This window comes from Nostoc sp. CALU 1950 (assembly GCF_051172895.1).
Taxonomy (GTDB): Bacteria; Cyanobacteriota; Cyanobacteriia; order Cyanobacteriales; family Nostocaceae; genus Nostoc; species Nostoc edaphicum_A.
On record NZ_JBDNJQ010000021.1, the window covers coordinates 1 to 57,671 of the forward strand.

A 57,671-nucleotide genomic window follows, 5' to 3' on the forward strand; every position below is an offset into this window, starting at 1 on the left:
GAGGTCAATAGTATCACCTACAGCCCCAATGGACAACAGTTAGCTTCTGCTAGTGTTGATAACACCATCAAAATCTGGGATGTCAGTAGCGGCAAACTCTTCAGAACCCTTAGTGACCATAGCGCTGAGGTCATTAGCGTCGCCTACAGTCCCAATGGACACCAGTTAGCTTCTGCTAGTGTTGATAACACCATCAAAATCTGGGATGTTATCAGTGGCAAACTCCTCAAAACCCTGACTGGTGATAGCGATAGGGTCATTAGCGTTGCCTACAGCCCCAATGGACAACAGTTAGCTTCTGCTAGTTTTGACAAGACCATCAAAATCTGGGATGTTAGCAGTGGCAAACTCCTCAAATCCCTGACTGGTCATAGCGATAGGGTCATTAGCGTCGCCTACAGCCCCAATGGACAACAGTTAGCTTCTGCTAGTTTTGACAAGACCATCAAAATCTGGGATGTTAGCAGTGGCAAACTCCTCAAATCCCTGACTGGTCATAGCAGTGGGGTCATGAGCGTCGCCTACAGCCCCAATGAACAACAGTTAGCTTCTGCTAGTTTTGATAACACTATCAAAATCTGGGATGTTAGCAGTGGCAAACTCCTCAAAACCCTGACTGGTCATAGCGATAGAGTCATTAGCGTCGCCTACAGCCCCAATGGACAACAGTTAGCTTCTGCTAGTAATGACAAAACAATAATTTTATGGGATTTAGATTTCGATAATTTATTACTTAGTGGTTGCAACTTGCTGAATAATTACTTCATTGCCCATCCAGAAGTGTTAGAAGAGTTGCAATTATGCCAAACGCGATCGCGGTTAGCGCAAGGGGCAACAACGTTAGTTATCCAAGGTGAGAAGTTAGCGCGAAATAATGATATTAATGGCGCTGTTGAAAAGTTTGGCAAAGCGCAGCAATGGGATAATAAATTAAAGTTTGATTCCCAGGCGAGAGCGAAAGAGTTAGCGAATAAAGCTAAGTAAGACCTAACCCCCAGCCCCTTCCCTGCTAGGCGTTGGGGAGTAAGATTCAAAGCCTCTCTCCTCTTAGGAGAGAGGTTTGGAGAGAGGTCAAAGGTGTTGCTTCCATTCGAGAACTGCTATAAATAATCACAAGGTGGAAGGATGGCATACAGCGATTTTAGTCTCGCTAAGGTGAAAAGGAGTTTTGATTTAACACTCGATGAAACTCAGAATTTATTTGTTGATACAAAACCTGTTACACCATCAGAAACTCTCAGAACGATTTTAATAGATTACATCCCTTTAGCAACTGCAATTTCAACCGAAAAAGCAAGGTCAGAGTTTTTAATTGCACCAATCCTGGCAGAGGTCAGACGATTATTAAATAATAAAATCTCGCTCTTCTCTGGAAATGAATTTAATGTTGATGCAACTCAAGGCTTGCAAGGCTTTTGCGATTACATCATCAGCAATTCCCAGGAGCAATTATTTATTTCTGCTCCGGTAATGTTTATTTTTGAAGCGAAAAAAGAAGATATTATCGGCGGTCTGGGTCAATGTGTAGCGGCAATGATTGCAGCGCAACTGTTCAATCAAAATCAAGGCAATGAAGTTGGGCGAATTTATGGCTCGGTTACTAGCGGAACTAACTGGAAGTTTTTATTTTTAGAAGAGACGACTGTTTATATAGATTCGACTGAATACTATATTAAAGAAGTTGATAAACTTTTAGGTATTTTATTGCAACCTTTTGAGCCTGTTTTAACTGCTGTTTAAATATATTGCAGGTGCTAATGTAACTTACCTGGTCAAGTTTTAAAATTTGCTAAAAAATAAGATAAGTTAAACAACTCGTTTACCATTCAGTATCTAGGCATAAATAAATTTAAAGTTTGTAGTAAGGACTTTAGTCCTGATAATCCTTGCTCTGAGCGATAAATCGCTCACTACAAACTAAGAGTTTATTTTATATTTAATTATGTCTACCAACTTACCACTATTCAATTGATATGAGTCTATATTGTCTAGTTCACGGTGCCTTTCAAGCTACCTGGTGTTGGGATTTGCTAATTCCCTACTTAGAAACACAGGGTCACAAAACCGTAGCAATGGATTTGCCAATTGAAAATGCATCTGCTACTTTGTCCCAACTTGCGAATGCAGTAATTCAAGCGCTGCCAAAAACTGATGATGATATTGTGCTAGTCGGTCACTCAATGGCTGGTACTATAATTCCCTTGGTTGCAGAAGCGGTAAAAGTGCGTCAATTAGTGTTTGTGGCTGCGCTACTTCCATATCCTGGAGTCAGTACACTCGATCAATTTTCTCATCGTCTTGATTCTGATACGCTCAAATCATTCAATTACCAGCCAAAAGACCCAAGTAAACTCGAACAATTCTACGATGAGCCTGATATGTATGAACCAGCTTCCGTAGGCAAAGATTATTCAGACGAAGCAGTATTAAGGGATTTTTTCTTTCATGATTGTCAACCGGATGTAGCACAGTGGGCAATCTCGAAAAGTCGTCCGCAACAATCTATGGCATATATATTTGAAACGAATCCTCTAAAAGCTTTGCCGCATGTTGAGCGTAAATATATTGTTTGTAGCAACGATCGCATAATATCTCCTACATGGTCGCGCTACGCTGCACGCAAGCGTTTAGGAGTCGATGCCATTGAGCTACCTTCTGGACATTGCCCACATCTGTCTCGTCCTGACCTTCTTGCATCAATATTAACTAGTAATTAATTTTTTGATTCATATTTTAGGAAATTAACCGAACCGTATTGAGTGTGAACAAGGGAATATCTTTGAAATTTTAATTCGGGATAGACGAACGATATTATCTAGTTAATAACGACATCAATTTGCAAATTGCGACATTGAATTTGCGAATGTACAAGTGACAATAATTATTTAATGGACACATGGAGAATAACGGATTTGAACCGATGGCCTCTGCGGTGCGATCGCAGCGCTCTACCAACTGAGCTAATTCCCCTTGATCGGTATCAAGTCAAGAGTAATATCACTCTTTAACTCAATCCACTATCACCATAGAGTATTCTAACACTCAGTTACCGATGGCTGAGGCTCTTTTTGAGAATAAACCTTCTGCACCCGTTCGAGTTCTAAATCACTGAGATAATCAACAGTCCAGTTGCAGCAGCGTTGGAGCATGTGGAATGGGTAAGTATTTGCTACACCAACAACTTGCATTTGCGATCGCTTCGCCGCCTCGATACCAGCTGGAGTATCTTCAATTGCCAGACATTCATGTGGTTGAAGATTCAATTCCGGATATTCTTTATTTAGGTGTTTCACTGCCAGTAGATAACCATCGGGTTCTGGTTTACTGGTGGTGATGTCATCACCCGCTACGATAATTTTAAAATGCTCGGCTAGTTTAGCTCGGTGGAGTACCAATTCTATTTCTTTGCGAATAGCACCACTGACTAGTCCTAATTTCAGATTCCGCGATCGCACCTGAAATATTAAGTCTTCTACACCTGAATATAAAGGCAGTTTCTCTATTTTCTCTAGTTCCACCGTATAAGCTTGGGCTTTGCGGTACAACAACTGAGTTAAATAGTTTTCGTTGGCTACTCTACCACGATTCGCGAGTAATTGCTGAAAACAAGCGCGATCGCTACGTCCCAAAGAAGCTTGACGCTCACTCACTTTTTGGGGTTGGAGATTTTCTTCAATGAGAATCTCATCTATCAGTTGCAGATGGATTGGCTCATCGTTAATAATCACACCATTAAAATCAAAGAGAACTGCCTTTAAACTCATGCCATTATGCCAAACGCTGGAGAACCAAGTCCCTCCAAATCATTATTATCTATTGATGTGGGAGTATAATGACGAATATTTTCGGTTTTGATTGGTTTAACGCCGCTGGTTACCTGATGTATCCACCATACATCCTGCGATCGCACTGCTTCAAATCCAGCTCCACCCATATTCGCATCTATACTACTAGCAGCATATTCACGAATATATGGCTCCTCAAAAACATCATTGAGCCATTCTAGCTGACGCAGAGTCTTCTGATTGCCATCTAGAATCAATACTTGCCCTCCAGTTACCAGCAACCGGAAGCTTTCCCGCAAAATTGCTAGTGACACCGCATCTGGTGTTTCGTGGAATAGCAAAGAAGCCGTCACCAAGTCAAATGTTGCATCACTCAAACCCGTTTTTTCCGCATTTCCGTGTCGCCAGACTATATCTAAATCGGCATTTCTAGCTTTATCTTCTGCCCTTACCAGCATATAGGGTGATAAGTCCAAACCGATAACTTCTGCTTGCGGGAAAGCCTGCTTTAACATTAAAGTTGTGGAACCTGTGCCGCAACCTAAATCAAGTATGCGTCGTGGTTTCACCTTGACGGCATCAATTAAAGCCTGACGGACAATACTTTCATTCGGTGGCAGAACATATTGGGTAATCGGATCGTAAGTAACTGCTGCACTGGAATTGAGATATCCGCCTGTAACACCATGAAAATTTTGACTACTGTAGTACGCCGGAATTATCACATCATCTCGTTGGAAGCGATCGCATTCTTTCTCCCAGTCAATACTATCAGCGTAACGCTGTAACCCGTCTTCATCAATCAAAAGACGCACTATAGGGGATAAAAAACGTTCCCAGATTGTATCTTGACGCACTGTCATATTGTGTCAGAACTTTAAGAGTTTACTTAAGTAAAGTAATTTTCTTTACAAATTTTAATACATTTATAAAACATCTGCTTTCTCTCTGTGGTGTGGGCTTGACGTTTGTAATAATTTTAGTTACATTTGTAGTATAAAGAGGCTACTCTCTAAAAGTAGTTCTTCAGCTCCACGAAAATTGAGCGAACAAAATGAAAGACAACATAACATTTAAATTGCTACAACTAACTAGTACAGCACGGCGGAAATAAACCACCCATTCCCAATCAACAAAACCCTTACGCTGTCTTCATTTTTAATTTTTAATTTTTAATTTTTAATTCCGCCTTGCGGTACTAGTCCTATCGATAATGAGTTATAAGTCATACTGATACTTATTAGTGACATAGACCCAATCGAAAATATAAAATTCAAAATCCAAAATAGAAACAATTATGCCCTACGAAAAGTTAGAAATTACCACACCAGCACCCGTCTTATCTTGGGCAAATCACTCCTTGGGGCCAGAAGAAACCAAGATGGCCAAGAATGTGGCATCATTACCATTTGTATTTAAGCACGTGGCATTAATGCCAGATGTTCACTTAGGAAAAGGTGCTTTAGTAGGTTCTGTAATTGCAACCAAAGAAGCGATTATACCAGCGGCTGTTGGTGTGGATATTGGTTGCGGTATGAGCGCTATCAAAACATCATTTTCCGTCGAACAACTAGAAGGTAAACTGAAGAAAATTCGCCTGGATATTGAAGCAGCAATTCCGACTGGATTCAACGAAAATAAAGACGTTGAAAAATCCGTCAGCAATTGGCAACACTGGGATGATTTTAAAGACTTACATCGCGGCGTGCAAGACCTACAAGGTAAAGCAATGAAACAAATGGGTTCTCTGGGTGGAGGAAACCACTTTATAGAAGTATGCCTCGATACAGAGAATCAAGTTTGGCTGATGCTGCATTCTGGTTCGCGTAACATTGGTAATAAACTTGCCCAGTGTCATATTCACACAGCTAGAGAATTAGCAAAAATGGCAGGTAATAAATTGCCTGACCCAGATTTAGCTCATTTTGTCGCAGGTACGCCAGAATTCCAGGCATATTGGCACGATTTACAATGGTCACAAAACTATGCGCGTGTCAACCGCGATGTGATGATGGCGCGTTTTAAGCACATAGTTGAGAAGCATTTAGTCGGTGGGAAAGCAACTAAACCTTTATTGCAGGTTAATTGTCATCACAATTACGCCGAAAAAGAAGTGCATTTTGACGAGGATGTATATGTTACTCGTAAAGGTGCAGTCCGCGCCCAGACTGAAGATTATGGGATTATCCCTGGTTCGATGGGGGCAAAGTCTTTCATCGTTAAAGGTAAAGGTAATGCTCACAGCTTCTGTTCTTGTTCCCACGGTGCAGGGCGTTTGATGTCAAGAAATAAGGCAAAAAATGTCTATACACTTGATGATTTGATCGAGCAAACAAATGGTGTAGAATGCCGCAAAGATGAGGGTGTGTTAGATGAAATTCCTGGTGCTTATAAGCCTATTGAGCAAGTTATGGCAAATCAAGCAGATTTAGTTGAAGTTGTAGCAACACTCAAGCAAGTTCTTTGTGTTAAGGGATAAATTTGTAGGTGGGTAGTGCCCACCTTTTTCATGTTTTAACGCAAAGATACGCTGAAGAATAAATGATTATTTTAAGTAAATAGACTTGTCATGCAAAATAGTGAATACGAACAGCACTATAAGAAAAAAGTAATTGATTTCTTTGATAGCAGAACTAGCTACGATAACGATTATACAATTCATCGCGCTCTACCTCTACTAAATTTAGTTCAACTGCAAAAGGGACAAAAAGTATTAGATATGGCAACTGGCACAGGTATCATTGCCATTGCTGTTGCACAAATTATCGGTTCTGAAGGAAAAGTAACTGGAGTAGATTTTTCTTCAGGTATGCTAGCTCAAGCACAACAGAAAATTGAAGAATTAGGTTTGCAAAATATCGAACTAATTGAAGCTGATGCCGAGTACATAAATTTCAATGATGAAAGTTTTGATGTAATTCTTTGCTCTACAGCGATAGTGTATTTTAAAGATATTCTTGCTGCTCTACGTAAATGGTATGGTTTTCTCAAACCAGGGGGAGTTGTGAGTTTTTCTTGTTGCTCTGAGCAATCATGTGGAGCGCCACTCATAATCGAAATTTGTGGCAAACATGATATTTTTCTGACAAATATCAATGAGCCGACAGGCACTCCCGAAAAGTGTCATAATCTGCTTGTAGAAGCTGGTTTTAAAGATATTGAAGTCAAGACACAACAATTAGGTTTCTACCGCAATCTAGATCAAGCTAGAGAATGGAATGGAGGATGGTTTCATCCTAGAAAAAACCCATTGTTACAAGTTTCATCAGAGCAAATGGCAGAATTAAAAGCAGAGTATCGTCAAAAAATTGAAGCAGAGGCGACAGAGCAAAAATCTTGGTACGAAAATCTGACTTTTTTTGTAACTGGCCAAAAGGCGTGAAGCAAGTAAGATTAGTGTGCGACTGAGCAAAAGGAGAATTTTGTTGTAGCTTGTAAGTAACGAATAGCTCTAAGCTTCGACTCTATTCAGCCAATTCATCAAATCATCTTCACTGGCGAAATCTAGTAGTACTTCACCCAAGTCTTCTAACTGAGCCAGGGACAAATCTTGCAACCGAGATTGTAATTGAGAATTAATTGAACCGAGCCGACGAGTTAATAGACGCATCACTAGCCTCAGTTCTGATTGTCTTCCTTGTTCAATGCCTTGTTCAATACCTTGTTCAATGCCTTGTTCAATGCCTTGTTCAATGCCTCGTTGTCTCCCTTCTTGAAGTCCCTCTTGGAGAATTTCTTGATAAATGGCAGATTCTCTCATATCTTCTCTCCTCAAAAACTGACGAATTAGTTCTGGCTCGAATACCAACCCTGCTAGAAGTTGGGTACATACCGATATACTCTGCTTGGTGGCTTCTTCTTCAATCATACTCACTTGAACTGCTACCTGTTGAAGTAAGCTTTGAGGAGAATCCGTTCGCGCCAAAGTTGCCAGAGGTAATAAACCAGGAGATAACAATAAAGGTTCTGGATCTTGTTCCCAGATTCGGATGACGCGGTAACGGTGCGTAGTATTGCGGGCAATAAATCGATCTACAAAGACAGCTTCTGAAGTTGTAGGTTTAAGGAAAATTACTACCTGCTCGATATCACAATTGTATTGTCGATATAGCCGCACCCAATAGTCCAACATCCGCAGTGGCAAGGGTGGAGTCGATGCTGGTAAGGTTTGAAACTCTAAATGCAGTATTTGATTGGCAGTTTGTAAAAAAGTTACTGAGTCGGCACGAATTGGTTCTTGATTTAATTCTGTTTTGAGAATCTGGATATCCGTTGCTTCAGATACAAGTAAGTAGCGGATAAAATCTTCTGGATACTGCTCAACCAGATATTTAAGAGTGTTGTCGTATGTCACTGTGATATCAGTTTGGAGAGAAACTAATGTAGAGACGTGATATCGCCACACCTCTACATAGTTTGTCCATAAAAAAATTTAAGTTTAGGTATTGTTTATTGTTAGCGCTACTCTATGACAAACTAATGCTCGCTGATAGCGCTAACATTTAAATTTGGTGTCTTTTCAAAACTACAGTGTCAAAGATTGAGGATTTGTCTCAATCAATTTCGCTAAATCTTGCAAGAACGCCGCAGCATGGGCACCATAAATAATGCGGTGGTCAGAAGTAATATTGACTTGCATTTGTTGCCGCACGCCAAATAAACCGTCGGGTGTTGCTACTACTTGCGGACGGGATGCCCCGATCGCTAAAATTGAACCTTGCCCAGGTGGCAAAATCGCATCAAACTTGTCTACGCCAAACATCCCCAAGTTCGACAGGGTAAAAGTACCACTGTTGTATTCTTGGGGCTGTAGTTGTTTTGCTCTGGCACGTTCTACCAAAGACTTCCAAGTACGCGATAGAGAATAAATATCCACTGCGTCTGCATTTTGCAGCACAGGTGTAATTAATCCGCCATCATCCATCGCTACTGCTACGGAAATGTTGATATCAGAATGATAAACAATACCCTGGTCTGAGTAGCTGGCATTCAAAAGTGGATGTTTTTGCAATGTTACCGCTACAGCTTTTGCCAGTAGGGCTGTCATTGTCACGCCTTTGGATTTAATTTGTTTATAAAGTTTGTCTAACCCATCGGTGGTAATTGTATAACCAACACGGAAAACGGGCACGGATATGGTGGCTACCATGTTCCGCACTACGGCATTTTGGAAGGTAGTTAGAGGCACGGTTTGACCAGGAACAGCCGCTACCGGTGCGGGTGCTGGTGTGCGAGTTGCTGGGGGTGCAGATGGGGCACTGGTTGGTACAGGTGCGGGTGGGGCAACTGGGGCAGGGGCGGGTTGCTTGCCCTTATTAGACAATGCTTCTACATCCTCGGCGACAATGCGACCGTGGGGGCCACTGCCTTGGAGTGTAGTTAAATCAACTTTGAGTTCTTTGGCTAACTTGCGGGCGCGAGGTGAAACTACAAGTCTTCCTTCTTTGTGGTTAGACCCGTTTTGAGACGCTAAGGCAGGTGTTGCAGCTGTGGCTGTGGCGAGGATTGGTTCAGGGGATGAGGTAGCACTAGCAGCTGCGCCGCCAGAATTGGCAAGAGATTTGGCCTGTTCAATTTCAGCTTCCGTTTCGGCGATGAAGGCGATCGCAGATCCTACCGGGGCAGTTTCACCAGCTTCAACTATGATATGGGCAAGAAATCCCTCATAGAAGGTTTCTACATCCATATCTGCCTTATCTGACTCTACAACCACCACTGTTTCGCCTTTTTCCACTTTGTCACCTGGCGATTTCACCCAGGAGACGATTTTGCCTTCGGTCATGGTAGAACTCAGAGCCGGCATAAATACTTCGTGAATGCTCATAGGGTGGCTTGGGAATCAATGGTTTATGGACTTTAACAGCTTTTATCAGATCGAATTGTATCTTGGCGGGAGAGTTTTGGACTGTTTATATTTTAGGTTGGGCATTGGGAATTGGGCATTGGGCATTGGCTATTCACTAATGACTAATGACTCTAGGAACCTAAATATGGCTTAGAGGTCTATAATACAGAGCTATCCTCAATGGTTGGCCAATATCTCGATGTTGTTTTAGTCATTGACTTGCAAAAACCACCACGAGTTTCTCACAGATTAAATGGGATTGCTATTTAATATTCCTCATAACCACTACTTAAGATACAAGAGCTTCTCACGGATAGAGGATATGGGATGTAGTTCAATCTAGAATTCAAAATTGGTAAAAAACCTATTTGAAATTCCTGTTTACTTTTATGTCGGCAAAGCTGAAATTCTTTTTGATTGTGATATTAAGTATCTCTGCCACGGCTGGTACTGGAGTTTATATTATTCAGCACCAGCAATCTGCACCGATTGTTGAGACTAGTGATGAGCAAACCCAGCAGATGAGAGCAATACATCAGTCTCAGGAAGTTGCAGCATTCTCAGAGCGTTCCGATTATCAAACTATACCTTTAGAAAAACTTAACTCATCTCTCCAAGGCAGTAATCCTACTACCCTTGCCCTGAATGCCTTTGAGGAGATAGCAGTGGGAGGATCGCGAAAGATCGAGGTAGTTTATCCGCAACCAAATCAGGCATTAGTGACGATTACGCAAATCAAGCGGGATAATAATTCAGTTAGGACGGTTAAATATCGAGCGGAGATGACAACCTTTGGGCGATCGCTTTTTATCAGTTCACCCCCAGTCTGGCAAATTGTTTGGGCTGGCTCCCAGAGAGAATGTTGGGCTGGAAGCCGCTCCCAAACAAAGTTAAATCACGTCTGTGATTAGTCATTGGTCATTAGTCATTGGTCACAAAACAAATGACAACGGACAAATGACAAATGACAAATTTAAATGTCGCCGCGAATTTCTTCTACAACGCCATCGCGCAGAACGATTTCGACCTGCATTTTGCTAATCAGGTTATCACCGGTTTCTACCCGGAAAAAGCCTTCCATTTGAAATTGGTTAACTTCCTGATCCTGCTGGAGAAACTGCACTTGCTGGAGGTTTTGCAGCAACTGATTTTTCTGCTCTAGAAATTCACTTTTCTTTTGATTGACTTGGAGTTGAATATTGTCAATTTGTTGGAGGGTCTGGGGACCTGGTGGTTGCAGACTCTGCTTTTGAATTGCCGCGATCGCTCTTTGTCCTTCAACGTCTAGCTGTTGCAATTGCTGATCAAGTTGATTGATCTGCGTTTGCAGCTGCTGTTGTACTTCCTCTTTCCAGAGAGGAGTCACAATGACTTTGACGTTGACGACGCGTTTCAGAAGCAAATTAGACTTGGAGACATCCATAAATATTTCACGTTCACTCTTTACAGTTAGCAGGTGGAATCATCAGGCAAACATGCCGTCAATAATATCGCGATAGCGTTCCGTGACGACATGTCGGCGAACTTTCAGTGTTTGTGTCATCAAGCCATTTTCGATGGAAAACGGTTCCAGGATGAGTTTAAACGCTCCGATGCGGTCATCCGGTCGATAGCCTGGACGATTTTGGACTTCCCGATTCAATTCTTGGCGAAATAAATCCTGGATCATTCTACTCTCGAAGTCAATTTTTTGACTATCTGAGGAAGTTACCTGATCATTGGGCGTATCCAGTATCAAATTTTGACTTACTGCCCATTTTTCTAAGGCTTCGACATTGGGGACAATTAAGGCTCCCAGGCTGCGCTGATCTTGGCCGACAAGCATAATTTGATCGATGTATGGCGATCGCAAACACGCATCTTCGATCGGCTGTGGCTCGATGTTTTCCCCGTTAGTCAATACAATCGTATCCTTTGCTCTGCCAGTCAGCACCAAGTCGTCTTGTGGTGTCAGCCAACCCAAATCGCCGCTGTCAAACCAACCTTCAGCATCAATTGCTTTCGCTGTCGCTTGCGGATTTTGGTAATAGCCTTGCATAATCTGCGGCCCCTTCAACAATACCAAGCCTCGCTTTTCTATTGGCAAAGGTGCTTTTGTCTCAGGATCGACGATTTTAGCTTCTGTAGCCGGGAGTGGTAGCCCTGATGCGCCAATCAAATTTCGCCAAGGACGCCGCACATGGGTAACAGGAGAGGTTTCTGTCAAGCCATAGCCTTGCAAAATCTGCACACCAATAATTTCAAAGAAGTTATCTATATGTCTAGGAAGCGCACCGCCGCCGCTAATCATCTGCTTAACTCGTCCTCCAGTGGCTTCCCGCACCTTGGCATAAACCAGTCGTTCTCCCAAGGCATGGAGGGGTAATAAAGCCGCTGCAATTATCCTAGCTGCTAATCGTTCGACGGGTGAAGCATGAAGATTATTTAAATCCAATCCCTGAGCAACTCGCCGCGCTCTAATATATTTTTCGCTCATGCCCAATAAAAATTTAATTAGGCGTTGCTTTTTGGCTGGTTGTTCGCGGAACTGCTTTTGCACTCCTTCATAAATCGATTCCCATAAGCGGGGTACACCGACCATGTAGTTGGGTTTAAATTGTCTCAAATCCCCTTTTACGGAGCGCAAATTGGTATAAACTTGCGTGCAACCTTGAGAAAGTAGGTAATATTCAACAGTTCGTTCATAGCTGTGCCACGAAGGCAGGATACTAAGAACCATATCACCCGCGTTTGGTTGCAATACTGTCCCAAAGGTTGTCACTTGGTGCATCAAGTTGTTATAAGACAGCATTACACCCTTGGGTTTACCCGTAGTGCCGGAGGTGTAAATTAGAGTTGCTAGGGCGTCACGATTTTGCTTGACTGGCACAAAATTATGATTTACCCCAATTTCGATCAACTGAGAAAAGTTCAGTACCTTTAGGGTTTCGCCTGTAGGTGGTGCTTCATCGGAAAGTAAGATTACTACTTGAATTGGTAAATCGTTGAGGCGGTCTTGTAGTTTTTTAAGTGTTTTTAAATCCTCAACTACGATCGCTGTACTGCCGCTATTAGCAATGATAAACAGTAGTTCTTCCTTTTCCGCTTGGGAGCTACGCACTGCATCAACGCCTCCAGCGGTCATTATGCCTTGATCGGCAATAAACCAGCGAGGACTATTGTCAGCAATTAAGGAAATGCGATCGCCTACTTTTACTCCCAACGCTTGTAACCCAGCAGCAAATAGTTGTATTTGCTCTGCTAGCTGGGTATAAGTAATCACTACTTCTGGTTTAGCATGAGGGTTGTGAAGGGCGACAATATTACCAAATTGTTGAGCTGCCAAAGGCCAAATTTCTGGCAGCGATTCCACATTTGTGTAATCTACCACCCGCTTTAATGCTTGGCGTTCTCGTTCACTAATGTTAGATAAAAAAGAAGACGCGGTTTGGGTTTTTGACATAACACCTTACCTAAATATCGTAAACTGATTATTTTCCAGCTTATTTTGTTATTACGCTACAATGTCGATCCTTATGATCCACATTCCCTTTTGTGTATGATAATTCCAGGAATTCCACGTTTATATTTACAAAAATTTATGGTAAAGTTAATTTACATAGAGTGAAAGCAATGAATTGCGTTTGCATCTAAGAACAGCGATGTCTACGACGGGCTACGCCTACGCCTATTTTTCACAGGAGATGATTACCTATGAATTTTATAGACACAATACTGCTAACGCTGCTCAATATTGCTGCTTGCATAGCATTACCTAAAATTTTAGCTATCCTTTCGGCTGAGAAAACCAAACTTACCGAAGTGTTGCCGAATGGTTCCAAATTACAAATAGCCAAAATTGAACTTACCAGTTTTCCTTATTGTACAGCTTACCCAGTAACAGGTAGTCAATTTTGTAAATTCAGTCCTGATTTCTGTGCCAAGTGTTCTCCGAATTGATGGACTGTTTGCCAAGAGAAATTACTGATACAAATCTGTAATATTTTCAACTTTTGCATCAAGTTTTTCATCCAGGGGAGAGTCAGCCAGTACCGACTTTGGTGTGGCTTCAATTGAGCTTCTTCTAATAATCTTCCCACATGGCGAACTTCCGAGTCTAAACACCAATTTATCGGTAGGAAAATTTCTTAATTGCAGACTACTATCGATATTCTTTTTCTGGTACTCTAAAAGCTGCATATTTCCATTCATTACCTTCTAAATATTCAATTTTAAATTCTCCTTTAGTCACTAAACTAATATCTTTCAGTTGTACTATCGCATTTTCTCCTAATAAAACACACTCAGAGTTGCTAGTGGAAGGTTGATTTGGTGTTGTATTTATTTGATTAATAACTTTACGCTGCAATTCTTGATACTGTTGCTCTGTTATTAATTTAGAATCGTATAACTTTTTTATATCTCTTAATTGGTTTTCTATATTTGAGCCACCTTGATTTGACACGTTATCTACTTGACAAGAATCTGGCTTAAAAGCAATTTTTCTAACAGGATGATCCCACCATTTAGAAACCTGAGTTAACCAATTAGTTGTTCTTGTTGTATGTACTACTTTTACTTGATTATCAGTTATTTCTAAACGAACCCAATCAGTGGATCTTTTTTGAATCAAACCAGCAAATCCCCAAGACAAAACACTTCCTACTGAAACCCCAGAATCTGCTAGACGAAGCTTTATAACTCTAGGTTCTACAGCTTGTCCTATTTTAATTGGAGCCAAAGTTATAGACTTAATATTATTAACAAAGAAAGTAGGATTCTTTTCTGTGGCAGTGGAAGGCTTTACTGCTGTAGAATTTGTAACCAATACTGCTACTAGCAAAATGCTAACTCTCTTGCTCATGCTTCTTATTATTTGTTCTACTGAAAAACGTGTAAATTAATAGACTATAGTAATTAATTTCAGGTTGTCAAGAAAATAATATTTAAGATTAGCCCTGTCAAGGTGGATAAAAATTTTAGACATTAACCTCTTATCTCTGTGTTTTCTATATCTCTGTGGTTAAATTAATGACTAATTCACCGTATAGCCACAGAGTGCGGTGAGTCCAGTACTGTAAGCCGGTTCCCCGTTGTAGCAACTGGCGTGACACATAGAGAAAAAAGAGATTTTACTAATCAACTTTAAATTAAGTAAGTGGGCAAGAATAAATCAAACTACATTAAGTAATGTAAAATTCAATTGAATTAGCTCGTAGTAAGGGCTTTAGCCCTTAAGAGAGGACTAAAGTCCCCACTACAAACCTTTAATTATTTACGCCCACTTACTTATCAGAATATATTTAGTTAGCTTATAACGGATAAAAGAAATTCAAATACTGCTTTGAAGCAATTGTACTAATTTTGCTTCAAACTAAAAATATAGTAAACACCAATTTTGAAATAAGGACGATCGCACATGAGTTTAATCGATGGTATATTACTGACGCTGCTAAATACTGTTGCTTGCCTTGCACTGCCTAAATTGCTAGCAATTCTGTCTGCAAAAAGCCAAAACACTTCACCATCGCTGTCTACTGCGATATCAAAAGATTCTAACTCTGAAATCCCCAGTTTTTCGTAATATAAGCTGATTTTCTCTAGATATCGCTTTGATGACGAGACAATTTAGCTATTGGTGCAAAGCGATATCTTAAGGGAAATTATTCACATTTTGTTTTCGGAAAATAATTAGTGTGCATATTTCCATAAAATAAAATTTTATAGAGAAAAATCTGGACTACAGTACAGCGAAAACCAGACAATAGACAATAGAGAAGAATTATAGTATTGCTACTAAATAAGGTTTTTAGTAGCTTAATTTGGCTTTTTTATCGCAATTTTTTGTTATTATTTAATTTTGTCTTGCTGTGGTTATTTTAGGTCTGAAGATAATAAAAAATACGAGCAAAGTAAAAAATAACATTTGCCAAGTCACCAAATTCCAGCCACCAAGATTCCAACATAATAGACCAATACTAGTAGCTACGAAACCGCCGATAAAATAGATAGTTATGTAAACTGTATTGATGCGAGTATTTGATTGAGGATCAAGAGTGTATATCCTTGCAACATTGGTTACTTGGACTGCCTGTACACGTACATCTACTAACAATACAGCAACAGGGATGTATACAACGGGCTACGCCTACGCCAGTGCAGAATTAGAAGCAATTTTAGCAATTACTAAACTTGCAATCACCATCGATACAGCAATTGTCAAGGAACGTTGCGAGTTACCTCGATCGGCTAGTTTACCAAAAAATGGTGTCATCAATGCACCTGCGATCGCCATAATCAGTACTTGGACTTTAGTTAATCCGCTACTTGAGATTTGTTTTTCCATTCAACCTAAAATCTATACAGGAAGAAACTGGTTTACAGCACAGCTAAAACCAGGTAATAGCGTTCTAAGATACAAGGTTGGGTTGAGAAAGGTAGCAAGATCCCCATAGGGAAACCCAACATTTTCGGGCATCTGTTGGGTTTCACTTCGTTCAACCCAATCTACTATTATCTTTAACTGAACTGTATTGCTTTATAAACAGCTATATCTGTAGTCAGTAGTAAACCTATAAATTAAGTTTTAAAGAATACAAAAAATATCTTTGCATCTTGATATACATGTAAAAAAAAGAGGAATTAAATTTGACTATTTTAGAATTTTCATTACTAATTTGGATTGGTTCATTTAGCGCTGGCTTGTTAGGGGCGCTCACTGGGTTAGGAGGTGGAGTAGTAATTGTTCCCTTATTAACTTCAGTATTTGGCGTTGATATTCGATATGCCGTTGGTGCTTCACTTGTATCTGTAATCGCTACCTCTTTGGGTACAGCGTCTACCTTTATTAAAAAAGGCTATACCAATTTGCGATTGGGAATGTTTTTAGAAGTAGCGACAACCATCGGTGCGATCGCAGGAGCAATGATAGCTACTCTTGTCTCTGTGAAAGCCCTAACTATCGTGCTAGCGATCGCTCTCATTTATTCAGCATACCTTTCACAACGACCCAGAGTAGAACATCCTGAAGTTGAAGTAGCAGATCCCATCGCAAATTATCTGAAACTGAATAGCAGTTATCCAACTCCTGATGGAATGATGTCTTACCAAGTTCATGCAGTACCAATGGGATTTGGTGTGATGTTAATAGCTGGAGTGCTTTCTGGGTTACTTGGTATTGGTTCCGGGGGATTCAAGGTATTGGCGATGGATCAAGCTATGGGTCTACCCTTCAAAGTTTCTACCACTACTAGCAATTTTATGATCGGTGTCACAGCAGCAGCATCAGCCGGAGTTTACCTAGCACGAGGCTACATCGATCCGGGACTATCTATGCCAGTAATGTTGGGGGTATTACCTGGTGCTTTCTTGGGCGCACGAATCCTGACAGGTGCTAAAACTCAAATTTTGAGAATTATCTTCAGTCTTGTGCTAGTGGTAATGGCTTTGAAGATGGTCTACAACAGTTTAATAGGGGGGTTGTAAAATGTATAAATTTAATAGTAGCTTTCGCTGGACATTTCTGGCACAGTCTGATAAGGGAGTGGTTACACTAACCTTACCGCAGGAAGTTAAAGACTCTCATATCGAACAATTAGAACAGCGCACTAGCACATTAGCACAATTGCCTAATAGCTGTGAGATTGACGCTAACAAGAACGTGACGAAAACATTAAGTGAACAGCAATTAGAGAATTTGCTCAGTAACCTCATGAAATATGGCGTTTTGATAGCTAGTGCTGTCGTTTTGCTAGGCGGTATACTCTACTTAATTCATCACGGTAATGAACCTGCGGGATATCACTTTTTTCAGGGAGAACCATTGGAATTTTGCTCACCAGCAGGTGTAGTAAAAGCAGTTATATCAGGTAGCTATCGCGGCATTATTCAACTTGGACTTTTACTACTAATTGCTACTCCGATTGTGCGCGTTTTTATTTCTCTATTGGTTTTCCTACTACAGCGAGAATTTATCTATGTAATTGTTACTTTATTAGTAATGGCTAGTCTGACTTACAGTCTTTTAGGAGCATATTATTAGGAATATTTCCAAGATTTAGGGATAACATTAATCTTTTACCCCTAACCCACGAATATTGAAATTCACCTAAAAGTAAAAATTTTAACCTTATTACGATCCTTGTAAAAGATCATTTATTGAACTTATACTCTGTTTAATTTGTTCCGTCAGAGAAGTTCTTAATAAGTCAAGGGTTCCGGTTGAAATATTGAGTAATCCTAAAGCATATAATAGGCTCGAAATCCCAATAAACAGAGCCAATAATCTCCCAAAACAACCGGGATTAATTTCAATAAAGCCTAATTTAGATTGCCCAATTACAGCAATTGTGATAAAAACAATTCCTGTTATTAAAAATGTGTTACTTGGAATAAAATCTGTCATGTCTTTATTAAGATGACTCAGTACTTTTATTGTAGCTATTATTAATTAAAATTTCTGCTTCGTCTATATTAAAAAACATAAACTTTTGACTAATCAACACCCACCTATAAGGATGCTTTGGGTATTCCAATATCAGTATTGGATCTCATCGTGTGCTATAATTATTGAAGATATATTTTTATTTTCAAATCTATTGAGCGAACAATAATGTTGATTGTCTCAATGGTATATAAATACTTTTATTTTGCTCAAGTGGCAAAGGACTAACCCAGATTAGGCAAGAAGGGAACTTACTTATCCAACTCTGGTAGAAATCAGATATTGTTAATTTGTAGCTGATTTAAACCTCTATTTTGCTGAAACTATGTAGTGGTAAAACTTTCAGCATCAAAAAGCCAAAATGTTATTACTCTTGTACTAGACTTTGATTTCGTTTATATATTAAACTACACTAAGACGATAGGAATAGTGGGTTTTTATGGAAAGTGTCCAAAACGTTAGTCAAGAGTTGAATGTAACAGGAGATACAGCGCCAGAGCAATTACAACAATCTACTCCAAAAGAGTTCAAAAAAGACATTTTCAAAAAACTCAGAGGTGGATTTTTTCTGGTACTGGGATATTTGTTGTCGCCACTATGTTGGTGGAATGACTTACTATTCAATCTGCCAATAGCTTATGGTTTTGGGTATGCATTTAGTTTACTTTCCCCAAAATTACTTCTACCTTGTTCAATTATTGGGTACTGGCTCTCTAATATTGTGGGAATTCTCTTGATGCAATTCGGTTCTAAGGACATTTTTCAAAAAGAACCTCAAGAGCATAATCTCAAAAAAGAATTATTCACTGGACTAATTTCCTCAACAGTTTATACCCTGTTGATTATGCTCTTGATCCAGTTGAAAATTCTTGATTTTCCCATTTTATTCTCTAACAGTTGATTTAGTTTATCACCTTTCTACAAAGGAATTGACTATGGGGGTTCACAGATGTCATTGGTGTCAACTTAACCCGAAAGCCTGTCTAGAAAAAGCTTTTAGATATTGTCTCGTGTCTCGTTCCCAGTCTCCGGCTGGGAATGCCATCCTAGAGGCTCCGCCTCCCTTGCTGGCGGCAGAGCCGCCAAGAGCAGCATTTCCAGCCCAGAGGCTGGAAACGAGATTTGAAAAGGCTTGTAGCTTAAGTTGATACCTATGCACAGATGTGTACCCCTACTATGTATATCTAGCAGATATTTCGTAAAAAGCAATATCAACTTTAATCAAATTTTAAAATTTCACTTAAGTTCAACAATTTGGGAGCCTCTTTACTTACAATTAATGGCAACTTACCATTCCATTTCTCTATTGCTTGCCTTTGTAATATTTCTGGAGTTAAACCATCGCGTAATAATCTGTGGGACTCAGCTTCTCCTTTGGCTAAATTAACTTTTGCCTCAGCCTCTTTTGTTGCTTTCAGGGCGATAAACTCTGCTTGTTTTGCTTCCTGTTCAGCAATCTGCTTTGCCTCCACTGCCTCACCAAATCGTTCTGAAAAATGGACATGAACTAGAGAAATATCATCGACTGCAACGTGATAGCTACCCAATCGTGTGGACAATGCATCATCTACTCCACCTTTGACTTCTCCTCGTTTAGTAATAATTTCTTCCGCAGTATACTTTGCCATTACTGCTTTTAGAACTTCTTCAACTGCTGGGTTAATAATCCGAATAACTACATCTTGTACATCTCCAATCTCTTGAAAAATGGCATTTACTTCCTGGGGAATAACATGCCAATTGAGAGCTACATCAGTGAAAACATTTTGTAAATCTTTGGAAGAAGCTTCAGCCGAAATTTCCTGTTTTTGGACTCGAATACTCAACTTTTTCACAGTATTGACTACAGGAATAATCAAGTGAAGTCCTTCTCCTAATATCTGGTTTTGGACTTCGCCAAATTTCATCAATACACCACGTTCTCCGGCATTTACAATCACACAAGGCGTGAGGAAAAGAGTTATCAGGAACAAAAGAGCAGTCAGTTTACCAGCACTATTAAAAGTTGTATTTTTTTTCATCGGTGTGAAACATGTATGCGTCTTGTATGGAGACACATATTTAGGAGTTGTAAGCTTCTTCCTGTCATGCTCTTATAACTTTGGCTCGAAGTCAATTTTCATATCACTCTAGCTAAGTAACAAAACATTATAGGAATCCGCTTTGATTTCTGAACTCATTTGCGTAGAAAGGCAATAGGCAACAGGCAACAAGGCTTCTTAGTTGTACTGAGTTTTTTCAGAAATCAAATATGAGTCCTATATTACTAATAAGTAAGTCCCTGACTGAGCAGTTAATGTATTGAATATACAGGTATATAGTTAAGCCGCCAATGTGTACTTTACTACTCCAACTTGGAGCTAATGAAGATTAGGCTAGCTTTATTTTTACCTAAATTACTGTAATTATATCGAAAAATCGTAGTATTGAAAAGGCAAGTTTGCCCTTAACCCATGTATTACATTTAGCTCGTCTTTTTGTTTACCAAACTCATTAGCTGTTTATCCAACCCAATAAGGTAATCTCTACCGTAAGCTCCATTCTCTAAGCCTGTGACAAGATTATGGGGAATGTCTTGTGTAATTTCCTCGCTACAAGAACCAGCAGCTAGTGCGATCGCAGCTACTGTATCTACATCCCCGGTAAAAGCGATACAATCTTGTAAAAGTTCGCTCATGCTGTCATTTCGCATCACCGCAGTAATCGCAGCCCTGACACTCATCCAGCCTTTGGACTTGACTTTACCTTCCCAAGGTTTAGACCACTCTCCAGATACATAACCTTTGAGAAACTGTCCTAATTTGCGTTTTGCTCCCAGTCGATAGATAAAATAATGTGACATTAGGGCAGCCGCAACGGCAGCATTGATTCCATCAGGTGTATTGTGGGTAATTGCTGCTTGAATTGTTGCTGCCTCAATGACTTTTTCTGGTGTGGGATAGATGCCAACGGGTGCTGCACGCATTGCCCCTCCGCTTTTGTCACTATCAGGGTTAATTTTGCTTAAAAACTCTTCCCCATCCTGAATTTCTCCCAGAAAATGGTAGAAGCTTCGAGAATAACCTTCCCTCTCATCGCGCTTGAAGGCTCTAACAAAACTATCGGCTAAAACTTCTGGCGTCCACGGTGCTTGAGCAACAATTACTTCCGCAATGGCAATGCTCATCTGGGTATCGTCAGTATAGCTGCCAGGAATGAGTCGAAAACGCGGATGCTCGACGTATCGACTCAAATCGTTGTTAACGATCATCTCATCAGCATATTCAAAGCCTGCACCGTAGGCATCTGCGATCGCTAACTCTAGCAGCATATTAGTATTAAATTAAAAACGGACGCGCCAGAAAAAAGCTAGAAACTGATTTAGCATCTACCGGTTCTCCCTCCAGAATCGCTTTCTCCAATTCTTCGGGAGTCAAAAATACAGTTTCGATATCCTCGTCTCCATCTTGTGGTGGCGGTGTCTCCAGCTTTTCCAAATCTCGCGCCAGAAAAGCATAGATAATTTCATCAGAATAGCCGGGAGCTAAGAAAAATTCGCCTAGTTTATCCCATTTTTTGGCACTATAACCAGTTTCTTCTTCAATCTCACGCTGTATTGTCTCTAAAGGTTCTTCATTTGGTTCCACAGTTCCCGCCGGAAATTCTAATATTCGTCCCTGAATTGCAAAACGATACTGGCGCACCAGCACAAGTTTACCCTCTGGTGTCACCGGTACAGCTAAAGCACCACCAGGGTGACGAATACATTCCCATTCTCCTTCCGATTTATTAGGTAAACGCAAGCGATTAACTTCAAAATCAAACTTACGTCCTTTATAAAACAGGCGTTGTTTTAGTAGTTGTGGTAATTCTCTACCTAATGGCATAATAAAATCTGATTATCTGTGAATACAGAGGCGAAATCAGCGTTCTTCTGCGTTTAAGGATGGTGATTTTAATTGCCCATCCATAAATGTACATCTGAACAGTCTACCTCTTTCAGCAGTTCTTTAATAACACACCCAGAAACTGGTTCTATCCAATCTGGGGCAATTTCTGCCAGTGGTACTAACACAAAGGCCCGATCCCGCATTCGTGGATGGGGAATCTGAAGATTTGGTGTATCTACAATAAAGTCATCAAATAATAACAAATCCAAATCCAGGGTTCGTGGCCCCCAGCGTTCCTGTCGCACCCGCCCAAATTGTTGTTCAATTCCTAACAAAATTTTTAATAACTGCTGAGGTAGCATCTCTACCTGCAATGTGACGCAGCCATTTAGGTAATCTGGCTGTGGTGGCCCGACGGCTTTAGTTTGGTACCAATTGGATTTGGCTTCTAAGAGAATACCTGGTGTTTGGGCTAAAATCTCTATAGCTGCTTCTAAAATCGTCTGTGAATCGCCGATATTACTACCAAGGGCAAGAGCGCTTCGTCTGGATTTGGTGTAGGCGTTGCTCGCCGTTGGCATCCTACTCTCCTTAATTGAGCCGTTTTCTGGCTGTTTTTGCGGATACTTTGCTGCGCTTGTTTCAGAAAATGCCAATAGCTTTTGTATTCAGAATAGTTATCAAAATTACAGCATTTTTACAAAACTAAACTAACCAAATCTAAAAAACATTATTTTATGGTGAATTTAGTTAATTATTTATAGGATATTATACTAACACAATGGTGGTGCTATAACCCCAAAGTTGATTGATGGTGGTTATATAGTTACTACTTTGAGCGAGGAACTGACGTGGGGAAGCTTACCTCCTGGTTCAAGCGAAGACCAACCAATTTGAGTGACTCTGGACAAGGAGGAACAAATGAGAGCTTACCACCAGCACATCTGGCGCAGGCGAGGCAGTTACTGAGCAAAATGAAAATTTTACCATCTAGGATGAAGGCCAATCAGGCAACTGGCGGTAAACCACTCTATCGTCGCTTATGGTTTTGGGCAGGCTTGGGTATAGGTGGTGGGATATTTGCCTTGATCTACGGCATTAATTCAATAGACCAAACTTTGCCAAATCAGGCCGAGTTGAATGCTGTACTCAGAGAGCAAACGCTAACTATCAAAGCTGCCGATGGCACCATATTACAACAACAAGGTGAAGCGACCAGAGAACAGCTAAAGCTAGAACAAATACCAGATAATTTAAAAAAAGCTTTCATCGCTTCAGAAGATAAAAGATTTAAAGAACACAACGGAGTTGATCCGCAAGGGATTGTCAGAGCAGGTTTGAATAATTTGCGATCGCAAGGTGTGGTTGAAGGTGGTAGCACCATCACCCAACAGCTAACGCGGATTCTCTTTTTGAAACAAGAGCAGACAATCTGGCGCAAACTCAAAGAAGTCCGCCTTGCCCAAAAAATGGAGCAAGAATTAACCAAAGATCAGATTCTAGAGCGTTACCTGAATCTGGTTTATTTGGGGGCTGGAGCTTACGGTGTGGCAGATGCATCTTGGGTATACTTTAGTAAGTCACCAGACCAGCTTTCTTTATCGGAAATGGCAACGATTGCTGGATTAGCTCCTGCTCCTAGCTTGTACGCCCCAGATAAAAATCCAGAAGCGGCAAAACGGCGGCGCGACTTGGTATTGCTACGGATGCAAGAAGATGGAATTATTACAGCAGAGCAAAGGCAGGCAGCTGTTCAGGAGTCGTTAACCCTTAAAAGCAGTTTACCCAAGCGAGTGCAAGTAGAATCACCCTACTTTACCAGCTACATCCAAAAAGAATTGCCGAAGTATGTTTCTTCTGATGTGCTAACAAGTGGGGGTTTAGTAGTAGAAACCACCCTGAACCCGACTTGGCAAAAAGTGGCAGAAGAGGCGGTTGCCAAAACGCTGCGAAATCAAGGACGCTGGGAGAACTTTAAGCAAGCAGCAATGGTGGCCATTGACCCCCGTAACGGTGAAATTAAGGCAATGGTTGGGGGAAAAGACTTTGGCAAAAACCAGTTTAATCGGGTTACTCAGGCGCAACGGCAGCCAGGATCGACATTTAAAGGGTTTGTCTATGCCACTGCGATCGCTAGCGGTAAAAGCCCCTATGATGCCTACCAGGATGCGCCCTTTGTTGTAGATGGTTATGAACCAAAAAACTATAGTGAAAGGTTTCGAGGTTCCATGAATATCCGAGACGCTCTCACCAGTTCTATTAATGTGATTGCGGTGAAAGTGTTGATTGATATGGGATTTACCCCAACGATTAAACTTGCCCATGATATGGGGATAAAATCTGAACTCAAGCCCACCTACTCCTTGGCTCTCGGCTCAAATGAAGTCAATTTGTTAGAGTTGACTAGCGCTTATGGCAGTTTTGCAACTCAAGGCTTGCATACAGAACCTCATGGTATTACCCGCATCCTCAACCGCCAAGGTAAGGTGATTTGGTCAGCTAATTTCAAGCCTAAACGGGCCCTTGATGCTGACAGTGCTGCCATCATGACTTGGATGCTACGCAACGTCGTAGAAGCGGGAACTGGTGCTGCTGCTCAATTAGGTAATAGACAGGTTGCTGGCAAAACCGGCACCTCCGACGAAGCCCGCGATTTATGGTTTATTGGTTACATTCCCCAGATGGTGACAGGGGTTTGGCTAGGTAACGATGACAACCGCCCCACTTATGGCAGTAGTGGTAGTGCCGCTTACACCTGGCGCGAATTTATGAAACAAGCGGTAGAGGAGATGCCAGTAGAAAAGTTTCCCAAACGACCCAAATTAGATGGTCGCAAAGGTACTATCAAAGCCCAGTCTATTAAGCCCAAACAAATCCTAAATCGTTCTATCTCCTCTAATGATGACTCAGGAGAAAGTGCTGACAGCAGCAGATCATCTAGGAGACGTAGAAGCAGGAGGAGCTATTCTCAAGAAGATCAGCAAACAAGTAACTATACCCCAAGACGGAGAAGGCGCGATGCCTACGGCGGGCTACGCCTACGCAGCGAAGAATCCAGTTCTAGTAACTCTTCCTCAGAATCATCCACTCCACGGCGGCGCTCTAGAAGAGTAGAATCTGATTCTCCCCCGCCTCGAAGAACTCGGCGATCTTCCTCTCCTGCAAATAGTTCTGGTTCTTCAGGTTCTTCATCGTCACAGCCATCCTGGCGGGATAGACTTAGACCTTCTAACTAATTAATTAAAGGTGGACATGGGGCAAAACAGTTCCAAGTTCCGAGTTCCGTTAGCGGGGCGTTGAGCCAGTTCTGAGTAAAAAAGTGAGATTCCCCACTCAGCACTCATAACTCAACACTCAGCACTCTTGAGGGGCATAGAAAAGAGGCAGAGGGGCGGGGTGGGGGTGCTGAGGAGAGGAATTTTCACCCTGCTCCCTGCTCCCTACTCTCTCTCCCCCATCCCTTTTCTCTGCAATATGAAGTTGCTCAAACTAAACTACAGGGGGATGTTAGGTGATACGCTCATTTTATAGTGTGTTAAGTACTGTTACCTAACCTTGGAGAATATACTCATGCATGTATTTATGCAAACGGCAGCACCAGCGATAGATGCTGCCCCTCACTTTCCCTTTGCTTTCACCTTGGTGTATGTGGTTGGTTTTATTGCTGCTGTTACCATTGGCTCAATAGCTTGGTACAACTCAAAACGCCCCGCAGGCTGGGAAAGCAAAGAGCGTCCTGATTTTGTGCCTAAAGTTGATAAAGAAGAAACTCCGGGTGTGGGTAAACCGAAGTCATAATTTAGTCATTAGTTATTAGTTATTAGTCATTAGTCATTAGTCATTAATTATTAGACTATGGACTTTTGACTATTATTTAGTTTTGCACTTCAACCCAACGGCGGTAAAGCTTTTGAATTTGTTTGAGAAGTGTAGTGTGAGCCGGTTGAGTAGACTCATTCGGCTTCGCTATATCTTGCAGTTCCGTTAGGAGTCTGGCTTCTTCGACGGCGACTTCGCCATCGCTATAAATTAAGCCACTGATAGCTTCAATCAGATTTTCGCAATCTTCAAGGCTGGGGCGATCGCCTAAATACTCCCGCACCCATTCATAGCATTCTTTCGGCTGTACAGGAACTAATTCGTACAGCCAAGGCTTAATTTCTGGGTCGTTAGCCAAACCTTTTGCTTGAGCTATTTCGCGGAGATATTGCCGTTCTTCTGGCTGGATTCTGCCATCAATCCAGGCTGCTCCAATCAGGATTTTAACTAAGTTTTTCACATTGGAAGGGGAAACCATTGCTGCCTCCTCTGGTAGATTCAGGCCTCCACCAAATGGTACAATCCTAAACAGTATTCACTCGGAATTATTGGTTTTTCTTAAGCGCACCATAAAAAAGCCATCCATGTCCTGGCGATGGGGCCAGACTTTAAACCAACCTTGAGGCGTGCTATGAGCAGAATCAGGTAACTCAACGCCGCTGGGAGACTCAATTTGCCAATCAGGTGACTTAGCTAAAAATGCCGAAATTACTTCTTCATTTTCTGCTGGATGCAATGTACAGGTTGCATAAACTAGTACACCACCGGGTTTGACAAAAGTTGATGTATGTGTTAATAATTCTTCTTGAAGCACCGAAAGTTCTCGGACAGATTCTGGTGTCTGTCGCCAACGCGCATCAGCATGACGGTGCATAGTTCCCAAACCAGAACATGGGGCATCCAGTAATACGCGGTCTGCGGTGTTTTGAAATTGGTTGAAGTGGCGACTGTCGCCAGTGTAAATTTGAATAGATTGTAAATTCAGCCGTTGAGAATTTTCTTGGAGTTTGCGAAGACGAGAAGAAGTGCGATCGCAAGCCCAAATTTTTCCCTTATCTGCCATTAATTCAGCAATGTGGGTTGTTTTCCCCCCTGGTGCAGCACAAACATCAATTACCACTTCACCTGGTTGCGGGTCGAGTAAATGACTTACTAATTGGGCGCTACTATCTTGTACAGTCCACCAACCCTCTGTAAAACCAGGTAGTTTTTGAATTGACCCTGCACTACCAATCAATCGTAAAGCTTGGGGTAAATGAGGAATCCGTCTGACCAAAACACCAGCAGATTGCAACGCCGCCTCAACTTCCTCAATGGAAGTACAAAGCGGGTTGATACGCAAATCAATTGTTGGTGATTGGTTCATCCATTCACACAGTTGTTCTGTCTCGGAAAAATCCAGTTGTTCTAACCAAACTTGAATCATCCAGTCAGGAAAGCTGTGTAAAATACCCAAGCGTTCTACTGGGTTTTCTGGAAGTTGTAACGGATCAAAATGGGGGATTGGGGACTGGGGAGTGGGGACTGGGGAGTGGGGGAGTAACAATGAGTTTTTCTCCTCTGCCCCTCTGCTTCCCTGCACCCCTGCTTTTCTAAGATATTGGCGTAATAGACCGTTGACAAAACCAGTTAGTCCAGAAAAACCGTTTTCTTTAGCGAGTTGGACGGTGGTGTTAACAGCAGCTGAGGCGGGAATACGCTGTTGATAGCGCAGCTGGTAAAAACCCAGATGTAAGATGGTGCGGAGGTCTGGCGGTTGTTGATGAGATTTCTTTTTGGCGAGTTGATCGATAAGAGTATCAAGAGTGCGCTGCCTTCTGACACTCCCATAAACCAATTCTGTCAATAAGCGGCGATCGTTATCAGGCAAATTAACTTTTTGCAGTACTCTATCTAGGGCAACATCAGCATAAGCCCCCTTGTGAACATCTCGCAGAGCGATAAAAGCTAGTTGACGGGGGTTTGTCATGGAAATATGATTCAGGAGTCAGAAGGCTTTTGTATTCTAACTCCTAACTCTTGTAGAGACGCGATTAATCGCATCTCTCCTATCGAGGGATATATGGGTCTACGCTAGCAATTTCAAACTCACACGCTCTAGAAACCTGTTCTGCTGGTAATTTACCAAAGCTGATTAATGGTAAATATGTGGGGTTTGCCATCAGTTCTTTTGCCAATAAGAACCCAGTAATTGTCCAAGTTTGATATTTCCGAGCTTGTTTGCCAATCAGCCGCCCTTTCTTCCCGTCGTAATACTCTGGCCATTCATCTGTACTGAGGCGTCCTTGGGCAGTTTCAATCGCCTTTTGTGCAAGACTTGTTTTATTAGTTTTCACCGCCGCCGCCGCTAACATCCACATTAAAACTGGCCAACTACCAGCATTATGGTACGACCAGGGAATATTTTTGGGGTCACATCCAGTTACGATTCTGTATTCTTCATGTTCCAAAGCTGGGAAACAAATTTTCATTGGCATATCTCCCACCAAATCATCCCATCGTTCCTCAATGAGAGTCATAATCGCTTGTGACTGTTCTTCGGTGGCTAAGTCGGAAATGATTGCCATTAAGTTTCCCAGTGAAAAGAAGCGAGTATCTAGCTGCGACGGGCCAACATTACCTGCTAGATAACCACCTTTTTTCGGCAGCCATTTATCTAATTCATAATAGGGAACAGAATCTACATATATATTGAACAGATTAACAGCAGCCTTACCATATTCTTCACTTTTGAAGCGATAAATTGCATTCAGGCGATTAATATCTATCCAATAATGCTGGCGGATATGAGCGCATAAAAGAGGTAAACGATTATCAATGGCTTCAACAATATCAGAATTCCCTTGACAAATTAGCAGTTCACGAGATGCACGCAATGCCGTGTAAAAAAGAACTTGTAGTTCTAAAGGATGACCATAAATGCCCATACGACGGTCAATCATACAAGCACCATCTGGAACCAACAGCGTTGGGTACATATCAAAACGATTTGCCAAGCAGATTTCCATGATTAACCTGATACCATTTTGGAATTCAGGTTGATAGGCTAGAGAAAAATCATCTGTGGCGACGATATAAGCACGCAATAAAATAATCCACCATAGGCAAGAATCTACGGGTGTAACTCTAGCGATCGCATGTTCACCAAAGTCTGCTTCTAAAGATTCTTGTCCATTTTCTGATACTACTTTAAAGCTAGCTGGGATTAATCCTCGTCCTGGCTTATAGGCATCTAATGCCTTTTCTTTAGGCTGTAACTTTAAGGTTTCTTCTAAGAAATTACGAACAATATCTGTTCTACCTTTGATCAGAAAAATTAAAGCTGAAGAGACAAAATCCCGGATGAAGCACTGATCGTAATTGAGCGCCTCTACAGAGGCATCGTAAGCGGCTACTGTCCCAACGGGGCGTCCCTGATAGTAGAGAATTGATTTTTCTAGTGCTAGCCAAGCTTCTTCTACTTCTTTTAAATTTTCAGTAGTTTCCAATTCGTTTAGGTGCATCGCCAGAGTAACTCCATTGGGATTGTGAATTTGTGGTAGATGCGTCTTCATTTCTTATTTTGCTATTCTCAGCATAACAAAAACAATTCTTTGAATAGCAAATATAATTTGGAGAAAAATTCATCAACTAATAAGCAATAAATATGCTGACATTTATGCAACTTTATTGTTAGTTAGTTCGCTGATAGCTTATTACTTTTTTGGTGGATTATAGTTGTTCTTCTCCACCGCAAGTAGTAACATGATTCCTAAAAACAGTCACACAAGATATATTTTTAGATTATTTATTGTTCCGTTGTATGCCCGGAATCTTTGCTTTACCAAACAAAAACATATCTTCAGTGCTGTTTAGGGTTTGTGTGAAGTTAAAACTGGTTGCAGTATATTTACCTGAGCAAGATTAGTTTTTGACACGAAGAAGTCAGATTATTCCCCTATAACCTAATAATTTATAACCTTTTGTCAAAATATGCAAGACAAGCGCTCAAAAAAATTAATATGTCAATACTTCTTAAGGGTTAAATATATTACCCTACTGACAGATGACATGGGGTATTCATGGGAGTGAACTCAAAAAATTCTGGCAAACGGAATGATCGCCAATGCTACCAGAGCGATCAAAAATCCGAGTTAGATTCTGTTGCGGAATACCAATACCAGTTCCCACTCAGATGCGGTACAAAATTATATCGCAAGGTGTAGGGGCAATACCGAAGCGAGATAAAGGCGCACCGAACCGAGCTTCGCAAAAATTAAATAGGAGTTCCATATTGTAATCAAGCGAGAAGCGCAATATTGAATTCGGGCGATCGTTTATTGAATTCGAGCAGTCGTTTCTTGAATTCGGGCGATCGTTTATTGAATTCGGGCAGTTGTTTATTGAATTCGGATGCTTATCAGTGAATTAACTTAAATGCACCATTAGTAAAACTCAAGCAGAAGCGTTGGCGGACTATTTTAATGTAGATGCCAGTTTATTTACTTAGCTTATCTTTTGTAAAAACAACGCTCTTAAAACCAGTAGATACGCAAATATTTTTCTGTGGGTGGAGAATATTTAGATAGCGATCGCTTGAGTTTTAAAGAAATGTTGCGTAGATGTATAGCAGTTTATGTTAGACATCGCTCGTGTTGAACCAGAAGTCTAATATTTTCAACTATGGGTTAGAAGTCTGATCGCTCCATGTTGAGCCAGAAGGTTAGGTATTTTGGTTGAAGGTGTGATCGCTCGGCGTTGAACCGGAAGCCTAATATTTTTGGACTTTGGGTTAAAAGTGCTTAGACGCGCAGCAGCTTATCGTTATACATCGCTGTGACTTTACCGGAGGCGATCGCGCCAATTTTGGATTTGCCTGGGGAAGGTAAACAAGTAATAGACTAGGTACGTAGAGGCGCGAAATTTTGCGTCTCTGTCATTTTGCGAGATAGTAGGATTGAAGTACGCCAGTTAAAAAGTCCGATTTGCTGATGTAGTAACACCAAGTAATACTAATAACTGAGTGAACAAACAAGTGTTAATACTAAGGAGTAAGCGCTGTGACAGATTTGAGTAACTACAACGCAGAATTAGCTGATGAAGAAGACAATGATGAAGAACAAGAAGAAAAAGTTACATTTCAGTATGATCCTGAGAAAATCAATATTGTTACAAGGGAGCCAACTATTGAGCAATTACTCAGAAGAATTAACGAAGATGCGCTTGATTTAGCACCTGAATTTCAACGACAAGCAAATATATGGACTCTAGAAGCAAAAGGTAAATTAATTGAATCTATTCTAATTAGAATTCCATTGCCTGCTTTTTATATTGATGCTACAAATGAAGATGAATGGGTAGTTGTAGATGGCTTACAAAGATTGTCTGCACTCAAGCATTTTGTTATTGATAAAAGCCTTAAACTAGTTGGATTAGAATACCTGAAAGAGCTTAATAATAAAGACTATGACGAATTAGAGCGCAGATATCAACGTCGGATATTAGAAACTCAAGTTACAGTATATTTAATTGAAAAAGGCACACCTTTGGAAGTTAAGTATAATATCTTCAAACGTATCAATACAGGAGGTGTACGTCTTTCAAATCAGGAACTGCGACATGCTTTAAATCCTGGGCAAGCTACAAAACTTTTGGCTAATCTAGCTTCTTTACCAGAGTTCAAACGTGTTGTTAATCTTAGCCCAGACAAAAAAAAGAGAATGGATGATAGAGAATTTGTACTAGGATTTATTGCTTTTTATTTAATTTCTTATAAAGAGTATAAAGATGAAACTAGAGATTCTTTTTTAAGTAAAGCTTTATCGAAGATAAATAGTCTTTGTCAGGAAGAAATACAAAGCTTAGAAGCAATGTTTAAAAAAGCAATGAGTGCAGCATTTGATATTTTTAATAATAATGCTTTTCGCAAAATTTCTAAGAAAAATAAAAGAAAATTTCCACTGAATAAATCCTTGTTTGAAGTTTGGTCTGTAAATCTTGCAAAGCTCGATATTCAAAATATTGAAATATTAAAAGATAGAAAAAAAGAACTAATAGATACTTTTGTTAAATATGTAGACAACGATACAGAATTTCTAGTATCAATATCTCAAGCAGCAAACAAAATAGAGCATAGATTTGAAACAGTTGAAAAAATTATCCAAGAAGTATTATTATGATTAATTCTCTAAGATTGACCAATTACAAAGCATTTGAAAATCAGTTAATTGAATTTAAGCCACTAACTTTACTTTCTGGTCTAAATAGTACGGGAAAATCTTCTGTACTACAATCACTACTTTTACTGCGCCAATCTTATCAACAAGAATTATTGCCAAATATCGGTTTAGCATTGAATGGTGAATTAGTACGCATTGGTACTGCTCAAGATGCATTTTGTGAAAGAGCTAAAGAGGATTATCTTGGTTTTGAAATTATTTGGAATGAGGGAAAAAAAGGGATTTGGCGTTTTAGCTATGATCCAATTAAGACAGGTGCAGATGTTTTAAATAATTTAGATTCTAAATTACCAATTGAGAATGTCTATAAATTAAGTCCTTTCAATAGAAGATTTCACTATTTACAAGCTGAACGTCTCGGGCCACGAACATCTTATGATATGTCAGATTATCAAGCAAGGCGACTAGGACAGTTAGGTAGTAAAGGTGAATATACTGCACATTTTTTAGCAATTAATCAAGATAAAGATGTTCTTCAAAGTAAACTAAGACATCCGATGGCAAAATCTAACGCCCTTAGTAGCCAGGTTGAAGGATGGATGAGAGAAGTTAGTCCTGGTACAAGGATTAAAATTAACTCAAATTCAGATATCGGTTTGATGAGTTTACAATATTTTTATGGGGATAGTAACCCCTATCGGACTACTAATGTCGGATTTGGAATTAGTTACACATTACCGATTATCGTAGCAGTTTTATCATCTTCTCCGGGTACACTAATTATAATTGAAAATCCAGAGGCACATCTACATCCTAAAGGGCAAGTCAAGATGGGTGAATTATTATCGCTTGCAGCTAGTTGTGGAATTCAAATAGTAATAGAAACTCATAGTGATCATGTTTTAAATGGTATTCGTCTTGCTGTTCATGGGGGAAAAATTAAGCCGTATGATGTTCAGCTACATTATTTTCAGCGACAAGAAAAAGAAGGACAAACTGTTACAGAAGTAGTATCTCCACATATTGATCGCAATGGAAGAATTGATAAATGGCCTGATGGTTTCTTCGATGAATGGGAAAAAAGTTTAGATGTTTTACTTGAGCCTGCGGGAGAGTAAAAGGTGGATTTTGACTTAATATTAAATGAGTTATCTTTGCGAAATCCGGCTCCGAATGAACAAGTAGCACAGCAAAGAATGTCTGAGCTAATTAAGACCATAAAGGCAGTCAAAGCTCAAGGGGTAAAGGTAAGCCTCCGCACTAAAGAAGATTTCCATACAATAATACTTGCACCTAACTATCCTCTTCGTCACTGGCTTAATGACGCGGATCAAGTTGAACGACTTTTTATCAAAACTCTTGCAACTAAAGCACCTTTCTCAACTAATATAGCAAATTCCGAAATCCAAGAGATTGAAAACAATGTTAGCTTGTCTGAATTTCGTCATCAAGGAGAAATAGCTATTGGGCTTGGTATTGCTTATGTACTTAATACAATCACAATTAATACGATTGCAATCAGCTTACTCTCTCAGGAATGCTGGGATTGTAACCATGTAAAACTTGAATTTCGATGTTTGGATGAGTATGGAGAGATAATCAGCGAAATTGTAGAAATTATCCATGCTAGCCGTAGCAGCCATGTACAAGAACACATTAGTCTGATTCAACAACACCAAGAGCGCATTTATCAAAATGTTAGCGATGGGTTAGAAGTTTGGAATCGCAGAGAGGAATTATTTCCTAACCTAGAATTCTGCGATGTTGTTAGAAAGCAGTTAGAAGATATCCGTACTGGACAGTTGGAATTACAGCCTGTTGTAAGCATATTATTTGAGCTTCACAAATGCTGTAAAGACTGGAATAATGGCTATTTCAATCTCGACGGGTATCCTGTTGAAGAATCGGGGGAAAGTAAACCAACGCTTGATAAATATTTTAAAGAAAGAACTTTTCGTTGTCCTGATGGTAAAGATCGCTTATTTGAACGACACGTTAAATTGAGGTTCTGCAACTGGCGAATCCATTTTTTAGCAGAACAACCAGGAATAGTGATTATTGGCTATATTGGTCGCCATCTTCCTACAGTAAAGTATAGAACTTAATAGAAATATTCTGATCCGCCCTTCTCCCTTCTCCACTGCTAAACTAAAAAACAACCCTTACATTCTGCAAAGGTAGTCTTATGACCTCTGCAACCGATCCATCCACCGCTCTCACACCGTTCCCAGACCATACACAGCTACCAGAGTCTGATGGTACTTTCGTGAAAAACTTTCAGGAACATCCCCAAAGCATTCTCCTAACGGACTCGATTAAACCGATATTGCAGAAACGTCATCCTGATGGGCAATACTGTATTGGTCAAGATAGCGGTATCTACTGGCGGATAACTGACCCCCCAGAAAAAGGTGCAGAAGCACCAGACTGGTTTTATGTAGGGAATGTACCCCCTACTTTGAATGGGCAAACGCGCAGGTCTTATGTATTATGGCGAGAGTTTATTGCCCCATTGATTGCATTGGAATTTGTTTCTGGGGATGGTAGTGAGGAGCGAGATAAAACTCCTTGGAAGGGTAAATTTTGGATTTATGAACAGGTGATTCGTCCTCCCTTCTACGGCATTTATGAAGTGAATAAAGCCAGTGTAGAAGTTTATGAATTAATCGGTGGACAATATCAGTTATTAACAGCAAATGAACGCGGACATTATCCTATACATACTTTAGGAGTTGAGTTAGGGATTTGGCAGGGACAATATTATAATATGGAATTACCTTGGCTACGCTGGTGGGATTTGCAAGGTAATTTGTTGTTGACTGGTGAGGAAAGAGCCGATCGCTTGACTGCTCAATTGCGATCGCTCGGCGTTGAACCAGAAGCCTAATATTTTTGGATTGTGGCATACACACAAAAATCACTATATGAGCCACACAATTAATTGCAAGGCTCATATAGCAGAGGTTTTAGTTATTTCATTTTTTCAAAACTACATGGAAGGAATTTAAATACCCAGTAATGGTTTTAGCTAATGTCTTCTGCTGTTTTTTTGTAGTTATTGCCATTACTTGATATAATCTCCCTTCAGCAATATACATTCTACTTTTAGTGATTTTCCCTCCAGAATTGATGTACTCAATTTCTTTGCCAGGATGATTATTGGAACTACGAATGTTTCGTTGACTAATTAAATTACTTTTCGTAGTCTTTAAAGCCATATCCCGTGCATTATTAAGTACAGCTTGGGGGTCAGCCATTTCACCGTAACTATAAGGAAAATCATTGTAAGCAACTATGTATGCTACTTGCTGTTTTGGTGGTTCAGCAACAAATATTTCTAAGTTAATTTCCCCCATATAAGTTTTTTGGGATTGGGTATTTCTGTTGGGGCTTCCCGGCATCAAAATACTAAAGCGTCCATCTGGAGGGGTGTATAACTTCCATTGTGGCTGCACGGGTTTAGTGATGGTTGGTTTGACAGCAGCCACCGGGGGTTTGGGTTGACGCGCTTCCACGAGAATAGAACCACCACAGACAAAGGTGGCGGCGATTAATGGCAACAGACTTTTAATTGTCATATTTTTTGCCTTTTGAGATGCTGATCTCACTGATGATGCCAGCTGTTATAACCTAGCAGCACATAAAGCAGCACCTATTAGCCCCACTTGCGGATTGAGGATAATATACACGGGTATCTCTTCAAGGAGGCGGCGCATCCTGCCTTTTTGGGTGAAGTTTAATAAGAAACCACTGTTTTCAATTAACGGTAGGATTTTGGGTGCAATTCCACCAGCGATGTATAAGCCACCATAAGGTAGGAGTTTCAGGGCAAGGTTGCCGGCTTCTGCACCATAAGCGTCTATAAATAATTGCAAGGTTTGTTCACAGAGGCGATCGCGTTTTTGTAGTGCAGCCGTACCAATAGCAGCACCAGGATCGACACTTTTCTCTTCTTGTCCCGCTTCTTGTTCCCAAGTTCTCACGACTTGGGCAATATCTGGAGATTCGGCGGCAAATTTGCGATCGCGCAAAAATTGGTAAATTGCCACAATTCCCATTCCAGAAACCACGCGTTCCACAGAAATGCGCTGGATATCATGTTTATCCAGTAGGTATTTTAACAGTTGAAACTCAATCTCGTTACGAGGGGCGAAGTCAGCGTGTCCACCTTCTGAGGGAAAGACTTGATAGTAGTTTCCCTGTCTAATTAAAAATCCTTGTCCTAAGCCAGTACCAGCACCAATAATTGCAATGGGGGTTTCGGGTTGAGATTTGCCAACTTGCAACGTCAGTAAGTCTTGTTTTTGTAAACCTAAAATGCCATAGCCAACGGCAGCGAAGTCGTTAATTAAAGAAATTTGCGGGATACCCAATTCTTGTTGTAGACGTTCGGTATCCAGGAACCAGACTAAATTGGTTAGTTTGGCAGTATTTTTGACAATAGGCCCTGCGATCGCAAAACAAGCCTTTTCTGGTATGGGTGTATTAGCTTTGACCAAAAACTGCTGCACTATAGGCACTAAATCGGGAAAATCAGCACTGTGGTAACTTTCCTGATAAATAGTATGTAAAGCTGGTGAATCTGATGTTTCAACCAATCGCAAAATAGTTTTCGTACCGCCGATGTCTCCTGCTAGTAACAATGTCATAGAAATTATTCGCGAATTAATTACTTTATTTGTAGGATATATCCAACCTAGCAGAAGCTATGAACACAAATCCCTATCAGAGGTTTAAGCAAATCGAATCACTTCTTCTATGTGGGTTAAATGGGAAGTATCTCCCGTGAGTTCTAATAACCATTCTGGTTCCTGGCGTACCACTTTTACCAAGGAACATAGAGAAGCTTTAACTTCTGTTTTGGCAATTTCCCCCACTAGTCCCATTGCTCCGCCCAACACAGATGCGCCATGTGCCACCAGCAGGATATCCTGTGGGAAGAACTCAGTAGCTAAACATCTGGCAGTTTGCCCAGAACGTTCTCGCACTTTTTCGTGAGTTTCAGGATATTTGGCGGCGATGCGCGAAGTATAGCTGGTGTCAATTCTGGGGAATAATTTTGCTAACGCTGGAGTTGAGAGTTTTTCGGGTTCTTCTGTCATCCAAACTGGGTTTAGCCATTCACTCAAACCTGTTTCGAGTTTGATCGGCAAATTGAGCAATTCTGCAACTGCGTTTGCCGTTTGTACGGTTCGCAAAAAAGGAGAAGCGAAAATATGACCAATATTTTCTTGTTTCAATCGTTTAGCTAATTGCTGTGCCTGTACCATACCATCATCAGACAATGGCGGATCATAGCGTCGTTCAGCGGTGAGAAACCAATCGGGGTTTACGAAATCGAGGCGGTTAGCGTGTCTTGCTATCCAGACTATTTGACTCATAGGTTTAATTATTCCGGTGAATAGAATTCGCCGCTAAACAAATATATAGATATCTGCAAGGAGGGCTGCAAATATTAATATATGACAAAAATCGTAATAATATTTAATAATATTAATGATTAGGAAAAGTTATAAATGCTGTCAATGTAGTTTTTATTAAAGCCTTTTCAGCCATTCTTCTAAAGCAATATCAACTAAAATCTCTAAAGAGTTAGTTTCACTCAGAATAAGTTTTTCGTATTTTTCATAACAGATGCGTGGTCGCTCATTTAGTGATTCACCCTCTACACATCTTTTTATTGTTTCTATAAAAGACGGGTATTCATATAAGTTACTCACTCTATTTTTATTACTGATAAAGGATCGAGGGTAATTAATTATTCTAGAAAAAGTAGCCAAATTTTTATCACTACAAATATGCATTCTGAGAGTGGTTTGTCTATAATATGGGTCTGGTTCAGGTAATCTTAGAAATAGATTAGGTCTACCTTGAAAACCATAAATAGTGCTACCAAAGTAAAACTCAGCACAGAGCTTATTTTTTCCTTTACCATATTCAATAGAATTAGGTTTAACAATTTCTTGGATGCGTTTGTCAAACCCAAGAATTTTTTTACGAATTCTGAGTACAGCCTCTCGCTCATTTTCACTAGAATTGTCACATTTAGCTAGTCGGTTAATAATTGCTCTAGGAGGAGCAGGTATATCTTCATTAACATCTCTTTCTTGATAAGGAATTTCTACTTTTGATAAGTTGCCATTATCTAAGTCTTTTAGTTCTAAATAGAAGTTTTGACTTGCTACCAATATTTGAAAATAGAGAAATTGAATAGACAAATGGCTGTACTTTCTATCTGTAAAGTTATCTCGATGAAAATTAGGCTTAATTGCTATCAAGCTAATAGGTTGTCCATAGTCTACCTCTTCCTGGAAGGGTTTATTCTCAAGTAAAGCTTCATAATACCGAGTTAGTTGCTGAACAATATATCTGTCTTCACCATTTTTCAATTCCAATACTACTAACTGTTTCTTCTCACCCAACGCTAAAATATCGCAAATTTGACCTTTAACATAATATTGTCGCTTTAGCGGAATTAATCCGAAAAGTTCCTTTAAATTAACCCAGACAAAATCTTCTAAATCAGCCTCAGTCGCAAATTTCCAACTATTACCCGTTTTTATTAAATTCACAAAATCCATTATCTGGCTCTAACTTGAGTAAATTACTACCTTTAGTATTCCCAAAGCTAGAGAAGAATTTATACAATTGTTTACAACTTCAACCATCCAAATAGTTGTCCTACGGTTAATTGAAAACCGTTAACTAAATCGGGAATTGGTAATATTTCTTGTTCTTCTTGTAAAAGTTCTGGTTGCTGCTTTGGTGGATAAACTAAAACAGAATGTTCATCTGGATCAATCAGCCAACCGAAGCGACTACCATGTTTTAAACAATGTAGAATATTTCCGGTTACTTTAGTCTGGCTTTGATCAGGCGAAAGAATCTCAATTGTCCAGTCTGGATATGTCTTAAAGACATTTGCCACTTCTCCACGCTCGTCTAATAAAATCCGTTCCCAAGCAAACACAGCTATATCAGGGACAATTGAACGTCCGCCAAAAGTACATCGCAATTCTGGAAATACAAGGGCAATTCTTTGAGGTTTGGTTACAGAATTGATATTACTGACTAGTTCACCCTGAAGAATACTACGTTTTCCCTGTGGCATTGGCTTTTGAATAATTTCACCGTTGATGTATTCTAAGCTAGGCTTTGTTTCTGGTAGTTTTAAAAACTCTTCCAAAGTTAGAGGCTTAGTTGATGATTTTACCATCTGCTTGTACTTCCTAAGTTTTCATATACAACAATAAATCATATATCGTTTAAAATTTTAACTGGATAAGCACGAATTGCATCATCGACAGCATTTTATTCCATCGACACTAATCCAGTTCATAAGAAATTTATTGGATTATTACTATACTATAATCATCACCCTAAATAAGCTTTTTTAACTCGCTCATCACTAATCAATTCTGATGCTGCACCTGTTAAGGTAATAGAACCAGCTTCTAAAACATAACCGCGATCGGCAATTTGTAGTGCAAGATTAGCGTTTTGCTCAACTAACAAAATAGTCACCCCTGTAGCCCGGAGATTTTCAATAATTGAGAAGATTTCCCGGACGATCGCAGGTGCTAAACCTAAGCTAGGCTCGTCTAAAAGTAAGAGTTGTGGTTTACTCATGACAGCCCGTGCGATCGCTAACATTTGTTGTTCGCCACCGCTAAGGGTTCCTGCTAGTTGATTGCGTCTTTGGAATAAGCGGGGAAATAGCTCAAATTGGCGCTGAATATCTGCTTTTATCTCAGCTTGATTGGAGCGAATATAAGCACCCAAAAGTAAGTTATCAAATACTGTTTGCCGCGTTAATACTCTGCGCCCTTCAGGACAATGGGCGATACCAAGTTGTACAACTTCGTGAGTTTGGCGGCGGGTAATATTATGTCCATTATAAATAATTACGCCACTCTTAGGATTAACTACTTTAGATATAGCGCGGAGTGTAGTAGTTTTACCAGCACCATTAGCACCAATTAAAGTAACTACTTCGCCTTTTTGAATAATTAAATTAATCTTTTTCAGAGCTTGGATGCCGCCATAATTAACATCAAGTTCTTGAACTTCTAAAATTGTATAGTTTGGTCTACTATCGGATTTCATCGGCGGTTTACATCCAGAAATGTTGATTCAAAACCTAACATACATCAATCCTACATTTCTTAAAACAGTGCGTAGGCTTACCCCATCGTAGACATTGCGTCAACTTAAAAACCAACGCCAGAATACTGCAATCTTTATGATGTACGATTAATGACTGATAAAGATATCAAGCGTCCTGTGGCAAAAGCAGCAGATATTGGTAGCAAACGACTAATTAATTTAGCTCCTGATGCATGGGTACAGTGGGTAACACAGCGTCCTGAAGTTGTGGCGAAAGAAATTCTCGGTTCTGAGTTTCAGTGGATTAGCCGGGAAACAGATGTTTTGGTGAAGGCATACAGTCCCACTCATGGAGATTTTTTAGTATTAAATGAACTACAGTTGCGTTACACGGCACAGATGCCTCTACGGATGAGAGCATATACTGCCTTGGCACAAGAACGCTATCGACTGCCAACTTACCCAGTATTGGTTAACATCTTACCGCCCCCATCCACCTTAACGATTGTCAGTAGTTACGAGCAGGAATTTTTGGGATTACGTGCCATCCAAGATTATCGCGTGATTAATTTGTGGGAAATCGATGCTGAAATAGTGTTTCAGCAACCACTACCATCGTTGTTACCCTTTGTGCCAATCCTGCGAGGAGGGGGAGAGGTATCAGTTGTGCAACGCGCATTGCAGGCGCTACGAGCAGATGTGCAGTTGAACCAGTTAGAATCATTGCTGGCATTTTTTGCTAGCTTTGTGTTAGACACGCCTTTAGTGCAACAAATCATGAGGTGGGATATGGCAGTATTGCGAGAATCGCCTTGGTATCAGGAAATTGAGCAAAGAGGTATTCAGCAGGGTGCGCGACGGCAGCTAATCCGGGTATTGGAACAACGCTTTGGCGAAATTCCTCATGAAGTGGAAGTAAGGTTTGAGGGTGAAAGTGTGGAAAAATTAGAAACTTTAATGGATAGCGCGATCGCTGTGAGTTCTTTAGACGAATTCGTGCAAATTTTGTTTACATAAATTCAATCATTTCCCAAATAAGCCTCAATTACAGCCGGGTTATTTCTGACTACAGATGGTTCACCCAAGGCAATTAATTGACCAAAATCTAATACAGCAATGCGATCGCACAAACCCATAACTAAGGGTACATGGTGTTCTATAAGGATAATCGTCAAATTGAAGCGATCGCGCAGGCTACGGATAAATTCGCTCAATTGCTGCTTTTCGTTGGGGTTCATCCCCGCCGCCGGTTCATCGAGAAGTAAAATTTGTGGTTGTAATGCTAAAGCACGGGCAATTTCCAGCCGCCGCTGATCACCGTAAGCAAAGTTTTTGGCTTTTTCGTCAGCGCGATCGCTTAATCCCACCAAATCTAATAAATCTAAAGCTTTCTGCTTAGTCTTCAATTCTTCACGAGGCGCTGGTGGTAATCCCAAAACACCTGTAATCATATTACTTTTGGTGTGTAAATGTCGGGCGATTATCACATTTTCTAACGCCGATAATTCCCCGAACAAGCGGATATTTTGGAAGGTACGGGCGATACCTAAAGCAGCAATTTGATGGGGACGCAGTTGAGAAACTTCTGCACCTTGATAAATTAATTTACCGCTAGAAGGGGGAATGAAGGCAGTAATCAAATTAAACAGTGTTGTTTTGCCAGCACCATTAGGGCCAATCAGTCCAAAAATCTCATGTTTATTTACACTAAAAGATACATTATTTACCGCCATTAGACCACCAAAGCGGCGAGTCAATGCTCTTGCTTCTAAGACAATACTGCTGTTAGCTTCTGAAATACTGTATGACATTTTTGCATATTTATTATATGAATAGTTCACTTTTGGCTTTTACGTCTTTGAAAAATATCTGGAGTAATTAGCCCTTGGGGGAAAAATATTGTACCTATTACTATTAGTAAGCCAAAAATAATTAATCTCCCATCTCGTAAAAATTGTGCTAGCCAAGTAGGCAAACCACCAGTATCAGCGAGACTTCGCAGAATTTCTGGTAAGGCTGTAAATACCATACCTCCGACTACCGGCCCTAAAAAACTTCTCGAACCACCAATTAAAACAAAAGTTAAATATATAATACTGGCATCAAAAGTACCTTGACGAGCATTCCAGGTATTAAGGAAGTGGGCGCTAATTGCACCTACAATGCCTGCAAGCATAGCCCCTAATGTAAACGCTAAAACTTTGTAATAAGTGGGATTAATTCCCATTGCACCCGCAGCTAATTCATCTTCACGGATAGCTATAAAAGCCCTTCCTACACGAATGCGTTCTAAACGATAAAGCAACACCATACTAATTAATAGTAATGGCAAAGCAATCCATAAATATTCAAGTTGTGTTTGGAAAGGTTGAGGAATGCCAAAAATTCCGACAGCACCGCCCGTAATATCTAAATTGAGAGAGATGACACGCAGAACTTCCACAAAAGCGATAGTTGCGATCGCTAAATAAATTCCTCGCAATCTCAATGCTGGAATTCCCACCATTACGCCCAATAATCCAGAAATTACACCAGCAATTAACATCTCCAATAACAATAAGGGAATTGGAAATAAACTACTGCTAGATGTAAAAACTTTTGTGGATAAAATTGCTGCAATATATCCACCTAAAGCATAAAATCCTGGACTAGCTAAAGACAATTGTCCTGTCATTAGCGGTAAGTAAAGCGATAACCCTAGTAACGCCCCCAACACCATAGAGACAATCAAAGAAGCGTAAGTAGCGAAGAAATCAGCCATTTTATTTAATATATTTTGATTAAACTTAATCAAACTATCGCTTTTATCAACTCTTAAGTTGTTAGTATTTGCTCTGCTGTCAGCGCCAGTTCAGGAAAAGTTCGCGATTCAATTCGTTCTGAACCTCTAAAGTGTGTGCATTGGTATTTACCCTCATCATCTAATAGAAAAACAAACACAGCCGGAACTTTTGGATTTCCTAAATACTCTCTTAGCCCAATTGCTAAATAATCTACAATCCAATATTCTGTAATACCTAAGCGTTGATATTCATCTAATTTATCAATATAGTCATCTTCCCAATTAGTTGATGTCACTTCTACAGCTAATTGGATAGGTTCTTCAAGTGCAGCATAAGCAGAACGATTTGAGCGCCATTTATCTTTATCTATGACACTTACATCAGGCTTGCGCCCTTGTTCTATACCATTAGCAGTTATAGTTTTAAATACTGCTGTGTTTTTTACTACGTAATTAAGATTTAGACGTTTAATTTCATCTTTGAAAGAGTCAGCCGTAAAGTCAGCGACATCATCATGATTTCTGGTTGCACGCACTTCTACAATTTCTCCATCTACAAGTTCATATAAACCTTCCTCTGGACACTGTTCTAAAAATTGGTCAAAAGTTAATTTTTGTTTGGTGTATGTTTTCATGGCGCTACGTCTCTTTAAACTTTCTGAATAAATCGCCGTCCTAGCAAACCTTGGGGTCTAACTAATAGCATGATAAACAAAATCCCAAAGGCTACTGCGTCTTTATAACCAGAGAATTCAGCAGGGACAAACGCCTCCACTAATCCAATTACTAAGCCTCCCACCACAGCACCGGGAATACTACCTAAACCACCTAAAACAATTACCGCTAAACCCCGTAAACCAAAAGCAATGCCGAAATATGGCCCTGCAATACTAACACTAGAGGCGACTAAAGTTCCTGCTAATCCTGCTAAAAAACTGCTGATGAAGAATGTTAGGATGATAAAGCGATCGCTATTAATTCCTAACAAACTAGCTGTAGTTGGATCTTCTGCGATCGCTTGCATTGCCTTACCATATTTAGTCCGATTGATAAAATAGGTAAGAATTGCCACAATCACCACTGATACACTAAAAATTACCACCTGAACACTGCGAATCGGAATTGGGTTTTCTGGACTACCAAAGTTAATCGCAGGTGGCAAATTACCGTAAGTATTTGCGGGGTATGTGTAACTTTCTGCACCTACTAAATACTGGATTAAATTCACAATTACCACTGCTACCCCCAAACTGGAAACAACAGTTAGCAAAGGATCAGATCCTTGACGGCGCAAAGGTTGAAAAGCAACCCGTTCCATCACTACCCCCACCAATCCCGCCAAGGTACTTCCTAATATCAAGGCTATAGCAAATGGTAATTGTATTGGTAGGGCTGCATTAGCTAACAAGCCATTAAATCCAAAACTACCACCCATGAGTGCATAAGTGAAATATGCACCCAATGTAAAAATCGCGCCATGAGCTAAATTAATGATGCCCAAAATGGAATAAACCAAGGTATATCCTAAGGCAAAAATTGCATAGACGCTGCCAATGGATAACCCATTTAATAATTGCTGCAAAAACAGATTGATATTCATGTAGCAACTATTTTAGAAATGTGAATTTACCTTGGCTTCCGTCTTTTTCCATCTTTATTTGGGCTACATAGAAATCTTTTTGCACAATTTCACCTATGGGAGTAAAACCAATTTCACCTAATGGTGTATTGTATATTCCGCTAAGTATCTGTTTGTTTAACTCTGTCCGCAATTCTGGTAGCTGTAATTTGTTAACTTTGCTCTTTTTATCTAAAGCTTGAAGTGCTTCGACATAAACCTGCACTGCTGCAAAAGCTTGGGCACTAAATTGGGGTGGCTCTTTTTTGTATTCGTCAGTATAAGCTTTACGAAATGCCGCGTTAACTTCACCTGGATGTTCTGGACTGTAGGCCTGAGCAATCAAAACGCCATCACAAAGTGCCTTACAAACTGACAATATATTCGAGGTATTTAAACCATTTCCACCGACAATTAAGCCTTTGTAACCTAGTTCCCGCAATTGTCGGACTAAATTACCACCATCAGCAGCCAGACCAGAAATAATGATCAAATCTGGTTTGAGATTAATTGCATTGGTAGCTTGACTTTGAAAATCTGTATCGCTGGTTTGGAACTTTTGTACTGTTACCAATTCCAGCCCTTGATCCTTAACTGTTTGTTGAAAAATTTCCGTTTCTGACTTGCTAAATGCATCATTTTGAGCATAGAAAACTGCAACCTTTTTAACTTGGGGATTTTGCTTAAGTGCCGCTTTCACCGAATTAGGCGCGACAACGGAGACTGGTGCAGAAACACGAGCAATGTAATCACCAATTTCAGGAATGTTTTTAGCAGTATTTGATGGCCCAATAACTGGTACTTTTGCACGCTCGGCAATAGGGCCAGCACTAAAAGCTTGCTGTGACAAAGTTGGGCCCACAATTCCAATAACTTTATCTTTGTTAATTAGAGTTTGAAAAGCGTTAATTGTCCCTGCTTCATCACCACTAGTATCTTGAAATACCAATTTAATTGGTGTGCCATTAACACCACCTTTACTATTAAAATACTTCTCGGCAAGTTTGGCTCCAGCAACTTGCTCTTGACCTAGTAATGCCACGTTGCTTGTTTGGGCAACAGCAATACCGATAGGAATCGCACCCGACAATGTACCCGTTGTCGCTGCGGTATCGGTTGCAGTGTTATTTGTGGTAGCATTTGGAGAATTTGTCACAGCCACAGGGTCACCGCCGCCACCACAGCCTGCTAATAGCAAAGCACAAGTTGATAATAATGCTGTTGTTCGAGCGATCGCGTTGTTCATCGTTAAATAATCATGTAGTTATTAGATATTCGGCAAAAGCCAATACTAAAGTTGATAATCTGCAAACAAAATGACGCAGATTTCCACTTTTGCACGAATTATATTAAATCATTCTTATTTGAACATGCAAAGACAAATATTCAAAGTGTTTGTAAATACAAATTATTATAAATAGTGATTATCTTATCATTCTCCAGTTACATTTGAGAATGTGCTATGAAGTTACTTTATCAGTTCAGTTGAGTACTAGGGCGAACGCATCTAAATATTAAAGATCGATAATCAAGGTGGAATTCCCCAACACTAAGTAAGTGGGCATAAATAATTAAAGGTTTGTAGTGGGGACTTTAGTCCTCTCTTAATGGCTAAAGCCCTTACTACGAGCTAATTCAATTGAATTTTACATTACTTAATATAGCTTGATTTATTCTTGCCTACTTACTTACACCACACAGGACTTTCAGAGAATTAGGTATGAAACTCAATAAGAATGATAATCGTTGTAGCGACGTGAGTTTGTGGCAGCCGTCGGCTGCCAAGCAATACGGGTTCGTTTTTGTATCCGCTTTTTCGGTCAAAATTCATGCTGAATTCTGACGACTGACGCCTCTATTATGTTCGATAATCGAAGCCAAAGTCTAAAACTTTGATTTCATCAAGACTTAAAGCTTTATTTTCTAATAGAAACTAAAATTTATAGACAAAAACTGGAAAACAAAGCTTCGCAACTCTTTCGGTTATTGAATTCTCTCAAAGGGAGAAAGCAGGGCTAAGTCTAAATATTCAAGCGACCTGTAGTAAATATTAGATACGTTTGCCCTGCTACGGATAGAGAGATCGCTGCTACTGTTTTTGATTCCTTTTGATAGGCGCAGAAACTGGCCTCGTTCTTAATTGGAGTAGGTGCTGAGTCAGGTCGGATTGAGTCAGCAAATGTAATATGGCTGGAGTACAACAAGGACAAAACAATGGTTCAAGGGGAAGCATGACTATTACTGTCTTAGATTTGTATATTGAGTTAGGCATTCATGGTGTATGTACTAACGACACCAGTATATGTGACGAACTAATTCAAGGGACTCTTATCAATCTTCTCGTTTTTCATGATGAGTTTAAAAGCTAAAATCCCACTAATCAACTGACTCCCAAATAGCAAAAGCTATTGTCATCAGAGAAAATCTCCCTTTTATAAAGGACAAGCACCTTTAAGCTAATCGTCATTCATTTTTTCAGAGTGATTCGCTTATAGTAAGCGGCTCTATCCCTACTTTTATGCAACTTAAATGCCGATTAGCTTACTAGGGTATGCTCGCACTGGGATTGCACCACAAACATTAGAAAAACTCACTCCCGGTGCTATCGTTGGTACCACAAGGGCTATTACAGGTGTTCTGGGTACTATTCAATTCAGAGGTAGTAGTTGCACCAACTGCCATTACTTGAGACCATTCACTGACGCGGTTGTTATCTAAAACGGCTCGCACTCGATAACCAAGCTGAATTTTATGCATTAGCAAGATCAAATCACGGTTGAGTAATCCTTGTGATTTTTGGTTTTCATTAGATGCAGCTTGTATACGAAAGCAGCGATCGCTTTGACGTTTCAACTTTGGAGATTTCCCTTCCACAAGCACCGTTTGTAATTCGTACTCTTTAGCTTCAGGATATGGTTCCCAGCAAAGTTGCCAGTAAGTTGACCAGCGAATTAAGTCTGATGGTAATTCCTCGACTTCATCCGACAACGTAGAGACAAGTCCGGTGACTGAAGGTTGTACAACTTGAGGCTGATTTGAGGTGATTTCAGCAGCTATAGATGAACTGTCATCAACACCTAGTATCATTCCGAATATCAAAGTGAACAGCACAATCAATCGTAGGCATTGTAATTGCACCGACAATATTTTCCGATTCATCATGATGCAAAAGTCAGTTGCTTACCACTCCACAGGTAAAATCAGGTTGCCGTTGTCTGCATAGATTGTTCGAGAACGGATATGTGTTCTGGGAGCTACTGTAGAGTTGAAGACTGCGCTTCTTTGCCCAATTGCTGATCTGTTGCCAATGCTGGCGCGGAATATAACAGAGTTCGGTCCTAGCCCTACAGCATCACCTATGCTAGTTTCAGGGCCATTAGCAACACCATTGACAACCTGCCTACCACCATGAACTAGAGTGCGAGGCCCATAACCAACTCCATTACCAAGAGTCAAACTAGTGGTTTCTAAAGCGTGAAAGACAACATCGTTTGCCATCCCAGCAATTGACCCAACATTAAAAGGTTCACCTTCATCAGCACGTAGCGAAATTCTATTAGCTAGTTTGTGGTTGAGTGATGCTAAAGAATCTTGGAAAGTAAGATTACCGATAATGCGGTTACGATAGTTTGGATCACTAGTTGGAGTTCCACCTATCTGCGGTAGACCTCCAGAATTAAAGAAGGTGACGGGAGCATAATTAATTCCTGTTACGTTTGTCAAGTCTGCCCTAGCTAAATCTGTGTAACCTTTGGCAAATGCTTCATTGACTTCAATAATGCCTTCCATTAATGCAACGTCTGCTTGTGTCAGGTTGACTACTTTCCCTAAACTGCCGCTAGTAGCTTGTAGATTATTTGTGACGTTTTTACCAGGCAGGACAACTTTACCAGCGGGTAAGGTAACACCAGGGCCAACTCGCGCCAGAAAGTTGACTACTGTGTTTCTTTGTATGGTTGCACCGTCTATTTCACAATTGAAGGCGAGAAAAGTCTCTGGAACAGTGTTGCTAAACTGAGTATTGGTAACTGTATCGGTAAAAGGCCCTGTAGAACCTTGAGTACCAATTTTAGCTGCACCTTTGATAATGGCCATGTGTGCCATAATGACACGCTCGCCAATCTGCACTCCCGTTCCTGAAGCTGTGATTTTCACTTGGTCTTGGGCATTAGAATCTGCTGCAATACTAATTGGAGCATTAGTAGCATCTAACTGGGCAAATGGAGCGACGTAGACTTTTTCGCCCAAGGTAATATTTGTGGGATTGATAATTGTTGCTGTTGGGTCAACAAAACTAGCTGACTCGGAAGGTGCGGTACTTGGGCATATAGGTAGGTTTCCCACAGTTGGATTACACGTTCCTCCAGCAGCTAATGCGGGTTGTATGTATATCTGTGTGCTGATGGCAAACGCTAGGATAATTGCATTTAAAGCACTAAAAATTGTGCGAGGTTTGAACATAAAAAACTCCTCACGGTGTTTGGAATATTTGGCTATGGGATAATCTGCGTTAAGGAATGAGAGATTTATTCAGGCGATGTCTGGCAATAAGACGCAGAGCGTCTACGCAGGCTGAAAATTAGCAAAAAATCAGACTGCAAAAGCCTCTATATCGACTATTTTTCTGTTGAGATATCAGACGATGAATTAACCGCCCCAAAAACCTGCTAAGTTGTAGACTATTTGCAAAATAGATGATAACAACAAGCCTAAAGGCGACACTGAAATTGTCGTTGTTGCTCCAGCAACCGCATCATTGTAGACAGTCTCCCAAGCATCTGGCCCGGTAGTGGAACTACCATAAACTTTTGTACTCACAGCTAACGTTAAGCTAAGTACACTCAAACCAGCTAGTATTACGCGACGTTTCAACATTATTCCTTGTTACCTAATAGTTCGCCAAGTTTATTGGGTAAGGTAAACCGAAAAGGTACAGGACATGCTTAAACTTTTCGGTTTATCTTACTTAATAACTTTCAAGTTTAATCAAGTAGAAAATGCTACATCCAGCAATTAACAATCTATTGTAATCCTATTTGCTGTTTAACACTAGAGTTTTAGGTATTGAAAAAATTTATGGAAATAATAAAAATATTATTAAATTTATAATTGAAACCTGTGTTCACAAAACAATAATTTAATTAAAAAAGTAATCTATCTTAAGGAATAAAAAGGAGTCAGAATTCAGAATTCAGAATACTCTACCCATAAAGGGATAGAGTTTTAAGGCGAGAATATTTTAATTTTTTTCGCCCACCTCTTACGTGGTTTTAACCAATATTCGTCACCCACTCGTACAGAATTCATACCTGTTTTCTGACTCCTGAGTTCTGAATTCTTCTTATAAAATTAGATTAATTCTGTTAGTAAAAGATAATCAATATAGGTAAAAAATAATTTAAATTCTATCTTTGGGGGGATAAATATTTAAGCTGTATAGTAAACAAGAGTTTGGAGAAGAGAATAGACATCGATATGGTAATCTCATTTGATTTCAAAACTAAGACATTACCATACATCTGAATATTTAATTTCCTGAAAGCCTTATCTGATTAGGGTTTTGCTAAATTCCACTTCTGATTCAGTCTCGTCAATATTTAGATGCGTTTGCCCTGAGTTGAGTACTGAGCAAGGACTCTTAAGCTCTTTTTTCACTATCAGCTAATCCTTTGGGTTCGTAGTGACGACAACCATTACAGGGGCCTTCGGGGTTGACAGCACAACGCATATAGCCAGATCGGGCATTAAATTTACAGCTGATATCGCCAATCAGATAACCTACTCCTTCTAAATAATAGCGATCGCCTTCAACAGGTCTAACATTTTGCCGTCCCTGCACTGCTGGGAAATTCATGGCTGCTTGTCTGAGCCGTAGGCGCGATCGCGCATGGGTTTTGCGGATCACCCACAGGGAAATCAGGGACGGTAAAAAACCAACGGCAATCACTAAAAGTGTCTTTAACACCTTCTTTTTACCTCTTCTGTGCGCTGATTGATTGTCCCTGATGTTACACTCTGGTTTTACGGAAGTGCAAATCTTAGGGCAGTTTTGCCTCTTTGCAACCAAATATGGTTGCAATTAGCAATGGCAGTATAGTAGGCAATTTTGAGAAAGAAGTTCCTTCTGCCACTTCAATCAGCATAACTGTTACAACCTCAAGGGTGAAATGCCGTTGAATGTTGATAATTTTAAGATTTGTTGACTAATACCTTTTGAACAAGCGTTTTGTGTGATTTCCACTCTTGTTTTTTCTGTGTCGCTGCGATGCTAATCTTTTTTTGGTTTGCTGACGAAGTTGCTGTGCTAGCAGTGCGGCTTCTCTTTCGGCTCGGAATAAATCAACTCTTCGCGTTGTCAGAATAAAAGATTTGTCAGGCTTTCGTTTCACCCAAGGGACGCTAACTGCGAAATACTGACAAATATTTTTCCACGGCTCCTTCTTCAAGAATGGGGAACCTTTTTGAGTATTCAGTGTATTAGCGATCGCTTTCAACTCCAATATCGCTGCTTCTAACTCTCCTGCCATTTGATTGATGCGTTCGACTTGTGTGATTAAACGCTCCTGTTCACTGATGATTTTTTCCTCTTGGAGTCGCAGTGGCACTATAGCAGTAGTTACAGATGTAGGCTGCAACAGCGAAACTTTCAGCAAAATGGGCTTTTTGTCCGTATCTTGGATTTTTTTCATACTACCTCAAGCAAGGCTAGCTGACTTGTAAGGCATTTTAGCAGCAATTTAGTACATTTGTACTAAGTAAAAATATATTTACCTTGAACATCAGTGGCCGCAAGGTGCTGTATCCTCTGAAATGCCTTTAATCACATTACTTATGAGATTGAGAAAATACGAAATAGCTGATACGGAAGAAATGATGAAATTGTTCTACGACACTGTTCATGAAGTAAATATTCACGATTACACAGCAGAACAAGTAGATGCTTGGGCACCAGCAAAGATGGATATTGAAGTTTGGATTAAAAGTTTAGAAAGTAAGTTTACTTATGTAGCAGAAGAAGATGGCAAAATTATTGGTTTTGGAGAATTAGAGACTAATGGTCATATTGACCGTTTTTATTGTCATAAAGATTTTCAAAGGAAAGGTGTTGGTAAGAAAATCTTAGAACAGATTGAATTAAAAGCGAAGTCTTTAGGGGTTGAAAAGTTATTTACAGAAGTCAGTATTACAGCTAAACCTTTTTTTGAAAGGCAAGGATTTATTGTTATAAAAAAGCAAGAGGTAGAGCGTAGAGGACAAAAGTTTATAAACTTTGTCATGGAAAAGCATATCAAAGCAGGATAATAATCTGTTGAATGCTAGCGAAACAATCAATCTTAAACTTAAGACTATAGCGGTTCCCAATTGCATGGAATACAGACCTAACCCCCAGCCCCTTCCCTTCAAGGGAAGGGGAGTAAGACTCAAAGCCTCTCTCCTCGTAGGAGAGAGGTTTGAAGAGAGGTCAAAAGTGTACTGCACCCAAGTGAGAACCGCTATAGTTACAGCACAATCCCAACAAGGTGCAAGCACTACGCATCACGATGCTAGATACTAAGAAACTATACTCAAACCCCAAAGATTGAGCAGCTTTTACTTTTATCGGAATGTAATTAAAATCTTTTTTTATCTATTTATTCACATCCAGTAGACGCGAAGTTTCTAACCGACTCATCCACTTCTCTAAATAAACTCGATTACCTTTTGCTTCATCTGGATCTTTAGTATCCAAAGGATAAGGCATTAGCCCCAAAATCGTTGCTGTGGTCACACAAAACATCGATTTTTGGAAACTTATGCAAATTTGGACTAGCAAATCATCTTCACCTCGAAGACTGCGACGATAAATTTCGTGCAAATACTCTGGAAGATAATGACGCATATCTTGCATCAACAAGGTGGGAGGAATACCCGCGCCGCCTATGGGCAAAGGATCAGCATATAATGCGCCATATTGAAATCGACTTTGATCTGGAGGAATTTGATATCCTTGGGCATTGTATGAAACTGTGCCGTGGAAAGGAGTTCCTCGGAAGAATACTGCTTCTACATAAGGTATTGCTGTATCTGCTAAGAAGGTCAAACCAACACTTTTGGGAATGATTTCATAGACTTCATCCCGAATTTTGACGGCGTAGGTAATTGGGTTTGATGCATTTGCCACTAACCCCGCTTTAATGTGTTCTACAACTTCGGAAATCGATTTGATTTTGCCTTGGTCGTAAAGGTCTGATAAGCTAAGAAAGATATCAGCCATTACTCGCCAGAATTGACCTAAACCTGTGTAGTAAGCAGAGACGCGTAAATGTTCTGTTAAGAAATCTGGAAATAGTTGGTTTATACCCGGAATGAAGGGATTATTTTTAAATTTTGCGGCGATAACAGCTTGCGCTCTTTCTTTAAATTCATTTGTATCTAGATACGTATCTAGTCCACCGCCACCGTGCCACATCATGCCTTTCATGCAATACTCGGCATATTCAAAGTTAATTCGATCATGCCACCAGTGACGGAGTAATTTCTGAAAAGAAACCTCTCCATTAAAGTATTTAAAAAATGGAAAAAATATTAAAAACTGATGCTCGGCAATATAGTTAAGATTTTTTGAGTAGGCATCTAAAACTACGCCATAGCTTTTAAGAATACCAACAACTTCCAGCACATTTTCGGGACTGTCAGGGAGTAATGCTTCTCCTTTTTGCAGACGTTCAATATACTCAGCTAAGGGATTGTGAGGAACTTTCTTTTTAGTAATTACCATTGCTATCTATCCAAAAAGTTTAGGGATTGGGTACTGGGGACTGGGGATTGGGTATTGGGTATTGGTTACTGGGAATTGGGTATTGGGTATTATGTATTCAAAAAAATCTTCCCTAGTCGCTAATTCCTAGTCCCCAGTCCCCAATCCTTAATCCCCAGTCCCCATTACTTTATCCAAGGACACTGCTACTACTACGTTTTGGGTATTTACCATTGCTGTAATCGTTGGTTCAGTCCAGCGGACTAACCAACCAGGTTGAATGCCAAAAATCACGATCAATATAGCTAAAATTGCAGGTGGGATGCGATCGCTCCAATACACACGCGGTAAGTTGGTAACCTGTGCAGACAGGCGTCCAAAAAAGGCGCGGTTGACAAGAATTAAGAAGTAAACTGCTGTTAAACCAGTACCAAGCATACATAGCAATGTTTGCACTGGGAAAACTGGAAAACTTCCCCGATAAACTATAAATTCGGAGATAAAGCCTAGCATTCCCGGTATACCAGCGCTGGCCATGACTCCGACAATCATCAAGCTACCGATTACTGGCATACCCCGTTCTGGGTTCAGCAATCCTTGGATGACTTCTAAATCTCGGCTTCCGGCTTTTTTATACACAACCCCTACTAGCAAAAACAGCATTGCCGAAATCAAGCCGTGGCTAATCATTTGCATTACAGCACCCAACACACTTAAAGGTGTAGCCGCTGCCGCCCCTAAAAGCACATAACCCATGTGTCCAATGGAGCTGTATGCTACCATTTTTTTCATATCGGTTTGAGCGATCGCGCAGGATGAACCATACAGCACACTTACCACTGCCCAAGTCGCCAACCAAGGCGCCAGATAATTCCAAGCTTCTGGCAATAAGTTCATCCCAAATCGCAGTAAGCCGTAAGTTCCCAACTTCAACAGCACCCCAGCCAATAGCACTGAAATCGGTGTGGAAGCTTCAACGTGAGCATCTGGCAACCAAGTATGGAAGGGAACTAAGGGAATTTTAATCCCAAAACCTATCAAAATTCCCGCTAGCAGTAAAAGCTGTGTCCCTAGAGGTAAAGTTGTCGCGTTCAAGGTTGCTAGTGCAAAGTTAGAGGAACCACTCAGCCAAACCATGCCGAGGAAACTTGCTAAAATTAGGATTCCTGAAACGGCTGTATAAATGAGAAATTTGGTAGCAGCATAACCCCGCTTTGCGCCACCCCAAATAGCTATCAATAGATACAGCGGAATCAGTTCTAATTCGTAAAATAGGAAAAATAGCAGTAAATCCTGTGCCAGAAAGGCTCCAGTCACCCCAGCGCTTAATAATAGTATCAAAGAGTAATAAAATTTCGGACGCTGTAGGGATTCATCGCTGCTGTAGATGGCAATGGCAGTTAACAATCCATTCAAAACCAGCAACGGCAAAGATAAACCATCTATCCCAAGGTTATAATTCAAACCTAAAACATCTACCCAAGGGATAGATTCAGCAAACTGTTGAGTAATTTCCCCTGGATGAAACTGAATTGCTAGTACGATTGTCCATAAGAAAGCGATACTAGCAAAGACCAAAGCCACCCCACGGGCAAATTTCCCATTGATGCCAGAGGGCGAGAAACCAATTAAAGCTGCACCGATTAACGGCACTAGAATTAAAACACTAAGCATAAGTAGGTATGGAATGGGGGATTGGGGATTGGGGACTGGGGATTGGGGACTGGGAAAAAACTCTTACCCAATCACAAATGACCAATGACAATATCTTTAAAAAGGCAATTTATCTAGTAAACCCAATGACCAGCTGATGAAAAAACCCAGGACGCTGACAACTGCTAGGATGGTCAACATATAGCCCTGAGATTGCCCAGAAATGCTGTACTTTAAAGTTTGTCCGCTAAAAATGGTCGCAAACCCAACCAAGTTTACGAAACCGTCAACTAAGTAGCGATCGCTCCAAGCAGAAATTTTAGATAGCAGTGCTACTACACTTACCACGGTTACAAGATAAACTCGGTCAATATAAAAATCATAACCTAACAAGTCTTGCAGAAATCTCCACGCCAAGATTCTGGATCTTGACCAAGCTTTGTGTAAATAAACTGTACACCCTAGACCTACCCCGACTACGGTAGAAGTAAACAATGCTAACGCCACATACCAATTAATACTTTCCCAATCGGGTAGTAAGTACCATTGCTGTAGCATCAAAGGTACAAGCAGGGTCAGCACGATGAGAATCACCATTGGCAGCGCCATCTGCCAACCAACTTCTGGCGTGCGACGGGTCTTCTGTTGCGGTTTCCCCCAAAAGACTAATCTAAATACTCTGGTCAAGTTGAATGCTGTCAAGCCATTGACTAATACTAAAACCCCAATTACCCAAGGGCTAATATTCACGAAACCGTCAGCCCATGCTAACATTGCCCAGAAACTTCCTAGTGGTAGCAGTGTTACCATCCCCGCTGAACCGACTACAAAGGCTGTGGTGGTGGCTGGCATCCGTGACCACAGACCGCCCATTTCTGTTAAGTCTTGGCTTTGGGTAGTCAAGATGACTGAACCGGAACTCATGAATAATAATGCTTTTGCGATCGCATGAGTTAACAGCAACATCAAGGCTACACCCCCTTGCTGCAACCCCACTGCTAAAAACACTAACCCCATGTATGCACTGGTGGAATGAGATAGCGATCGCTTAATGTCAATTTGAGCTATAGATACTAATGTTGCCCCAATCGCCGTTACCGTGCCCATAACTACCAAGGCATTCAAAGCAACTGGTGACAATGCTAACAATGGTTGAAATTTATACAGTAAATAAGCACCACCAGCAACTACCAGGGAGTTCCGCATTACCGAGGCGGGGTTTGGCCCTTCCATTGCCTCATCTAACCACAGGTGCAGTGGAAATTGGGCACATTTACCAGCAGGCCCAGCAATTAACGCCAACCCCAGCAATGTCGATGTCATTGGACTTAAATTAGCTGTTTGCGCCCACTCATATAAATCCGAAAAGTTCAAACTCCCGGCTAAGGTGGAAAGTGTCACTACAGCCATTAGCAGCAACAAGTCTCCCACCCGTTTAGTCCAAAATGCATCTCGCGCCGCCGTTACTACTAGTGGTTGAGCATACCAGAACCCCACCAGCAAATAAGTCGAAAGCGTTAGAAGTTCCAAAAGCGCATAGCTGAGAAACAAAGAATCACTGATTGCTAGACCACTCAGCGCCGCTTCAAAAAATCCCAGCAGTGCAAAAAAACGCGCTAACGACCAGTCCTTTTCCATGTAGCCCAGAGCGTAAACTTGTGCCAGTAAGCTTAACCCCGTAATTAAAACTGTTGCTCCAATACTGACTGGCGATAGTTCTAAGGCAAAAGATAAGTCTAAATCCGCAGCTTTGAACCAATTGATTAGTAAGTTTACTGGTTCTCTATCCCAAATACTTTTAAATACAAACAGGCTATGGACGAAGGCCACAATGGTCGTCAACAAATTGAAGTATGCCGCAGGTCTTGGCCCTGTTCGCTTAATTATTCCTATTCCCCACGGCAAGGTCAAAATTGCACCCAATAAGCTATAAAAAGGTACAAACCAACTTGTTGAAAATAGAAATTGATCCATTTAAATTTTCCTTGACGACTCAGCCTTGATTTTAAAAAAATTTCAAACGATTATTTATTTATTAAAATAAATCTACCAAAAGCCCGATGTTTTTTTACTATTTTTTAAAGTCAATTTCCAGAAGGAATTTTACTTAACGTTACCCTATTAAATATAAGTAAAATATAACTTTACATAAGCAAAAGCATTTACTTCCCTTAACATCACTGACCTTTTTACATTTGTATTTCTACTTTAAGCAAAGTACTTTATACGATATATTTGAAAAAATTATCTATTTTTCACCTAGTCCTTGTACATACAGTAATTTTTGAAGAAAGATAGATGCAGCAAAAGACGCAGCCTATGCTTGCCCTTTGCCAGATAGGATTAGCCTTGGTTATGAATGTCGTTTTGTAAATGTGATAAAGAAATTATAAAGCATAAGTGGCTGCTCTAGGAATCAGTGAACTTTAATTGCCCAGAAGCACAGATAAATTTTTGTTAAGTTTTTTAAAACTTTCTTATCATAAACTATTATAGTGATTTATATTGCCAGGGACGCCAAGCTTTCCTATGCTTAATTTGGAAGTGTTTTCTTAACTCTAAGATAAAGCTCTCCCCGTCAAAAATTTCAAACAACAGTACTGATTAGATTCATTTTGTAGGAGTTCTGCGATGCCAATTGCAGTTGGGATGATTGAAACGAAGGGCTTTCCAGCAGTAGTGGAAGCTGCTGATGCGATGGTGAAAGCCGCCCGTGTCACTTTAGTAGGCTATGAAAAAATTGGTAGCGCTCGTGTCACAGTGATAGTTAGGGGAGATGTATCGGAAGTTCAAGCTTCTGTAGCAGCTGGGGTTGAAGCGGCGAAAAGAGTCTTTGGTGGTGAAGTGTTATCCACTCATATCATTGCTCGTCCTCAC

At 40.3% G+C, this 57,671-nt stretch carries 55 protein-coding genes and 1 tRNA gene (1 of these 56 running past the window's edge); 20 read left to right on the forward strand and 36 right to left on the reverse strand.

Annotation, left to right across the window (positions count from 1 at the left end; translation table 11 throughout):
* The 3 genes from ABF638_RS08610 to ABF638_RS08620 all read left to right on the forward strand — a co-directional run.
* A partial coding sequence (locus ABF638_RS08610; RefSeq protein ID WP_435021972.1) for a WD40 repeat domain-containing protein occupies window positions 1–984 on the forward strand: 984 nt, incomplete at its 5' end.
* 141 nt (window positions 985–1,125) lie between these two features.
* Complete coding sequence (locus ABF638_RS08615) at window positions 1,126–1,740, forward strand: hypothetical protein (protein ID WP_435021974.1); 615 nt, start codon at window positions 1,126–1,128, stop codon at window positions 1,738–1,740.
* Window positions 1,741–1,973: 233 nt separating this feature from the next.
* Complete coding sequence (locus ABF638_RS08620) at window positions 1,974–2,717, forward strand: alpha/beta fold hydrolase (protein ID WP_069072544.1); 744 nt, start codon at window positions 1,974–1,976, stop codon at window positions 2,715–2,717.
* Between the two features lie 180 nt (window positions 2,718–2,897).
* Here the strand turns inward: ABF638_RS08620 and ABF638_RS08625 are convergent.
* The 3 genes from ABF638_RS08625 to ABF638_RS08635 form a co-directional block, all read right to left on the reverse strand.
* Window positions 2,898–2,970 (reverse strand) — tRNA-Ala (locus ABF638_RS08625).
* A 65-nt stretch (window positions 2,971–3,035) separates the two neighbouring features.
* The gene (locus tag ABF638_RS08630) at window positions 3,036–3,764 is read right to left on the reverse strand and encodes an HAD family hydrolase (RefSeq protein WP_181927699.1); all 729 of its coding nucleotides are present in this window, start codon (window positions 3,762–3,764) and stop codon (window positions 3,036–3,038) included.
* The gene (locus tag ABF638_RS08635; protein WP_435021977.1) at window positions 3,761–4,648 is read right to left on the reverse strand and encodes a class I SAM-dependent methyltransferase; all 888 of its coding nucleotides are present in this window, start codon (window positions 4,646–4,648) and stop codon (window positions 3,761–3,763) included. Before ABF638_RS08635 ends, ABF638_RS08630 begins: the two co-directional genes overlap by 4 nt.
* Before the next feature lie 434 nt (window positions 4,649–5,082).
* Here ABF638_RS08635 and ABF638_RS08640 point away from each other — a divergent pair, with 434 nt between their 5' ends.
* Together ABF638_RS08640 and ABF638_RS08645 are read left to right on the forward strand one after the other, a co-directional pair.
* Entirely contained in the window at window positions 5,083–6,264 is a 1,182-nt protein-coding gene (locus tag ABF638_RS08640) for an RtcB family protein (protein WP_435021979.1), read from the forward strand.
* A 90-nt stretch (window positions 6,265–6,354) separates the two neighbouring features.
* On the forward strand, window positions 6,355–7,167 hold the full coding sequence (locus tag ABF638_RS08645) for a class I SAM-dependent methyltransferase (protein ID WP_435021981.1): 813 nt from the start codon (window positions 6,355–6,357) through the stop codon (window positions 7,165–7,167).
* Between the two features lie 69 nt (window positions 7,168–7,236).
* Here the strand turns inward: ABF638_RS08645 and ABF638_RS08650 are convergent, their stop codons facing one another.
* Together ABF638_RS08650 and ABF638_RS08655 are read right to left on the reverse strand one after the other, a co-directional pair.
* Complete coding sequence (locus tag ABF638_RS08650; RefSeq protein ID WP_435022074.1) at window positions 7,237–8,139, reverse strand: Rpn family recombination-promoting nuclease/putative transposase; 903 nt, start codon at window positions 8,137–8,139, stop codon at window positions 7,237–7,239.
* A gap of 171 nt (window positions 8,140–8,310) precedes the next feature.
* Window positions 8,311–9,609 carry a dihydrolipoamide acetyltransferase family protein gene (locus tag ABF638_RS08655; protein ID WP_435021983.1) on the reverse strand — a complete coding sequence of 433 codons (1,299 nt, stop codon included), beginning with the start codon at window positions 9,607–9,609 and terminating at the stop codon, window positions 8,311–8,313.
* A gap of 410 nt (window positions 9,610–10,019) precedes the next feature.
* On the opposite strand from ABF638_RS08655, the gene ABF638_RS08660 reads away from it, so the two are divergent.
* Window positions 10,020–10,541: a hypothetical protein gene (locus ABF638_RS08660; RefSeq protein ID WP_435022076.1), complete on the forward strand. Its 522-nt coding sequence runs from the start codon at window positions 10,020–10,022 to the stop codon at window positions 10,539–10,541.
* A gap of 62 nt (window positions 10,542–10,603) precedes the next feature.
* On the opposite strand, the gene ABF638_RS08665 is transcribed toward ABF638_RS08660, so the two are convergent.
* A complete protein-coding gene (locus ABF638_RS08665) occupies window positions 10,604–11,053 on the reverse strand; it encodes a YlqD family protein (protein WP_069072569.1) in 450 nt (149 codons plus the stop codon).
* 42 nt (window positions 11,054–11,095) lie between these two features.
* Window positions 11,096–13,072, reverse strand: coding sequence for an AMP-dependent synthetase/ligase (locus ABF638_RS08670; RefSeq protein WP_435021986.1), 1,977 nt, complete (start codon window positions 13,070–13,072; stop codon window positions 11,096–11,098).
* Between the two features lie 251 nt (window positions 13,073–13,323).
* Here ABF638_RS08670 and ABF638_RS08675 point away from each other — a divergent pair, with 251 nt between their 5' ends.
* On the forward strand, window positions 13,324–13,569 hold the full coding sequence (locus tag ABF638_RS08675) for a hypothetical protein (protein ID WP_435021988.1): 246 nt from the start codon (window positions 13,324–13,326) through the stop codon (window positions 13,567–13,569).
* A gap of 202 nt (window positions 13,570–13,771) precedes the next feature.
* Here the strand turns inward: ABF638_RS08675 and ABF638_RS08680 are convergent, their stop codons facing one another.
* Window positions 13,772–14,473 carry a hypothetical protein gene (locus ABF638_RS08680; RefSeq protein ID WP_435021990.1) on the reverse strand — a complete coding sequence of 234 codons (702 nt, stop codon included), beginning with the start codon at window positions 14,471–14,473 and terminating at the stop codon, window positions 13,772–13,774.
* A gap of 1,192 nt (window positions 14,474–15,665) precedes the next feature.
* Here ABF638_RS08680 and ABF638_RS08685 point away from each other — a divergent pair.
* The 3 genes from ABF638_RS08685 (at window position 15,666) to ABF638_RS08695 (ending at window position 17,650) form a co-directional block, all read left to right on the forward strand.
* Window positions 15,666–16,064: a hypothetical protein gene (locus tag ABF638_RS08685; protein ID WP_435021992.1), complete on the forward strand. Its 399-nt coding sequence runs from the start codon at window positions 15,666–15,668 to the stop codon at window positions 16,062–16,064.
* Window positions 16,065–16,257: 193 nt separating this feature from the next.
* Window positions 16,258–17,094 (forward strand): sulfite exporter TauE/SafE family protein, encoded by an 837-nt coding sequence (locus tag ABF638_RS08690; RefSeq protein ID WP_435021994.1) that lies wholly within the window; start codon window positions 16,258–16,260, stop codon window positions 17,092–17,094.
* A 1-nt stretch (window position 17,095) separates the two neighbouring features.
* Complete coding sequence (locus ABF638_RS08695) at window positions 17,096–17,650, forward strand: DUF1634 domain-containing protein (protein ID WP_435021996.1); 555 nt, start codon at window positions 17,096–17,098, stop codon at window positions 17,648–17,650.
* A 90-nt stretch (window positions 17,651–17,740) separates the two neighbouring features.
* Here ABF638_RS08695 and ABF638_RS08700 read toward each other — a convergent pair whose 3' ends face one another.
* Complete coding sequence (locus tag ABF638_RS08700; RefSeq protein ID WP_435021998.1) at window positions 17,741–18,013, reverse strand: hypothetical protein; 273 nt, start codon at window positions 18,011–18,013, stop codon at window positions 17,741–17,743.
* A 478-nt stretch (window positions 18,014–18,491) separates the two neighbouring features.
* Here ABF638_RS08700 and ABF638_RS08705 point away from each other — a divergent pair, with 478 nt between their 5' ends.
* The gene (locus tag ABF638_RS08705) at window positions 18,492–18,953 is read left to right on the forward strand and encodes a hypothetical protein (RefSeq protein WP_435022000.1); all 462 of its coding nucleotides are present in this window, start codon (window positions 18,492–18,494) and stop codon (window positions 18,951–18,953) included.
* 60 nt (window positions 18,954–19,013) lie between these two features.
* Here the strand turns inward: ABF638_RS08705 and ABF638_RS08710 are convergent, their stop codons facing one another.
* The 5 genes from ABF638_RS08710 to folK form a co-directional block, all read right to left on the reverse strand.
* On the reverse strand, window positions 19,014–19,211 hold the full coding sequence (locus tag ABF638_RS08710) for a hypothetical protein (RefSeq protein WP_435022002.1): 198 nt from the start codon (window positions 19,209–19,211) through the stop codon (window positions 19,014–19,016).
* A gap of 58 nt (window positions 19,212–19,269) precedes the next feature.
* Window positions 19,270–20,073: a prohibitin family protein gene (locus tag ABF638_RS08715; RefSeq protein WP_435022004.1), complete on the reverse strand. Its 804-nt coding sequence runs from the start codon at window positions 20,071–20,073 to the stop codon at window positions 19,270–19,272.
* Between the two features lie 443 nt (window positions 20,074–20,516).
* Complete coding sequence (locus tag ABF638_RS08720) at window positions 20,517–21,362, reverse strand: ADP-ribosylglycohydrolase family protein (RefSeq protein ID WP_435022006.1); 846 nt, start codon at window positions 21,360–21,362, stop codon at window positions 20,517–20,519.
* Window positions 21,363–21,369: 7 nt separating this feature from the next.
* Window positions 21,370–21,918 (reverse strand): NUDIX hydrolase, encoded by a 549-nt coding sequence (locus ABF638_RS08725; protein ID WP_435022008.1) that lies wholly within the window; start codon window positions 21,916–21,918, stop codon window positions 21,370–21,372.
* A gap of 68 nt (window positions 21,919–21,986) precedes the next feature.
* Window positions 21,987–22,502, reverse strand: coding sequence for a 2-amino-4-hydroxy-6-hydroxymethyldihydropteridine diphosphokinase (gene folK / locus ABF638_RS08730; protein ID WP_435022010.1), 516 nt, complete (start codon window positions 22,500–22,502; stop codon window positions 21,987–21,989).
* A gap of 270 nt (window positions 22,503–22,772) precedes the next feature.
* On the opposite strand from folK, the gene ABF638_RS08735 reads away from it, so the two are divergent.
* Complete coding sequence (locus ABF638_RS08735) at window positions 22,773–25,157, forward strand: transglycosylase domain-containing protein (RefSeq protein ID WP_435022012.1); 2,385 nt, start codon at window positions 22,773–22,775, stop codon at window positions 25,155–25,157.
* A 334-nt stretch (window positions 25,158–25,491) separates the two neighbouring features.
* Complete coding sequence (psb35, locus tag ABF638_RS08740) at window positions 25,492–25,719, forward strand: photosystem II assembly protein Psb35 (protein WP_435022014.1); 228 nt, start codon at window positions 25,492–25,494, stop codon at window positions 25,717–25,719.
* A gap of 76 nt (window positions 25,720–25,795) precedes the next feature.
* Here psb35 and ABF638_RS08745 read toward each other — a convergent pair whose 3' ends face one another.
* The 3 genes from ABF638_RS08745 to ABF638_RS08755 form a co-directional block, all read right to left on the reverse strand.
* The gene (locus tag ABF638_RS08745; RefSeq protein ID WP_435022016.1) at window positions 25,796–26,218 is read right to left on the reverse strand and encodes a TerB family tellurite resistance protein; all 423 of its coding nucleotides are present in this window, start codon (window positions 26,216–26,218) and stop codon (window positions 25,796–25,798) included.
* Window positions 26,219–26,275: 57 nt separating this feature from the next.
* Window positions 26,276–27,709, reverse strand: coding sequence for a 16S rRNA (cytosine(967)-C(5))-methyltransferase (locus ABF638_RS08750; RefSeq protein WP_435022018.1), 1,434 nt, complete (start codon window positions 27,707–27,709; stop codon window positions 26,276–26,278).
* A 79-nt stretch (window positions 27,710–27,788) separates the two neighbouring features.
* Complete coding sequence (locus tag ABF638_RS08755; protein WP_435022078.1) at window positions 27,789–29,243, reverse strand: glycoside hydrolase 100 family protein; 1,455 nt, start codon at window positions 29,241–29,243, stop codon at window positions 27,789–27,791.
* A 1,536-nt stretch (window positions 29,244–30,779) separates the two neighbouring features.
* On the opposite strand from ABF638_RS08755, the gene ABF638_RS08760 reads away from it, so the two are divergent.
* The 4 genes from ABF638_RS08760 (at window position 30,780) to ABF638_RS08775 (ending at window position 34,785) form a co-directional block, all read left to right on the forward strand.
* On the forward strand, window positions 30,780–31,898 hold the full coding sequence (locus ABF638_RS08760; protein WP_435022020.1) for a DUF262 domain-containing protein: 1,119 nt from the start codon (window positions 30,780–30,782) through the stop codon (window positions 31,896–31,898).
* Window positions 31,895–33,016, forward strand: a complete 1,122-nt coding sequence (locus ABF638_RS08765) for an AAA family ATPase (protein WP_435022022.1) — start codon at window positions 31,895–31,897, stop codon at window positions 33,014–33,016. The genes ABF638_RS08760 and ABF638_RS08765 overlap by 4 nt, the downstream gene beginning before the upstream one ends.
* Before the next feature lie 3 nt (window positions 33,017–33,019).
* Window positions 33,020–34,003 (forward strand): hypothetical protein, encoded by a 984-nt coding sequence (locus ABF638_RS08770; protein WP_435022024.1) that lies wholly within the window; start codon window positions 33,020–33,022, stop codon window positions 34,001–34,003.
* Between the two features lie 80 nt (window positions 34,004–34,083).
* A complete protein-coding gene (locus ABF638_RS08775) occupies window positions 34,084–34,785 on the forward strand; it encodes a Uma2 family endonuclease (RefSeq protein WP_435022026.1) in 702 nt (233 codons plus the stop codon).
* An 88-nt stretch (window positions 34,786–34,873) separates the two neighbouring features.
* Here the strand turns inward: ABF638_RS08775 and ABF638_RS08780 are convergent, their stop codons facing one another.
* From ABF638_RS08780 to ABF638_RS08805, 6 genes are all read right to left on the reverse strand, one after another.
* Window positions 34,874–35,476: a hypothetical protein gene (locus tag ABF638_RS08780; protein ID WP_435022028.1), complete on the reverse strand. Its 603-nt coding sequence runs from the start codon at window positions 35,474–35,476 to the stop codon at window positions 34,874–34,876.
* Between the two features lie 45 nt (window positions 35,477–35,521).
* A complete protein-coding gene (locus ABF638_RS08785) occupies window positions 35,522–36,547 on the reverse strand; it encodes a glucokinase (protein WP_435022030.1) in 1,026 nt (341 codons plus the stop codon).
* Window positions 36,548–36,631: 84 nt separating this feature from the next.
* Window positions 36,632–37,279, reverse strand: coding sequence for a histidine phosphatase family protein (locus tag ABF638_RS08790; protein WP_435022032.1), 648 nt, complete (start codon window positions 37,277–37,279; stop codon window positions 36,632–36,634).
* 156 nt (window positions 37,280–37,435) lie between these two features.
* Window positions 37,436–38,479, reverse strand: coding sequence for an endonuclease NucS domain-containing protein (locus ABF638_RS08795; RefSeq protein WP_435022034.1), 1,044 nt, complete (start codon window positions 38,477–38,479; stop codon window positions 37,436–37,438).
* 71 nt (window positions 38,480–38,550) lie between these two features.
* Entirely contained in the window at window positions 38,551–39,114 is a 564-nt protein-coding gene (locus ABF638_RS08800) for a Uma2 family endonuclease (protein WP_435022036.1), read from the reverse strand.
* A gap of 158 nt (window positions 39,115–39,272) precedes the next feature.
* A complete protein-coding gene (locus ABF638_RS08805) occupies window positions 39,273–40,004 on the reverse strand; it encodes an ABC transporter ATP-binding protein (RefSeq protein WP_435022038.1) in 732 nt (243 codons plus the stop codon).
* A gap of 177 nt (window positions 40,005–40,181) precedes the next feature.
* Here ABF638_RS08805 and ABF638_RS08810 point away from each other — a divergent pair, with 177 nt between their 5' ends.
* Window positions 40,182–41,021, forward strand: a complete 840-nt coding sequence (locus ABF638_RS08810; RefSeq protein WP_435022080.1) for an Rpn family recombination-promoting nuclease/putative transposase — start codon at window positions 40,182–40,184, stop codon at window positions 41,019–41,021.
* Window positions 41,022–41,023: 2 nt separating this feature from the next.
* On the opposite strand, the gene ABF638_RS08815 is transcribed toward ABF638_RS08810, so the two are convergent.
* The 10 genes from ABF638_RS08815 to ABF638_RS08860 form a co-directional block, all read right to left on the reverse strand.
* Complete coding sequence (locus ABF638_RS08815) at window positions 41,024–41,815, reverse strand: ABC transporter ATP-binding protein (protein ID WP_435022040.1); 792 nt, start codon at window positions 41,813–41,815, stop codon at window positions 41,024–41,026.
* A gap of 26 nt (window positions 41,816–41,841) precedes the next feature.
* Entirely contained in the window at window positions 41,842–42,765 is a 924-nt protein-coding gene (locus ABF638_RS08820) for a branched-chain amino acid ABC transporter permease (RefSeq protein ID WP_181932220.1), read from the reverse strand.
* A 53-nt stretch (window positions 42,766–42,818) separates the two neighbouring features.
* Window positions 42,819–43,421, reverse strand: coding sequence for a Uma2 family endonuclease (locus ABF638_RS08825; RefSeq protein WP_435022043.1), 603 nt, complete (start codon window positions 43,419–43,421; stop codon window positions 42,819–42,821).
* A 14-nt stretch (window positions 43,422–43,435) separates the two neighbouring features.
* On the reverse strand, window positions 43,436–44,386 hold the full coding sequence (locus ABF638_RS08830) for a branched-chain amino acid ABC transporter permease (protein WP_181932218.1): 951 nt from the start codon (window positions 44,384–44,386) through the stop codon (window positions 43,436–43,438).
* A 7-nt stretch (window positions 44,387–44,393) separates the two neighbouring features.
* Window positions 44,394–45,650, reverse strand: a complete 1,257-nt coding sequence (locus tag ABF638_RS08835) for an ABC transporter substrate-binding protein (RefSeq protein ID WP_435022045.1) — start codon at window positions 45,648–45,650, stop codon at window positions 44,394–44,396.
* A 1,334-nt stretch (window positions 45,651–46,984) separates the two neighbouring features.
* Window positions 46,985–47,566: a hypothetical protein gene (locus ABF638_RS08840; protein ID WP_435022047.1), complete on the reverse strand. Its 582-nt coding sequence runs from the start codon at window positions 47,564–47,566 to the stop codon at window positions 46,985–46,987.
* Between the two features lie 18 nt (window positions 47,567–47,584).
* The gene (locus tag ABF638_RS08845; RefSeq protein ID WP_435022049.1) at window positions 47,585–48,865 is read right to left on the reverse strand and encodes an acetyltransferase; all 1,281 of its coding nucleotides are present in this window, start codon (window positions 48,863–48,865) and stop codon (window positions 47,585–47,587) included.
* A 186-nt stretch (window positions 48,866–49,051) separates the two neighbouring features.
* The gene (locus tag ABF638_RS08850; protein WP_435022051.1) at window positions 49,052–49,279 is read right to left on the reverse strand and encodes a hypothetical protein; all 228 of its coding nucleotides are present in this window, start codon (window positions 49,277–49,279) and stop codon (window positions 49,052–49,054) included.
* Between the two features lie 763 nt (window positions 49,280–50,042).
* Entirely contained in the window at window positions 50,043–50,369 is a 327-nt protein-coding gene (locus tag ABF638_RS08855; RefSeq protein ID WP_435022053.1) for a DUF6464 family protein, read from the reverse strand.
* Between the two features lie 238 nt (window positions 50,370–50,607).
* On the reverse strand, window positions 50,608–51,093 hold the full coding sequence (locus ABF638_RS08860) for a hypothetical protein (protein WP_435022055.1): 486 nt from the start codon (window positions 51,091–51,093) through the stop codon (window positions 50,608–50,610).
* Window positions 51,094–51,235: 142 nt separating this feature from the next.
* Between ABF638_RS08860 and ABF638_RS08865 the strand changes: the two genes are divergently transcribed.
* Window positions 51,236–51,706, forward strand: a complete 471-nt coding sequence (locus ABF638_RS08865) for a GNAT family N-acetyltransferase (RefSeq protein WP_435022082.1) — start codon at window positions 51,236–51,238, stop codon at window positions 51,704–51,706.
* Window positions 51,707–52,031: 325 nt separating this feature from the next.
* On the opposite strand, the gene ABF638_RS08870 is transcribed toward ABF638_RS08865, so the two are convergent.
* The 3 genes from ABF638_RS08870 to ABF638_RS08880 form a co-directional block, all read right to left on the reverse strand.
* Complete coding sequence (locus ABF638_RS08870) at window positions 52,032–53,162, reverse strand: CO2 hydration protein (RefSeq protein ID WP_435022057.1); 1,131 nt, start codon at window positions 53,160–53,162, stop codon at window positions 52,032–52,034.
* A 147-nt stretch (window positions 53,163–53,309) separates the two neighbouring features.
* Window positions 53,310–54,815, reverse strand: coding sequence for an NADH-quinone oxidoreductase subunit M (locus ABF638_RS08875; protein WP_435022059.1), 1,506 nt, complete (start codon window positions 54,813–54,815; stop codon window positions 53,310–53,312).
* Window positions 54,816–54,911: 96 nt separating this feature from the next.
* Complete coding sequence (locus tag ABF638_RS08880) at window positions 54,912–56,768, reverse strand: NAD(P)H-quinone oxidoreductase subunit F (protein ID WP_435022061.1); 1,857 nt, start codon at window positions 56,766–56,768, stop codon at window positions 54,912–54,914.
* Window positions 56,769–57,425: 657 nt separating this feature from the next.
* Here ABF638_RS08880 and ABF638_RS08885 point away from each other — a divergent pair.
* Window positions 57,426–57,671 carry the 5' portion of a carbon dioxide-concentrating mechanism protein CcmK gene (locus tag ABF638_RS08885; RefSeq protein ID WP_012410633.1) on the forward strand. Its footprint extends 63 nt past the window's final position, so the window shows 246 of its 309 coding nt (coding positions 1–246); its start codon is at window positions 57,426–57,428; its stop codon lies off the right edge, out of view.

Coding starts and splice junctions, on each gene's coding strand:
- ABF638_RS08630 (WP_181927699.1), bottom strand. CDS start 3,764: ATGAGTTTAAAGGCAGTTCTCTTTGATTTTAATGGTGTGATTATTAAC.
- ABF638_RS08825 (WP_435022043.1), bottom strand. CDS start 43,421: ATGAAAACATACACCAAACAAAAATTAACTTTTGACCAATTTTTAGAA.
- ABF638_RS08795 (WP_435022034.1), bottom strand. CDS start 38,479: ATGGATTTTGTGAATTTAATAAAAACGGGTAATAGTTGGAAATTTGCG.
- ABF638_RS08670 (WP_435021986.1), bottom strand. CDS start 13,072: ATGTCAAAAACCCAAACCGCGTCTTCTTTTTTATCTAACATTAGTGAA.
- ABF638_RS08640 (WP_435021979.1), top strand. CDS start 5,083: ATGCCCTACGAAAAGTTAGAAATTACCACACCAGCACCCGTCTTATCT.
- ABF638_RS08805 (WP_435022038.1), bottom strand. CDS start 40,004: ATGAAATCCGATAGTAGACCAAACTATACAATTTTAGAAGTTCAAGAA.
- ABF638_RS08755 (WP_435022078.1), bottom strand. CDS start 29,243: ATGCACCTAAACGAATTGGAAACTACTGAAAATTTAAAAGAAGTAGAA.
- ABF638_RS08695 (WP_435021996.1), top strand. CDS start 17,096: ATGTATAAATTTAATAGTAGCTTTCGCTGGACATTTCTGGCACAGTCT.
- ABF638_RS08645 (WP_435021981.1), top strand. CDS start 6,355: ATGCAAAATAGTGAATACGAACAGCACTATAAGAAAAAAGTAATTGAT.
- ABF638_RS08680 (WP_435021990.1), bottom strand. CDS start 14,473: ATGAGCAAGAGAGTTAGCATTTTGCTAGTAGCAGTATTGGTTACAAAT.
- ABF638_RS08875 (WP_435022059.1), bottom strand. CDS start 54,815: ATGCTTAGTGTTTTAATTCTAGTGCCGTTAATCGGTGCAGCTTTAATT.
- ABF638_RS08660 (WP_435022076.1), top strand. CDS start 10,020: ATGTCGGCAAAGCTGAAATTCTTTTTGATTGTGATATTAAGTATCTCT.
- psb35 (WP_435022014.1), top strand. CDS start 25,492: ATGCATGTATTTATGCAAACGGCAGCACCAGCGATAGATGCTGCCCCT.
- ABF638_RS08715 (WP_435022004.1), bottom strand. CDS start 20,073: ATGAAAAAAAATACAACTTTTAATAGTGCTGGTAAACTGACTGCTCTT.
- ABF638_RS08655 (WP_435021983.1), bottom strand. CDS start 9,609: ATGAGCATTCACGAAGTATTTATGCCGGCTCTGAGTTCTACCATGACC.
- ABF638_RS08780 (WP_435022028.1), bottom strand. CDS start 35,476: ATGACAATTAAAAGTCTGTTGCCATTAATCGCCGCCACCTTTGTCTGT.
- folK (WP_435022010.1), bottom strand. CDS start 22,502: ATGCCAACGGCGAGCAACGCCTACACCAAATCCAGACGAAGCGCTCTT.
- ABF638_RS08705 (WP_435022000.1), top strand. CDS start 18,492: ATGGAAAGTGTCCAAAACGTTAGTCAAGAGTTGAATGTAACAGGAGAT.
- ABF638_RS08750 (WP_435022018.1), bottom strand. CDS start 27,709: ATGACAAACCCCCGTCAACTAGCTTTTATCGCTCTGCGAGATGTTCAC.
- ABF638_RS08665 (WP_069072569.1), bottom strand. CDS start 11,053: ATGGATGTCTCCAAGTCTAATTTGCTTCTGAAACGCGTCGTCAACGTC.
- ABF638_RS08880 (WP_435022061.1), bottom strand. CDS start 56,768: ATGGATCAATTTCTATTTTCAACAAGTTGGTTTGTACCTTTTTATAGC.
- ABF638_RS08675 (WP_435021988.1), top strand. CDS start 13,324: ATGAATTTTATAGACACAATACTGCTAACGCTGCTCAATATTGCTGCT.
- ABF638_RS08800 (WP_435022036.1), bottom strand. CDS start 39,114: ATGGTAAAATCATCAACTAAGCCTCTAACTTTGGAAGAGTTTTTAAAA.
- ABF638_RS08845 (WP_435022049.1), bottom strand. CDS start 48,865: ATGTTCAAACCTCGCACAATTTTTAGTGCTTTAAATGCAATTATCCTA.
- ABF638_RS08785 (WP_435022030.1), bottom strand. CDS start 36,547: ATGACATTGTTACTAGCAGGAGACATCGGCGGTACGAAAACTATTTTG.
- ABF638_RS08635 (WP_435021977.1), bottom strand. CDS start 4,648: ATGACAGTGCGTCAAGATACAATCTGGGAACGTTTTTTATCCCCTATA.
- ABF638_RS08860 (WP_435022055.1), bottom strand. CDS start 51,093: ATGAAAAAAATCCAAGATACGGACAAAAAGCCCATTTTGCTGAAAGTT.
- ABF638_RS08790 (WP_435022032.1), bottom strand. CDS start 37,279: ATGAGTCAAATAGTCTGGATAGCAAGACACGCTAACCGCCTCGATTTC.
- ABF638_RS08830 (WP_181932218.1), bottom strand. CDS start 44,386: ATGAATATCAATCTGTTTTTGCAGCAATTATTAAATGGGTTATCCATT.
- ABF638_RS08775 (WP_435022026.1), top strand. CDS start 34,084: ATGACCTCTGCAACCGATCCATCCACCGCTCTCACACCGTTCCCAGAC.
- ABF638_RS08615 (WP_435021974.1), top strand. CDS start 1,126: ATGGCATACAGCGATTTTAGTCTCGCTAAGGTGAAAAGGAGTTTTGAT.
- ABF638_RS08725 (WP_435022008.1), bottom strand. CDS start 21,918: ATGCCATTAGGTAGAGAATTACCACAACTACTAAAACAACGCCTGTTT.
- ABF638_RS08850 (WP_435022051.1), bottom strand. CDS start 49,279: ATGTTGAAACGTCGCGTAATACTAGCTGGTTTGAGTGTACTTAGCTTA.
- ABF638_RS08620 (WP_069072544.1), top strand. CDS start 1,974: ATGAGTCTATATTGTCTAGTTCACGGTGCCTTTCAAGCTACCTGGTGT.
- ABF638_RS08870 (WP_435022057.1), bottom strand. CDS start 53,162: ATGGTAATTACTAAAAAGAAAGTTCCTCACAATCCCTTAGCTGAGTAT.
- ABF638_RS08700 (WP_435021998.1), bottom strand. CDS start 18,013: ATGACAGATTTTATTCCAAGTAACACATTTTTAATAACAGGAATTGTT.
- ABF638_RS08745 (WP_435022016.1), bottom strand. CDS start 26,218: ATGGTTTCCCCTTCCAATGTGAAAAACTTAGTTAAAATCCTGATTGGA.
- ABF638_RS08865 (WP_435022082.1), top strand. CDS start 51,236: ATGAGATTGAGAAAATACGAAATAGCTGATACGGAAGAAATGATGAAA.
- ABF638_RS08815 (WP_435022040.1), bottom strand. CDS start 41,815: ATGTCATACAGTATTTCAGAAGCTAACAGCAGTATTGTCTTAGAAGCA.
- ABF638_RS08840 (WP_435022047.1), bottom strand. CDS start 47,566: ATGATGAATCGGAAAATATTGTCGGTGCAATTACAATGCCTACGATTG.
- ABF638_RS08765 (WP_435022022.1), top strand. CDS start 31,895: ATGATTAATTCTCTAAGATTGACCAATTACAAAGCATTTGAAAATCAG.
- ABF638_RS08835 (WP_435022045.1), bottom strand. CDS start 45,650: ATGAACAACGCGATCGCTCGAACAACAGCATTATTATCAACTTGTGCT.
- ABF638_RS08720 (WP_435022006.1), bottom strand. CDS start 21,362: ATGCTGCTAGAGTTAGCGATCGCAGATGCCTACGGTGCAGGCTTTGAA.
- ABF638_RS08820 (WP_181932220.1), bottom strand. CDS start 42,765: ATGGCTGATTTCTTCGCTACTTACGCTTCTTTGATTGTCTCTATGGTG.